Origin of the sequence: Salinibius halmophilus (assembly GCF_003577475.1) — a bacterium.
GTDB lineage: Bacteria > Pseudomonadota > Gammaproteobacteria > Pseudomonadales > Natronospirillaceae > Salinibius > Salinibius halmophilus.
Genome location: NZ_QPEP01000017.1, coordinates 1 through 57,671 on the forward strand (window position 1 = coordinate 1; position 57,671 = coordinate 57,671).

Here is a 57,671-nt window from a genome sequence, read left to right on the forward strand (position 1 = left end):
GAGCCGAATCTACGGAACAGCATCATAGTGCTAAGGTTTTACACAGGCTTCGATCCTAGCTTTGTATGAGATGCCGATAGCTAATCAGCATCTCTGGAGAGATACAAGGTTTTACAAACCGAAGGTTTGGGAGCCAACAATTCTGAGAGACAAATAAACGAAAGTCGGAACGAAAACAGGGCAAGAAACCTCACCCTGTCTCGAAACTAGAATTTAACGGAAGTAGATGCTGAAGCCTGTATTGATACCATAGCTATTGTAGCTAAAGCTGCTTTCGCCAAGGTTAACCTCTTCGCCGTCGATAGTTTTTCCGGTTCTTGAAGACCGATCAAAGTAAACATCGCCATTAATAGAAAAATTAGCCACAGGGAAATACTTGACACCGAGTTTTGTGTCTATGTCGAACCAGTTATCTGTTTGTTCACCGGTTTCGTCTGGGTCGGCATCAGAAGATGTATAGCTCCTGATCCCTGCTGTGCCTTGAGCGAACATCAGCATAGTAGGTGATATGTCCATTCGGTACTTAACACCGCCCTTTACGTAATAGCTGCTGTAGCTCCAGCCATAGTCCGTAACTTCGCCATCCTTGTCAAAATCTCGCTCGGCACCATCGGTGCTATATGAAACGTCTGCTAACAGTGCAACAGTATCTAGGACATAAAACTCTACGGTCGGACTAATTGTAAAGCTCATCCCGTTGCTTGTTGATGTGGTTTCATCATCTGCATTAGTAAAGCTGCTACCACCATTGGCAATTGAAGCATAAGCACCAAGAATTAATGCATTGCTGATAGCATATCTACCCGTAGCGCTTAGTCCCCAGTTATTGAAGCCATTGGATGTCGTTTCGGTACCAGCAGAGTTTGTACTGCTACTAGATGAAACACCAAAGCGAAGATCAGATGATTGAGTACTGATTTCAAACTGACCCGTAGTGATATCTAGATTGCTTGCAAAGCTTGCACCTGCAATTAAGGTTGCAGACAAAAGCGTCCATCTTTTCATGTTTTACTCCTAGTATTGTTTGGATTTTTAACTCCGTTTAACAGCATATTATCTGGATCTTTAATTTGTATTTCGGTTTGTATCTAAATTGTAATTTAGTACCGTGGCATTCGTTGCCCGGCAGAGCCGTGCAACCTACAGGGTCACTTGGCACATTCTGGCGTAGGTTTTACAAACCGAAGGTTTGGGAAACGTGGGGATGCGTCATCCCCGAGTGGTTTTATCGGGGATCTAGTTTTTAGGGCTTAATACTGCAACTAGATTCCCGCCTTCGCGGGAATGACTAATGGGTGCGCGGGAATGGCGGTCTATCTATACACATGTTGCCCGGCAGAGCCGTGCAACCTACAGGGTGACTTGGCACATTCTGGCGTAGGTTTTACAAACCGAAGGTTTGGGAAACACCACATCCAAAAAGTAACCGCCGTAAACATTGCCTAACTTCGTTTCTTTGAGTTTTTCACCACTACAATACGCTTGTTGCTAAGTCTTCAGGTATCATGCGCCCCCTTATTATTGTGGTGGAGTGGTTATGCAGAACAAGATCCCATTAGGTTTTATCGTTATATTGGGCTTGGTCGGCATGATTACCCCACTGGCGATCGATCTTTATCTACCTGCCATGCCTGCTATGGCGGCATCGTTAGGCACCGCCGAAACTACAGTGCAAATGACGCTGTCGGCCTATTTGGTTGGCTTTGCCCTAGGGCAGCTCGTATGGGGGCCACTATCTGATGCACTCGGTCGCAAACCCATCTTAATGTTCGGCTTGATCACCTTTATGCTCGCAAGTGCTTCCATTGCGCTAGTGGGTAGTGGTGCCTGGCTAATTATCTTCCGCATTATTCAGGGCATTGCAGGTGCTGCACCCGCTGCAGTGCTGCAAGGCCTTATTCGTGACCGCTATAGCCGTGACGATTTCTCTAGGGTGATGTCGTTTGTGACCTTGGTGGTGACGCTGGCACCAATGGTGGCGCCATTAGTCGGTGGTTTAATCCTACAGGTCGCAAGCTGGCGCGCCATATTCTGGGTGTTGGTGGTGGCATCGTTCCTGATTGCCATATTGTGTTATTGGCAAATTGAAGAGTCGGTTACTTACAAATATCGCCCCGAACTTGGCATAGTGCTGCGCAACTATTTGCAAATCTTCCGCACCCAGGGTGTTGTTTGGTATATGGGCATTAGCGGCTTTTCATTTGCTGGCATGTTTATCTTTTTAACCAGTGGCAGCTTTGTTTATATGCAGCAATATGGCCTCAGTGAAACCCAGTTTGGCCTATTTTTTGCCCAGAATGTTTTCTTTTTAATGCTAATGACAAGCGTGAACAGTCGTTTTGTTAAACGTGTCGGCGCGCCGAATATGTTAAAAATTGGCGTGGTATTGCAAATGCTCGCTGGATTGTTAATTGTATTGGGCGCCATGTTAAGCAACAACATCTGGCTACTTGCGGTGCCGGTATCATTGTTTATTGCCATGATGTCTACTATCGGGTCAAACTCTATGGCTTGTTTGATGGATCAGTTTCCAGAAAAGGCAGGTACAGCGGGTGCGGCTGCGGCAACATTTCGTTTTGGTGTAGGTGGCGCAATTGGTTTTGTTGTGTCGCTACTGCCGGTGACCGCCGTTTTTATGGCGGCCTCCATGTTAGCCAGCAGCATTATTGGCTTGTTATGTTTGCTGATGCTACCAAAGCTGGCGCGTTAGTCGCGCTGCCAGTGCACTGCTGATCGCCATAGTAGTTGTTGGCATAATTACAATTTTGCTCACTAGTCTTCATCGTTCATCTCCTTGGTTATTGATGAAGCTAGTGTGCGTTTGTTAGGTTGATTTGTGAAATTAAACGTTCCTATCGTAACGATATGTAAAATAGATTAATCGCCAAGGTCAAAAATCACCGCTTCGTATGGCTGATAGTGCCCAGAAATCTGCTGGCGGTTACCATAATTGCCAACGACTTGTTCGCCATGTCCGTTATAAGAAAAAGCCGCAGGTTCGGCTGACAGATTCACCACAACTAAAGCAGCTTCTTCGGCAAGGTGGCGCTTAAACACCAGTAGTTGTGGGTCGTCTGGCAGCAACATGAAAAACTCACCATACACCAACACTGGCCATGTTTTACGTAAGGCAATCAGTTGTTGGTAGCAATATAGAATGGAATCTGGTTCTACCAATGCTTGCCCAACGTTGATCTGCTGAAAATTGTCGTTTAAGCCTATCCAGGGTTCAGCTTTAGAAAACCCAGCATGAGCCGAAGCTGACCATTGCATCGGCGTGCGCGCATTGTCCCGGCCATGGCGAAAAATGCCGGTCATAATGTCTTCTTCCGCCCAACCTTGCGAGCGTTTCTCATGGTAGTGATTGAGTGTTTCGATATCTCGGTAGTCATCAATGTGCTCGAACTGCACATTGGTCATGCCAATTTCTTCCCCCTGGTAAATATAAGGTGTGCCTTTTAGGGCAAACTGAATCATGGCCAGTGCTTTCGCCGATGGCTCCCGGTAGTCGCCCTCATGGCCAAAGGTGCTGACCGCTCGTGGCAGATCATGGTTGCCCCAAAACTGAGCAATCCAGCCATTGCCGATTTGTTGCTGCCAGCGCTCAAGTTGCTGCTTGAAAGCGATGAGGTTAAACGGTCTCGCTCGCCATTTACCGTGTTCAGGGTGATGCAGCTGCAGTATGTGTTCAAACTGAAACAGCATAGACAGTTCGCCACGTTCAGGGCGCGTCATCAGTTTGGCAGTTTCTGGAGTTGCACTCCATACCTCGCCAACGGTAATGGCTTGCTGCGGTGCGAAGCACTGTTGGTTCATATTCTGCAATAACTTATGCAAGTGTGGGCCATTGGCCAAGATGCCCGCATCAATGTCCTTGCCAATTAAATCGACTACATCTAAGCGAAAACCAGCAATGCCTTGTTGCAGCCACCAGTTGATGATTTTATGCATGGCTTGTTGCACGTCTGGGTGGCGCCAGTTGAGATCCGGTTGCGCGCTAGCAAACTGGTGGAAATAATACTCGCCGGTTTGTTCATCCAGCGTCCACATACTGCCACCAAAGTATGATGTGGGGTTAAACTGAGGTGGTTGTCCTTGCTCGTCGGGTTGGCGCCAAATGTAAAAATCTCGATAAGGGTTTTGTTTGCTGCTGCGCGACTGCTGAAACCACTCATGTTGATCAGAGGTATGGTTGAGCACCAAGTCCATAATAATGTGAATGCCACGTGCTTTCGCCGCTTTGATGAGCGCCTGCATGTCTTCCATGCTGCCGAATTCAGGCGCGATGGCACAATAATCACTGATGTCATAACCATTGTCTGCCATAGGCGAAGCATACACCGGGCACAGCCAAATAATGCTGATACCTAGTTTGCATAAGTAGTCGAGGCGGCTGATGATACCTGGAATATCGCCCATACCATCACCATTGCTGTCTTGAAAACTGCGCGGGTAGATTTGATAGACAGTCGCAGAATGCCACCATTGTTGGCTCATAGATTCACCAAAAATTATTAGGTTTGCCATATAGGTTAGCTGCTTTTTTGCTAGCGACACGCTTATCGCATCATGTTGCCATTTATCGATTGCAACTGGTTTCAAGCTGCGAAATCGGCATAGTGGTTTGGCAATCGTAGAGGGAGCCTCTAAAACCTCGGAGGCGAAATTTTGACGAGGCAAAAAACGGCGAAAAGGCGGAGTTTACTGTAGTAAATGAGTACTTTGAGCCGTTTTTTAACGAAGTCAAAATGAGAAAAAGAGGTTTTAGAGGTTTCCTAGAGGGAATTATGCGTACCAGATTTTTACTCGGACTCAGCACCATAAGCTTGGTTGCGTGCCAGCCAGCACCACCAGTTGAAAAAAACAGTGAAGCCAAGTTTGTGGCGCCAACAGATCCAATTGTGATTGTTATATCTAAAACGCCACGCCCACCCGTGCCATCTTGGATACTCACCCCACCAACTGAGCCGACAACAACTAGGACACCCACACTAACAGGGACACCCACGCTTACACCCACACTAACCGGGACACCCACCCTGACACCTACAACAACAGGAACACCCACACTAACAGGGACGCCCACACTAACGGGCACACCAACAGGGACACCCACGCCAACAGATGCGCCTAATCCAATGCCGGTAAGTAGTACGCCTATCGTTGAGCCAACAGTGACCGATGCGCCAATTCTGCAACCACCACCGGGTCAAAAACCAGCACCCGAGCGCTATGTCAACTTGTCTTGGAGCCCGCCTAGTCAGCGCGAAGATGGCACAATGCTGGATGAAAGCGAAATATCGGCATATGAGATTCGCTACTTCACAAACAAAACATTAGTAGCGACCACCTTGGTGCCGGGCTGGCATACGCATGCACAAATCTTGGTGACCGACTCACATCGCTTTGAGATCGCAACCATAGATACCGACGGGTTAAGAAGCGACTTTGTTTCAGCTACTTACGTGCCAAACCAAAATTAGCCGCGATAGAGGGCTAAATTGTACTTCTAGTCGTAAACATTGCCTAAACCGTACGACTAGGATGATTCATTATGTTTGGACTGTTTAAATCTGACCCAAAAAAGAAATTGCAAAAGCAATACGAACAAGTGCTGGGGCAAGCTCAACATGCGCAGCGCAATGGCGATATGAAGTTGTTCGCCGAGCTATCTGCAAAAGCCGATGCCATCTACCAAGAAATCAAAAAGCTTGGCTAATTAATCTTTCAGTTGGGGCTATGCTTAATGGAAATAACATTCTCTTTGGGATAGCCCATGCGCTGCTTCACTCTGCTGGTATTGCTGCCTATTCTGGCCAATGCCGCCATAATTCGCCAACCTATGTATTTAATGCTCGACGGTATGAATACCGAGCAACGCTTACTGTTTCGAGGTTCAGATAACTACCGAACCAAGTTAGACTTAGAGCAAGGTAGCTATGACATTGCCATCAACTCTGAAAACTGTCAGTACCAGTTTGGTGGTAGTGGGTCGATCACACTGGATGAGCCCAAGCCTGTTGAGCCTTGTGTAACGACGCCCATCCGTTTAACAATATCCAATAATGGTACTTATACCGTTACCTTCAATGCCAGCTCACAAAGCATTACCGTTACAACAGAAGAAACAATCGTGCGCGCGCCGCCTCCAGTTAGCTGCCCAGTGCCAGCGGGTAATACCATTGATGTCAGCCAGCACTTCGCCGAGGGTACATCGCTGATCAACCTGATAGACGGATCAATCACCACAGTAGAGAATGGCTTAGTCGCCAGTGCACAAAAAGGCCTTCATATCTTTGCCGAAAGCGAGCAGGGGAAAACAGCCTGGCAGTGGCAAGGTGCCAATATTTATTTTGTGATGACCGACCGCTTTGCCAACGGCAATGAGCAAAATGACAATGCGTATGGCCGAGTAACCGACGATAACAGAGACAATATCGGCACCTTTCATGGTGGTGACTTGCAAGGGGTAATCGAGCAACTCGACTATCTCGCTGAGCTTGGCATCGACGCGATTTGGTTAACGCCACTTTATGAACAAGTACATGGCTATGTAAACGGCTATAACGACCAGTTTCCTTTTTATGCCTATCACGGTTATTGGCCACGCGACTTTACTCAGATTGACGCGAACTTTGGTGATACCGAGGCCCTAAAGACTTTAGTTGAGCAAGCCCACTTGCGGGGCATGCGCGTCATATTGGATGTGATAATGAACCATGCTGGTTATGCTACGCTAGCCGACCTGCAGGGAACGCCCCTGGTAATGGGCGAACCAGAGCAATGGCAAGATTGGGCGCAGGTGATTGATTGGCAAAGTGATGCGTGGCAACAACACTGGTGGTCGCCCGAGTGGATACGAGCAGATTTACCAGGCTACCAACGCCCTGGTGGTGATGACATCACGATGGCGTTGGCTGGGTTGCCGGATTTTATTACCGAAAGCAATCAAACCGTTCGCCCACCGCCGTGGATCAATGATCAAGCAGACAAAACAACCATCGACCATCTAGTAGGGTGGCACAGTGATTGGATCAAAACCTATGGTTTTGATGGCTTGCGTATCGATACAGCAAAACATATTGAAGTTGAGCATTGGCAAAGGCTGAAAAACGCCGCGCAGGCCGCCAGAAACGAATGGTCGGCAGCCAACCCAGATGACCCATTTGCCAATACGCCAATCTTTATGATGGGCGAGGTGTATGGGCAAGGCGTGGTGCGCAATTATTATTATGACTATGGTTTTGATGCCTTAATTAACTTCGATTTTCAAAACAAAGCCGTGCCATTCGCCCAGTGTTTAACCCTTGCCGATGGCACCTATCAGTATTACGCCGATGCTAACGTGCCAATTGTAAGCTACCTATCAAGCCATGATACCAAGCTGTTTTTTGACCAGTATGAGAACCTCGCACTACAACGAGGCGCTGCTGAAGCTCTGGCATTATTACCTGGTGCCATACAAATCACCTACGGCGATGAAACCGCCAGAACAGGAGGTCCACATGCGGGCGATTTTCACCAAGCCACACGCTCGGATATGAACTGGTCACAAATCACCGGCGAGCGCCAAGCGCTATTAGAATATTGGCAACAACTGCTTAATATTCGCCAAGCACAGCCGGTTATTGGCTTAGGTGAACACATAAAACTAAGCGATGCGCCATACGCGTTTATTCGCCAAAACGAGCACGATAAAGTGCTGGTTTTGTGGCAGTACTAGGGCTGGCCAGCACGTCATTCCCGCGCAGGCGGGAATCTAGTTGCACTATTAAACCTCACAAACTGGATCCCCGATAAAAGCACTCGGGGATGACTGCATTGGTCATTCCCGCGCAGGCGGGAATCTAGTTGCACTATTAAACCTCACAAACTGGATCCCCGATAAAAGCACTCGGGGATGACTGCATTGGTCATTCCCGCGCAGGCGGGAATCTAGCTTCGTTCCCCAAACCGTCCAACTACTGCTGCTGTATGGTTAAAATCACTTCTCCTAAGTTGAATCCAAACTTAGAAATATTGGTGCGGTTGATTAGGGTGTCCTCGGTGATTAAGTACATCCAGTCATCCATGGTCACGGCAATCTCACCATCACCGAAAGGCAGCATTAGTTGATACTTCATTTGCAGGGCGTTGCCAGCAACACGCATGGTGGTAGGTTCCACTACATCGCCAGCTACTGCCGCGTAGCTGCCGTCACCATTTGGCGTGAGTGTCCAAACTCGCGTTTGCTCTTCGCCATCCGACCAAACAAAAAACTCATCTAGGGTGCCAACACCATCTACCCAGTAGGCATCTATATCTGCCACGAAGCGACGTGTTACTTCACCAGAGCGGTTGGTGACCATGCCGTATGCCTTTAATGGGCCATTAAAGAACTGCTCGGGAATAAACTCGGGCGTTTGTTCTTGGTACTGAACTAAGGATTGACTTGCACAGCCGCTTAGTACGGCCGCAGTAAAAAGTGCGAATAGTAATTTATACATAAAAAAGCTCCATTGTAGTTAATGGAGCTTTACGTACAGAATGAGTGCTTGGCTCTAGTGAATGAAAACTAGGCTTGCACAGCTTGCATGGCGTCGTTCATGGTGTGGAAGAAGTGTGGTTTACCTATTTTTTCGATTAAGCCACTGCGCTGCATTACATCGAATACTGGGCCTTTCACATTGGCGAAGTACAGGTTGATGCCTCGTGCACAATAGTCTTCGTACATTTCGTGCAGTGCTGTATCCGCCGATGAATCTAGCTGGTTAATCGCGCTGGCATCAATGACCACGGCTTTTAGTTGCTCACCATATTCGGTTTCTGCACGTTTAACCGTTTCTTTTAGGAAGGATACATTTCCATAGTAGAACTGAGCATCAAAGCGCATGGCCAATACACCAGGGGTTGTTTGCGCTTCAGGGTGGCGTTTTACATTGCGATAGGCATCGCTACCCGGTAAACGGCCCAAAATAGCGTAATGAGGGCGCGTAGTTTTAATTACAAACCACACCATTGAAGCGCCTACTGCAGCAAAAATACCCGTTTTCACCCCAAGCACAAGCGTGGCGGCCACAGTGAAAATCAACAAACCAAGGTCGTCACGTTTTACTTTCCATAGGTGTTTTACTTCATGTAGGTCAATGAGGCCAAACACCGCCACCATAATGATAGAGCCCAAGATGGCGTTTGGAATGTAGTAGAACAACGGCGTGAAAAACAGTAGGGCAATACCAATTAATACCGCCGTTATAATGGCTGCGAGGCCAGTGTTGGCGCCAGCATTTTTATTGACTGCGGTGCGGCTAAAACCACCGGTAACCGGCATGGCTTTGAAGAACGAACCAACAATATTGGCAATGCCCAAACCAACCAGCTCTTGGTTGGCATCAATTTCATACTTTTTCTCGCGGGCGATCTTCTTAGCAACCGCGATACTCTCTAAGAAACCAACAAACGAAATAGTAATCGCAATAGGCAATAGGCTTACGATGTCGTCGGCGTGTACCGAAGGCATAGCAAACTCTGGGAAGCCGGCTGGCACATTGCCAACAATGCTCACTTGATCTTGCCAGCCAAAGAAGTACACCGCAGCCGTAGAAGCAACCACCGCAATCATAGGCCCTGGTATCAGCGGGTTAATGCGGCGAAGCACCAACAGCAATACAATGCCTCCAACCCCAATAGCAAAAGCCAACCAGTTGATATCTGCAATTTGGGTAAGGGTTAACCAAAGTGTTTCAGCAATGTTTTCAGTGCGCGGAAGCGGTAAACCAACAATGTGTTTGAGCTGGCTAAAACCAATAATTAAGGCAGCGGCACTGGTAAAGCCAGAAATGACCGGGTGGCTTAGAAAGTTGGTTAAAAAGCCCAAGCGAAACACGCCCATGGCAAGTTGAATGACACCCACCATTAAAGCAAGCAAAATCGCCAAAGCGATATACTGGCTAGACCCAACCTCGGCGATTGCGCCAACCCCAGAGCTAACCAACAGTGCCACCATGGCAACTGGGCCAACAGCAAGCTGGCGAGAGGTGCCAAAAAACGCATAAGCAATCAGTGGCAATACCGATGCATACAAACCTATATATGGTGGCAAACCAGCCAACATAGCGTAAGACATCGCCTGCGGAATAAGCATCATAGCAACGGTAATACCTGCTACCACATCGCCAGTTAAGTCTTGCTTTTTATAATTAGGCAACCAATGTGCCGCTGGTATCCAGCTCTTAATATTCATGACTGTACTCCTACATTTAAATGCGATTTAGGCAGGTGTGGGGCTAATGTGTGCAAGGTATGTTCGGCGAGCATGTTGTGTTGCTCAAACAATCGACCTGCTTCACTGGCAACACCTAGAATTTGACAATAGCGATCAAATAGCGCCCGTTTAAGTGGACGATGGCAGAAAAACACTTCTTCATCGGCAGAACGCAAAGGCGTTTGCTGCGCTGCACCATCAACAGATTCAATAAACAATGCCTGAGATTCTTGGTGTTCACCTGCGAGCGCCTCGAACGTTACTCGCGGGGTATTGGCGAACCACAAACGGAAAAACGCTCGTATACCGGCAGCGGTGATGTGCTTTGGCACTAGGTACTTTTCTGGGTTGTTAAGCATTAACTGCACATGACCGCAGCCAACGTGCGCTGACATGTCGGCACTGGCTAGCAGTTGTTCTTGCTGTTTGGCATCTAGTTGATGCAGGTCGAGCTCTGGGTGAATGCCACTTTGGCACAGCCATTGGCGCAAGGCCGCTTCGTCTGTGTGGTAATAAAGTGGGCCAACATGCTGGCTAAAACGAAGCAAAGCGTTTTCTATTTCAGCGTCCGTGGCGTTAGGCATTACGTTAGCAATAATATGCAGAGCAATGGCAAAACTGCCACCCGCAGCGCTATAGCGCATGCCCTTGGTACGGCCGTCGATGCAAGTACAGGGTACCGACTCGATAGCTTCTTCTACCGGTAGCCAAACTAATGCGTTCTGTGACATGGTAAACCTCGACTACAATTCATTAGGCGCCTGCGCCTTTCCAAATGGTTATTAACAAGGTGTAGTACAAGGTTCATGCCAAGTTACATGCTTTAACTTTAGTCGAATTTTTAGGGTGGTGTTGTTTCGTTGTTGCAACGTGTGTTTTATTTACTGACACATTGGCTAGGTTTGCTTGCGCTCGTATTTACGCCGTCAGCAAGCGCTGCTTATGTATATGCCGAGTTTGATAGCTGTGAAGCAAAAAACCGCTGGCAACAAATGCTCGGTGATGCCGTCACACATGCCAGTTGTGAGCGACCTTTTTTGCAATGGCAAGCGCAACCGGGAAAAGACTGGTATCAGCTAGCCTTGCAAGACCCAGCCATTACTTGGTTGGTGAAAGACGCGTGGGCAACCTTGCAAAGCCAAACCGAAGCCGAGGCCTCACCGTGGCATGCCGACTACTTAAACTTGCCAAATAGCCCGCGCAGCTGTTCAGGCGTTACCATAGTCGTCGTCGACACCGGTGTAGACCCCGAGCACCCAGCGCTTGCTGCTGTGTTAGAAGACAACACACGTGAGCAATACAATGCCAGCGACGATGATGGCGATGGCTTCTGCGATAACAAAATAGGTTGGAATCTTTTAGGCAGTTATAACGCCAACCTACCTGAGCCAGATGCGAGCTGTCAGCAGTTATCGCCCACATATAACGACTATCGAATGACCGATAATAGTGGTCATGGTACCCATGTGAGTGGCTTGGTTGCCGCTAATGTGCAACAAGATGAGCGCACACTAAGCGAGGTGCAAACCTTGTTGCGCCAAAAGGCTCAGGGTGTTTGCACCTCGGCCAATATGGTGGTGATCAATATGCTTGGGGCATGGCCAAACCTGGGTGGTACTAGCGCACACATTGAGAACGCCATGCGCTACATTGAATACCTTGTGGATTCTCAGCCGTGGCAAAAGTTTGTTATCAACCATTCGTGGACCATAAGTGATGGCCAGTTAGCGGCATTAGACAGGTTTGAACGCCTTGGCAATAACCCCAATGTATTGATGGTGGCCGCCGCCGGTAACTCCGGGCGTATGCTCGATGGGGCCGACTTAACCACAGTACGCTCAATGCCCGCCGCACTGAATCGACAGCTGCCAAACGTACTCAGCATTGGCAACCTTTGTGACAGTGACTGTGAATTAAATCGGTTCAGCAACCATGGTTGGCAAAGTGTTGACATCGCATTACCCGGCACCAAGGTCGCGAGCACTTGGCGCGATGGCCAATATGCCTCACAAACGGGTACCTCAATGGCGGCACCCATTGCAACTGGGTTGGCAAGCTGGTTGTGGACCGAACACCCAAACTTATCGGCGGCGCAAGTTAAAGCCAGCTTATTGAATGCGATTACCCACGATAAAAAATACCCAGTTCGCTACGCTGGCACGCTTAATACCGAGCAGCTGTTCGCAAGCCCACAACCTATTGCCGTTTTTAGGGTAGAAGAGCTTAGTGACCGTTGGCGATTACACGGAGAAGCGTTAGAGCAGGTAGATGGTGCTACTTGGAATGGGCAGACAGTTGAGTTGACATCACAACAGACTCTAATTTTCGACAAACGCCCAGCCGGACGCCTAGAACTGTTTAGTGGTGGCAACAAAGTCGCCAGCATTCACCTTGCACCTAGCTTTTCACCGCCCGAGGATATGAGCTGGCAAATAGATAATAACCGCGTAGGAGTAAGCTGGCAGCCCAACCCAGCCTACAGCAAGGTTGAGCTGCAAGTGCAGCAAGAAGATAGCCAGCAATGGACGCTATTAGATACAACCACTGGCCATACCATTAGTGCGTATGTGCCACAGGCTAAGTGGCAGAAGTTTCGCTTGCAAGCCTACAGTGAAGGGCTAGATGGCTATGGAGAGGTGCAAGTAAAAACGCTAGTAAGTGATGTTGTGGTGTCTAGCGTGCAAAATAAGGTGCAATGGCAAACGCTCGAGCTCGCCTCCATGCAGCCAACTGAAATACAACATTTTGCCTTGAGCACATACCCAGTGGGCACAATCAGCCTAATTACTGGTGATACCGGCGTAGCATTGACGGATGACAGACTAACCATTGATGCCAACCAGGCGCCAGTAAGTTTGCGCTTAGATGCTGCAGTTGACCAATACGCTAGTACCGAGCAGGCGTTTTCGCTGAGCTACTACAGTGATTACCGCCGCTTGCAAACTGGCTTGTATAGCCAAGTGCTGTGGCCTTTCGCAATCAACGGGTTGCAGATACGTCGGGATGTAATCACAGGGCAGGTATTTGCTTGGGGTCAACTACCGGTGGAAGATGGACAAGCATCGTTGGTATTAAAACCGCTCGCATCAGGCTTAACCTTTTACCTAGGCCAACCAAACAATTGGTCGCAATCAGCAGATGAAAGTACTAGCCAATACTGGCAAACCACTATTACTGACGGCAGTGCGCTCGATTTAGACGACGACCCACTAACCATCACGGTTGCTGTACTAGTAACTCAAAACACACCAGTAGAGGATGCCCGCTGTTTTATTGCCACCGCCCTGCACAGTTCCGATAAGAACCTAGTCGCCTTGCGCGACCTACGCGATCGTTGGCTGCCTAAGCGCTGGGTTGAATATTATTATCACCAATCACCATACTGGATTGAGCAAATCGAGCAGCGCGAGCATCTAAAGCGAGGCACTACTTTATTAATCAGTTTGATTGCCCAGCTATATACCTGGCGGTATGCGGTTTTGGCTTTAGTGTTATATTTGCTATTCGCTGCAGGCAAAAAAAATGGCTACCAAATTGGTAGCCAAAGGGCGTTGGAGTTGGAGCACAACCAACCTCGAGAAATTGGTCAGTGCTAGAACACTGTTCCAGCAGCTGATAAACCCCATAATACTCATAGCCGCATAGGTCATATTGACCGAAGTCATTAGTTGAGTGAGACAAATTGCCCAGCAAAGCCGTGCTACACAAAGGTAGGTTTTACAAACCGGAGGTTTGGGAAACATTGATCGGTGGCGATACACGTTGCCCGGCGCAAACAAGGGCGCCGTGCAACCTACGACAAAAGCCAATGAATGGCGGCGGCCAACCCGAATAATGGAATTTGGTGTACTAGGTATACCACTAACGAATGGCGGCCCAGAAACCTAAGCCAAGCGGGTGCTGCCCAACTTGGAAGCATCTCACGCTTGGGCAAGTTATGGGCAAAGGTAATGCCTAATAACATAACGCCAAGCCAAGGGAATAAATAGGCGATGTCTTGGGTGGAGCGCGGTAATTCCAAAATGGGCGCTATCCATTGGTAAAACCAACTCATGCGCATGAGGTCTGTCCAAATGGCGGTGGCGGCAAAAATAATGAGTGCTACCACAAACGCTAAACGCGGTTTATTGGCAAAGGGCAGAGCAAGCAAGCCGCTTAGCGCAATAACGTGCAGAATGCCAAAGTACACCCAAGCACCGGGGAACATAAACGCGGTGCTCACTGTGATCACCAAAGCGCCACCAAGCAAACGTGCCATCCAATCACTGAACTTAACGACATTAATGCCACGCTTGTGTGTCATACCTAGGCCAACGCCAACTAGGCCAATAAACATAAATACAATCACGTAGCGAAACCAGCGCCAAGGCCACTGGTTGGCAAGATCCATAGTGAAATACTGATAGACCGATAAATTAAAACAGAAATGAAAGATCGCCATCAGAACGATGGCGATGCCACGCAAAGCGTCTAGATCTTGTCGGCGTTGTCTTGTTGTTGTTCTAACCATTGTTGATACACCGATTTCTTTTTATTTTTGTGCTTGGCTAGGCTGTTGCGGTGCGGGTCTTGCGCTTTGCGCTCCCCAGCACGAGATCGATACGATACACCGGCCTTTTTTAGCTTGTCACGCAGCGATCGTGTCTTTTTACGACGCGTCATAATTACCTCACCATTGATCACGCTCTGAACGCAAAGCGCTAAATACTGCTTGATTGGAATCCACATTGTACCCCAATTTTTGCAAATTCTCGCGAATTACTGCGTTATCTAAGCGCAAAAACGTGTTTATCTGGCGCTCCAACGCTAAGTTGGTCACTTTTCGTTCAGTGGCTGATTTGGCCGTCTGCTCGTCTAATAACTCAGCGGCATGGGTATTGTTGGGCTCGAACTTTAATGTGAAGCCGAGGTTATGGCAGAGGTAATCATGCGCAGGGTACACCAAGGTGGTCTCGGCAAGTTCTTCATTAAGGCGTGTAATCGACTGATAGAGCGCTTCAACACTTCCGGCACGCACATTGCCGACCCCGGCATTAAATAGCGTGTCGGCGCAAATCAGTGCGTGCCCTAGGTCGGTATCGAGCGTTAGCACTATGTGGTCGTTCATATGGCCTGGGGTTTCGCGCACGTGAATTGGTTGGCTTAATAGGGTGATTTGGTCGCCTTCACTTAGGGGTTCAAATGCACCTTGGTAGCCAAAGTGTTGATGGCCAGCCAGTACTGGCACATTTAGAGCGGCAACAAGCTCAGGTGTGCCTTGCCAATGGTCTTTATGTGAGTGGGTTAGAACAATGGCAACAATACGGCAACCCGCAGCGCTTGCTTGCTCTTGTGTGAGTTGCGCGTTAAACGGATCGACCGCAATTGCCGTATTATCTTGGTCATCAATGATTAGATGGTTAAAATTGTCCAGCGAATTGGGTACATAAAAGCGTTGAATGCGCATAACTCCTCCGAATAAAGGTGTAACAACAATGTTAGCAGTGGTATCTCCGGCCAAATCTCTCGACTTCGACACGCCTCTAGCGCCAGTACAGCAAGCGGCTGGGGAAACCGAGCCGCGGTTGTTAGACGATACGGCGGTGCTGGCTGACATTATGCGGCAAAAATCCTATCTCGACCTGATGGAAATGATGAAAATCAGCGAGAATTTAGCGCAACTTAATGTTGAGCGATTTCAACAATTTACCCTGCCAATGCCTAAAGATTCTACCAAACCCGCCGTTTTAGCATTTACGGGCGATGTTTACCAAGGGTTAGATGCCAACAGTATGAGCCAGGCACAACTGGCACAAGCACAAAAACAGTTGCGAATTTTATCTGGTTTTTACGGGTTGCTGCGCCCACTCGATCGCATGATGGCGTATCGACTAGAGATGGGTAAAAAAGTAGCCACTGAAAAGGGCGATACGCTGTATGCATACTGGCAAGAAAAAGTAACGGCGATGCTGAACGACGACATCGCCCAAGCTGGCGCCAGTGCCTTGGTAAACCTTGCGTCCAATGAGTACTTTAAAGTGATTAATAAGCGCCAGCTTTCGGTGCCGGTGATTGAAACTGTGTTTCAGGATGAGAAAAACGGCAACATGAAAGTCATAAGTTTTTATGCAAAGAAGGCGCGCGGGCTAATGGCACGCTACATTATTGACAACCAAGTACAAGATGTAGAGCAACTAAAGGAGTTTGCGCTTGAGGGCTATCAGTTTGATGCCGAGGCGTCGACCAACAAAAAGTTGGTATTTAAGCGTACTGAGCTGGCTCGTGAGCAGCTTGCTGGTTAGTGCTGCCTACGCAAACCCCACCTATTCAACACCCTATACAACAAAAAACAGCCCTACATTTGTGCCGCGCTGGATTACACTTGGCGCGGCACATTATCAACAAACGCCAGAGCAGCTAGCCGAGCAGCGTGGTGCGCTGCGCATGCTTGCTTTGAGTGAGTTTCCTCACGTTCAAGACCTTGCGGTGAATCAAGCATTACCAAGGGAAGGGGATGCAGCGTTAATTGGTAGTGCGTTTATGCACTTCCTTGTTGCCACCTATGGCCGCGACGCCATGCTTCAGTGGCTGGCGGCAATAAACGATCAATGGCTGCCTGGGTTTTATTTCACTGCCTACCAGAATACCTTCGGGATCAGCCTTAGCGACGACTGGCAAAACTTTGAAACCTGGGTAAAAGCCCGGGCGAAGCTTGAACTTGACGCAATAACAAACATAGAGCTAGTGGACGGTAGCATTCAAGCCAAAGGCCGAGTGAGCTTGCCAGTACTGGGGCCAGAGCAATCTGTTTGGTACAAGCTCGATAGGTTAGAGCAACCTGATGTTCTGAAGAACTCTGCCACAGGCGAAAGCATTACCTTGCCTAGCAGAGTGTTCGACATTCAGTACCGCAACGGCCAATGGCAAGCATTGCGCTACGTGCAATGTGCTAATGGCGTGGGCAGTGAATGGGTGCGCTACGAGCGTGGCGCTTGGTGGTTAAACGATAGCTGCGAGGGCGTTGTGCAGCTAGTACCCGGCTCTGACAATTTAGTTATTCGCCAAATTGGTGACCAGTTGCAGCTAAACCGAGCTGGCTTGGTGTTTCGCAATGTACCACTGTCAGAAGCCCCTATTATGGCTGCCGCTGATGGGGAGCGCGTTGCAGTGCTGGGCGTAAGCGGTGAAATATATTTGCAAAGTGGCGATGCTTGGCAGCCACTCAATACGCGCCATTTATCACCTAGTTATATAGTGTTGCACGATGAAGATGTGTTTTTTATCAGCAGTGAAAGCCAAGTAAACAACATATGGCGAGCCGGTGATATGCGCCCAGTCACCAATGTGGTTGGTGGCGTGCAAGCATTTGTAATGACTGGCTACCAGCTTTGGTTGTTGCAACAACACCCAGAAGGCCTGGCGCTTAGCCGGTTAGACAACCCGGTATCGGCGATTACCGGCGCCTTACCGGATAGCATGGTGCAGCCTGCAAAACAGCCGCTGTTTAACCTTAATACCTCACCTTATGCAACCAATCTAACGCTTATTGCACCAATAGCCGGCGGCAGCATTGCGCAACCTGCTGTTGGGTCAGGTGTGTATTTTGCTGGCTATAACAAACAGCAAAGCGCTGAACTGGAGGGGCTTGCTGAAGCCGGTGCCTACCAAATAACCGCCAACTACACCTGGCCGAGCTGGCAACTGGCTGCTAGGTATGGTCAATTATCGACTTCGTTGCTGGCGCCTTCAGATTGGGCAGGTGGGGTGCGCTACCAAAAGCCATTCAACGCTGGTTTAAACGTAATGCATACTTGGCAAAGTACAGTGCAATACAGTAGTCGTGAGTTTCGGTTAGGTGTTGGCTATAACATTGACCACCGCCATTTTGCTACCTATGGTCTATTGCCACTGCGCGGTGGTAAGTTAGCTTCTACGATGAGTTGGGGCGTAAACAACGGCCTGAGATTTGGTGGCCAGTATGATTGGTATCGCCAATTTGGCCGACTATATAGCCGCCTTGGTGTGGCCGCCATTGTCGACAGTAGTGAGCAAGCTATGTTGGCAGATAACCTATTTGCCTCGGCATATACAGGGCACCTCGATCAAGTTAAGCTTAATCACCCTGGCGTTAGCGAGCTTGGCAGTGCAACCACATTATGGCAGCAAAAAAGCAGTGGCTATTGGGCCAGTGAGTACCGCCCAAGAGGGCTGGCATTTTGGCCTGCTGGCATAAACCGAGCAGGATTAAGCTTGCAATCATTAACCTCTGGTACCATAACGGCTAACGGTCAAAGCAATATTGCGCTTAGCATTGGCGCCGGTGTATTGGCCGACTGGCGCTTGGCAAATGTGCCAGTGCGAACCGAGTTGATAGGCTACTATGGCTTGCTAAATGCCGCGCCAAGTGTGGCCATTGAGCTGAGTTACTCGGAATTTTAGGGCAGAGTTTAAGACTAGATTTTAGGACAAAATGTTAGGTATCAATATGCGTACTATTTTAGCGTTATCGGCGGTCGTGTTCTTAGCCGGTTGCACGGCGCGCTCGCCACAGCAAATTCAACTCACCAGCTGGGACACCCAACCAGTTGCTGTGGCATCACAAAATGAAACCTTGGCATTGCAAGTTATCGACATGCGTGCCAATGAAGTACTTGGCAGCCGGGGTGGGGTATATGAAGAAACCGCGCAGGTTACCTTGCCCGAAAGCATGTTAACCGAGTGGCAAACCACACTTGAGCAAGCCTTCATAAAAAATGGCTGGCAACCTGCACAATCTGGCGACCTAGAAGTTAATGTGCAACTGTTGCAACTTAGCTTTAGCAGCCAAGCCGGTGAAAGCTACAAACGCGTGCTAACCAACACCGATTGGACTGCTTTGGTAGAAGTAGAATACATAGGCGCCAACGGCAGTATGATTCGTGAATATCGCGCCACCCGCTCGTTTACCGACTTTCCACGCCCAAGCGTAGAAGACAACCAAGCCCGTGCTGAAGAAATATTCAAAAGCCTCACCGACAACATCATTAAAAACGGCGAGTGGGAGAGGATTCTTTAGCCTTTAATTAGTCATTCCCGCGCACCCATTAGTCATTCCCGCGCACCCATTAGTCATTCCCGCGAAGGCGGGAATCTAGTTGCACTACTAAGCCTTTCAAACTAGATCCCCGATAAATGCACTCGGTATGGGTCATTCCCGCGAAGGCGGGAATCTAGTTGCATTGTTAAGTCTCACAGACTAGATCCCCGATAAATGCACTCGGTATGGGTCATTCCCGCGAAGGCGGGAATCTAGTTGCACTACTAAGCCTTTCAAACTAGATCCCCGATAAATGCACTCGGGGATGACGGGGGGATTAAAAATTCAACCGGCCGCGAATACCATAACTTTGTTCGCTATCGGTAAAATTCGCCACACCCGACAACGCGATCCAATCTTCTGGGCGAATGCCTGCTTCCAGCTCACCACTGAAAGTCGTATCTGGCAGAGTCAAATTGGCGCGGGCATTACCTGCCACAAAAAACATGTCGTTTAAGCCCGTTGCAACCAAACCACTAGAAATACCCCAGTAGTTGCTCGACTCTTTAAACCTGTGGTTGTCCCACAAGATATGCATTGCAACGCTCTCTGCTAGGTCGAAGCGAGCGCCAATACCAAAACGTGTACCATCGCTTTGGTCGGTTGTTTGTGTGTCAGTTGCGGTATTGGCTTCGGCTTGCACATAAATAGAATCGCCTAGCAGCGCACTCACACCAATATACGAGAAGTTTTGCCCGTCTTGCCACATGTAGCCAGTATTAATGTTTCCGTAGTAAAAGTCGGTGCTGTGGTCATCCCACCACTCAAACTCTTCATACTCATCGTCGTCGCTCTCTTCGCCACCTTTGGGGAAGTTGATCGTGACGCTGCAATCGTCATCATCGTGCGACTTCTCTTCTTTATGATCGTCGGCATAAGCACCAGCAGTTAGCGTTGCAATGGCAGCTGCCAATAGTAGTTTTTTCATGAGTTTTCCCTCTTGTTGGACTCGCAAGTAAATATGGACGAAGGAAGCTGAACCTTGCATGTGTAAAAGTGAATGGGATGAACGTATGGTTAGTTTTGGTTCAGGTTTATAAAGGGGGTAGGTAAACCAAAGCAGCACCAAGGTGATGCTGCTTAGTACTCAGATACTTGAATTTCTGCCAGAAACTAGGAGTTCTGCGCAGCGCGTGCGTCACGCAAGTTCAAGAACTTACCTTTGAACTCGGCATCAAAGTCGTTGCGATCATTGCTGCGTGGGAAGTCTTTATTTGGCACATCCACATTTAGAAACTCGCAAAGTGGCTCCCAGCCTTCGCTCACTTGGTACTCGAGTAAGCGGTCTGCTGGTACAGCAGCACGAACGGCCTCGATGTGCTGGTTAAACACGTCAATAACGAAGTCTTTGTCGTGCTTTCGGTTTTGGAATAGTTTTTCGTATAGCTCGGCGCTGTTGTACATGCCAACATCACTCATACCGCGTGCAGTTTTGGAAAACTTACACATAAAGCGCATGATAGCGATATACACAGGGTGCGGATCGAAGTTTAAAATAGTCTTGCTTGCGCTTTCGAACCACTTCTCTGCATCGCGCGTGGTTAACACTACCTTGGCATCTGGATAAGCTTCCATTAGTTCCTTGTAGTAAAGGCAGCCTGGAAAGTCGACAATGGCATGGTAGCCATCTAGAAACTCATGCCAGTTAACCTGCTCACCTTCCATTGCACCACGCCAATATGGCACGTGTTGAGGGTTCTTCACTAACTCACTCATGTGGTACGTTGGGCCGAACCCTAGCGCTTCAAGTGCGGTTTGCAACGATTTAGTTCCCGTACGCCCAAAGCCTGCGCCAATTACCTTAACAGTCATAAACATCCCTTAACAATTGGTTACGGGTGCGCATGTTATCGGTGCCAATGAGAATTGCAACGTTGAATTTCGCATAAAGTGCCTCTTAACCGCATGCCTGCGACAATTCGTAGGTTTTTCTAACCGAAGGTTCGGGAAACAATGATCGGTGGTACTACACGTTGCTCGGCTGCGCCGTACAACCCAAACGCTACACGCACCACCGTCACACCCGCACCCACCACCGTCACACCCGCACCCACCACCGTCACACCCGCGTAGGCGGGTGTCTAGTTGCATACACCCATGCTCACCACCGTCACACCCACCACCGTCACACCCGCACCCACCACCGTCACACCCGCACCCACCACCGTCACACCCGCGTAGGCGGGTGTCTAGTTGCATACACCCATGCTCACCACCGTCACACCCGCGTAGGCGGGTGTCTAGTTGCATACACCCATGCTCACCACCGTCACACCCGCGTAGGCGGGTGTCTAGTTGCATACACCCATGCTCACCACCGTCACACCCGCGCAGGCGGGTGTCTAGTTGAATAAAGTATATGGAATATATATATTCAAAAAATCAATATATATGAACTTATATTTATATAATTAACAAAAATAAGATATTTTATAAATATGCAAATCCCCCGAAAAAACCACCCCAAAAACCAAACTTTGCGACGAACGTCATTGAAGTTCACCAGTGCATTTCATAAAGTAAAACCATTTCGCACAGGTAAAAGGATCGCCCTATGCTCCAGACCAAACAAGCACGGATTGCCGACGCCACTTTTCCCGTACTCGCATTGACTGGCACCGACCAGCTCAATCATGGCATTCAGCTGCAAGTCATTATCGAATCATCGATTGTGCCGCAAGAAGCGCGCGACAACTGGCTAGGGCAGAACATTACCGCACAAATCACCGAGCCCGAGCAAATGCCAGTCGTTGTGGCCGGTATGGTTAGCCGTATTCAACTCGTTAAAAGCCACGAAGCGCACTTTCACTACCAGGTTTCGCTCACCTCGCGGCTACTTACCGCCAACCACAAAAAGGCCACACAAGTATTTGTTGGTGTGCCGGCAGTGGAAATTTTAAGAACACTAGCGATGGACGCCGGCTACTTGGCAGATCAAATAGTTGTAGACGTTGATAACGCCCAACAGCTTAGCCACCAGCCATTCGTATTGCCGCAAGGCACCATTGCCCAGCAATTTAAGCAGCTCGCTGCGCTGCATGGGTTTATGTTTTGGTCATCAGTCTCTGCTGATGGCGGTAGTGATGGCATAGAAGGCGAAGAGCAGCTCATTATTGCCAATTCGCCGCAGCATTACCGGCGCAGTGGCAGAAGCTTTGTTGAAAAGGCTGGTGCGGGCCAGGGTGGTGATGGAAGGGGTTTTGATGCCAGCGAAATGATCCGCGAACTGGCCGTAGAACAGCACTGGCGCCCGCATACTAACAGTGAAATGGTGCTAGAACACCCAAGCACGCTGTACGCGTTAGACGAACAAGCGGCGGTACAAGGCGCCAACGCACCACTCGATTACGGCGATGCCGTTACCCGCGCTAAGCTCAACAACGATGCCCTAACGCACGATGCCAACCGCTACGTAGCATTCACGCGCGCTCCAATAGCCCGCGCTGGGCAGGTAATTGGCGTGCAACCCATTACCGAAACCTTATTGAGCGGCTGGGATGTGGCAAGCCAAATGGTGGCCAAAACAGTTAAGCACCATTTACCTATTGGCGAGCGCTATAGCGGTGAAGTAGAACTCGTACCCGACCACCAAGCCGTGCGCCTACCGGTTAAAACCGAACTCACCCTGCCGCCAGTATTTGTGGCCAAAGTCATTAGCCCCAACCCAACGCCAAAACTGGACGGCTTGGGCGAATACCAAATTCGTGCCATGCACGACGGCCAGACAGAAGGCGACGAAGCCTACAGCCCACAAGTGCCAAGCCTAAAACCCTACGCCTCGCCCGACCCAGAAAAAGCCGTAGGCTGGCACATGCCTTTACATGATGGCACCGACGTACTGCTCACCTGCCTCAACCAAGACCTAATGAAACCGCTTATGCTTGGCGTTGCTTGCAAAGACACCGACGAGCAGATGGTTACGGCAGAAAACTACAGCGAATACCGCATTAAAACCCGCGCCAGTAATGAGCTTTGGTTCGAAGACAACGACCAGCAAATAGAGCTGAAAACTTGGGAAGGGCAAATTATCTTGCGCTTTGAAGCCAGTGCTAACCAGGTAATGACGCAACTCATTACGCAATTCGGTAGCCAGTATTGGCAAGCAAACAAAACCTTCGCCCTAACCGTAGGCAGTGAAGAAGACGCTGACCTAACCCAATTTGTTGGCGACAACTTCAGCCTTGCTAGCAAAGCCGACAACACCACAACCGTTACCGGCAACGCCCATTGGCAAAGTGCTGCCGACCTAAGCCTGCGCAGCCAAGCCAACATGACCTTTGCCACCGAAGGCGACTGGCAACAGCAAATTAGCCAAGGCACCTACACCCAGCAAGTGCAAGCCGACCACAGCACCACGCTGACCGGCGGCGACCACACCCGAAAAATAGTAAACGGCGCCATCGTCACCCAAAGCGGCGGCGACATCACCATAGAAGGCACCGGCAGTGGCAAGCTAATGCTGGTAAACGGTGACGGCGGCATTCTGATTAAAAGCAACGGCGATGTAAAAATTTTCGGCCCAATGGTTGCTCTGAACCCGAACTCCAAAGTCACCCTCACCGGCGAAGTAGAATACGAAGTAGGGCCAAGTAATGCGCCGGAGAGTGGCAAAGAGCCAAAAGTATCTGCTTTTTGCGAGCAAAGCCTGCTGGAAGCGCGCAACCAGCCATTGCAATACGACCCACTAGCAAGAGGACGCGACACGGTTGCCGAAGACCCTGCAGGCAAAGAGATGGCCTCAGTATTAATCAAAGACGAACAGGGCAACCCTCAGATCGGTGTTCGACTGCTTATTACGCTTCCCGATGGCAATGAAATGCTGGTAAAAACAGATGAAGCAGGGCGCGTGAACCTAAAGAAAGATAACTTAAGTGGTGCATCGGTACGTGTACTCGGTAAAACCGTTGCACCAGCAAGTGGAGGTGAATGATGAGTGTAAGGAAGCATACCATTGAACCTGGCGAATGCCTGAACTCATTAGCCGCCGAGTTTGGCTGCTCGGTACAAGATATTCGCAAGCTAGAAGGCAACGAAGAGCTTATGGCAAAGCGCCCTCACAGCGGCTGCTTTAACCCTGGCGACCAAATTTACATACCTCAGCCAAATGGTAAGTTCACTATAAATGATGGTGAAGAGCTGGAGTTGGTGGTTGGTGAGGGCAGTTTTGATTTACCAGTCCGGTTGTTAGACAACAACTTGGAACCACTCTCTGACATTGTAGTGAAGTGCATTGGATCCGGTATGGAAGAGCCTCTTGAGGCGGTGACTGATACGACTGGGCAAGTCATTTTTTCATTGCCGTTATCCGCCGATAAAGGAATGATTTCTTACAGGGTCGCTGGCAAACCGAGAGTAGAAGCCTTTCGTGTAGGTCACTCTAAACCTTATTCCGAGATAGAAGGTAAGTTGCAAGCCTTGAATAATGCGCTAGCAGGCAAGTCGCCTAGCCAAGACTATCAGTCTTTTTGTAACACGGTCGCGACCGCGGCGAATAAAACGGTTGATGAAGTGGAGCAAAACATATTTGGTGGAAGTCTATGAAGATGTATCGATTATTTTTAGTTCCACTGTGTGCTTTGTTAGTCACATATAGTCACGCAAAGAACGGTGATTATGGTAGGTCTGTGCCTGCAGAGGAAGCACAGCCATACCTTGAAGCCTTTAATTACAAGGGAACCAGCATTGAAGCACTTGAAGGGCTTTTTAAGCCTGAAGAGTTAGCCATCTTTTATAAGCTAATGGACTTTGACCCAGAGACCGGTGATCCAGATGATAACCCAATCAGGAAACTAACACTGAGCTATAAGATAGAAAAAACAACCGGTGTTAGTTATAACAAAGATTACGGCTACCCAACACACGACGAGTATCGAAACTACTTCATTACACCAGACGGTGGTGATTTTGAAGGCGAAATTGAAGACTTTTACTTTTACTGGTCTAGAAATGCCCCTGGCTGGGGACTTGTTTCGGTGAATAGTGATGGTCATATTGTTGCGTTGAAACCAAAAATAGATAGTGATTCTGATATTGAGCTAGTTAATAGCTTGCCTGAGTTACAGTTTTTGCTGGTAGATTTTACTATGTCTGATGAGTATCTATTAGACCCATCACTTTTAGATCTTCCAAAGCTAAGGTCGTTTGAGAGCACGTCTGTTATCAAAGATTCATATGATCTTTGTAATCGTGAGAATATATCAAGGCTATCTTTTAGAGGTGGGACGAAGTCATATAAAGTGAATCTTGATAACTGCTCTGAAACCTTGACTTATTTATATACAGGGACAGGAACTAGAGACGTATCAATAAAAAATATTCCTAATCTTCAATACTTGGATACTCAGCTAACAGCCGATACAGTTATTGAGGTTGACTTTGAGACGGTGCCGAATATCAAAGCTATTGATACTAATTCATTTACTCAAAGGTTTCCGGGAATAGAAAAGACTAATACAGTTGAGTTTTTAGGTATTGCTGAGACAGGCAGTGAAGCCATGGCGAATCAGTTTTTTGGAGAAAACGTTCGCTATATCGACCTATCATTCTCTGGCTACGATGATTACTCTTGGCTTAAAAACTATCCGAAACTTGAGTCGCTAGACTTGCGAAAAGCGGACTTCGATCAATGGGATTTACTTCCTAAGCTCGAGAGCGTCAAGCATTTGAGTTTGAGTGGCATCCCTATCACGGACGACGCATTGAAATACATCGCAAAAATGCCAAATATACAGCATTTAAATCTGCAAGAAACGAGCTTGACCGATGCAAGTGCTCTTACTGGGCTAGATACTCTAAATTTCTTGATTCTGCCTGAAACAGTAACGTCGCCAGAGGGCGTGCCAATAATTAAGCAGATCTCGGCTATTGGTGGATCGAATGATATTTGGTCTATGGACTATTCTGAGGAATATTCGGAAATGCTCAATGGCCTTAAGGCAAAAAATATATCGGACTGTGTTTTTGATAAACCTTGTACGCCATCACCATTTTATTAAAGGATGAATATGGATATTTATCGATATCGTGCCAAACTTCAAGCGCTACTTATTGATGCAGAGGAAATGCTTCTTACAACAGGAGGGCAAAATAAAGATCATTTTCGCGAAGCAATCGCCGAGTTAGAAGCTGAGTTAACCGACGTAAACCTCTACATCAATACTGCTGGAGAAAGCCTAGCGTTGCAAAAAAGTAACGCAGTAAACAATATTCAAGATGACGTAGTAACGCTAAGTGTGAAAGACGCCGAAGAGTTCTTAGATCGGCTTGGCTTTCACTCTCTAGAATTAATTAGTCAAGCTCACCTTAGGCCTCTGCTCGAAGCTTTACAGCCGATAATCGATCATAAAAAGGCACTACGAGCCTACCAGTCCAAGATAATGTTGCTTCATCGTGAGTACCATTTATTGTCGATGAATAATCCATATAGAGAGTTTGGATCAAGCGCCTACAGGCTGGTAGATATCTTTGAGCAATTAATAAAGCGGCACGACGAGACGACCTCAAGCCTGGTATCTGAGTGGCAGCACCAGGCTGAACGCTATGCAGATGCCTTTGCTAACTCTCCAGATTCGCCATCTTGGCGTGATGAGAGCCTTGCTGTTTGCCTGAACGACGACGTTTTCGAGTACTGGTATGGCGTAGAGCGGGATCATGTAGCTAGTAAGCAAGATGACATTCGACCATATCGAATCAAACAGCACCAGTCGCTCATTAGCGCGAAATTTTATCGAGATGCACTTATCGGCTTCTACACGTATTTGCAGCAAAACTGCGAGGTGATAGACGAGGATATAAGAAGATACCGCGAACAAGCTAAGGTGTTCGAGTACACGCATGCGCTGCACCAATACGATATTGAACGCAATATGAGATGGCGACTACGTGACTTTAGCCGAGCCCACGCTAGTGATGATCGCAATCGTAACGCAATTGTTGAACAAACAAACTATGTTGCGCCTAGTTTTAAAATTAAAGAAACCACTGGTGAAGAGGTTACGCTAACAGATTGCCAAGTGCTTGTTTGGCAGTATGCACAGGGCTCTGATAACCAGCTCACCCCATTTGAACTGTCTGACTCAGCGTTAGGTATGCAGCCAGTAATGATGCTTTACACCGGGAAAATGGGCCAAACATTGAGGCGCAAACCTGACTTCTTATTCGATTCTGGGGTAGGTTGCTCTTTGCAGTATTGCCCGGACACTAGGCGGCTTCTAATTGCTGAAAATTATGAAGGCAGCAAAGAAGTTGACCTGAGCGACTTTAATCCTTTTGTGGCAACACACAACGCGTTCGACGTGGCAGAAAGGTATAAGATTGCTGAGCAGCTGGCGGGCAAGACAGGAAATGAGTTTAATATTGCTAGCCCTGCGGACATGTACCGTTTCAGTGAGTCTGATGTTTTATTACAGGGAGAAAATGTTTTATCGGCCGACCTGTGCCAGAGTGGGATAGCAGCGCACGCGATGCTTCATGTTGGGCGACGGTATGGCTTTATGGTGCTGCCATTAGGCTTTGGCACACTTTATATTGATGACTTGGTTGAGTTTGCCAAACAATCGGGCAGTGTGACGATTAAAACGATTACCGAAGACGATCATGAAGTGGCGTTACCGCCTACCATGCGGTTTGCATCGTTAGACTATATTCGCAAAGCAAGTCAGCTGAAAAATGTTGCCTCAACCATGCAAGAAGCGAGTCAGAAAAAGCAGGCTCACCTTTATATTATTGATTCATTGCATGATTTGGTCGATCAAAACCGGCGCCATTTACACGAGTTTGACACAGATAACGCCGTTGAATATACAAAGCTACTGCACCTGCTAAAGGAGCTGTCATTCGAAATAAGAAAAACCATCTACCAGCCACCGTTTAAAAAGGAGTTCGAGAACTCTGATCAGCTGGCTGAAAAGAAGGTTTATCAAGAACAGCAAAAACTAGCCCTTGCGGCAGAGGCATTTCTTGCTGTTTATAACAATGGATTAAAGTCCGTACAAAGCTTGGGCATTAAAGATGAGGTTATTTCATTTATTGATTCTCAGGCCGATTCGGATGAGTTTCAGTCTGCTTTAACTAGTGGCTACGTTTCTAAGCTCGGTAATAGGGCTGATGTACAGGAAAATAACTTTATTTCGGGTGCTGGAATAAGTTCGGGAGAAAACGAGAAAGACTACTGGGAAGCACCAAGTGAAAGCACTGACGGGTATTGGGCTCCTTATCAATCTATATACTTCGAAAGCTTATCTGTGCTTATCAATGAGCTAGTCGATAACTATGTACCCAAGCAAGTGTGCGCCTCGGTTGAACTAGATTTGGTACATGACTATATTCAGCCAGCTGTTACGAAACTGCTCGCTTCTGATGAAGTTGCTCAACTAGATCAAGTAGCTAGAAAACTATTAGATGTTAACCTAGAAAACGAAACTATTATGGCATTGGAGCCCTGGCAAACAGTACCGAGCTCGCCAGGAATATTGGAAAGTATCGTTAACAACGGCCTACATGGAGCATTTAAAACCACTTTTATTCGTGGCCCAGGTGCACCAGCCTTGCTCGAAAACTTACTGAACCTTGCTCAACAGATTAGCCTAGCTTCTAGTCAAAGCTCATTTTTGAAACAAGCAGGATTTAAATATCGTAGTGCTTTAGCACAGGTCACATTAGTATTACGCGCAAATCCATTCTCAGATACCAATTTAGAATCTCGCCTCGCATCCAGCCTAATTGCTAATCCTAGTAGCCGTAATCGAATAGCAGACGATATTGAAGACTTGTCTGATATTATTATGGACAAGATGTACTCACCCAAGGGGTATGCCAAGTTCGAGGGGTCGGTAAAAGTATTAGATGCAACGTTGAATGCTTTTCTTCTGGTCAGTGAAGCACTTAATGGGTTGCGCCGAGAAGATCAGCAAAAAATCGACTCAAACGAACTCACCTCAGACGACTTTAAAACCTTGTTCCAAGATCTTGTTGATGGTTCCGAGCGCTACTCCGGGGTTGCTCAGCAGTTATTAGCAATACCTGGTGCGGTAAACTTTCTAAAGCAAGCGGCGGTTGGTAGCGATGTTTATCGGCATCTAGAAAGATTAGTCAGCACACGCAGTATGCACGCTCAAACTGCAGCGAATGCAGTGACACAAGGGCAAGCTGCATCCAAGTCTTTAATAAATCTTTCAACCATTTCGAAAATGGCAAATGGCGCAGCGTTTGTAGGCAGTATTGCCTCGGCGATAAAGCATACATCTGAGTACTCTGCTTCGGCTAGGCGCCGTGATGAGCACGATATGATCTTACACGGCGTGCAAGCCCTTGGGGCTGGGGCTACTGTCGGTGGTTTAACGCTGACCAGTAGTGCAGGAGCCGCAATCGCTTCTGCTTTTGGTGTCGCGAGCGTTATACCCGTTGTCGGCCAAGCGTTATTTTTGTTTGGTACAGCAGTCACCTTGGGGGTAGCTGGCTTCAATATATGGTGGAACCGCGGCGGTAAAGAGCTTTGGTACAGTAATACTTATGCCGACTACGATGAAAGATGGGCATTCATCAGTGAAGATGTTGAATCGTATGAGTACACGAAAACCGAGTTTGGCGCCTCCCCACGGTTAGTCCAATTATTCGCATCTCTTGAAGACCAGTATAGAGAAACCCTGGTTGACACATTTGAGGCCCTAGCTGGCAACCGGCCAGTGAAGGCGCAATTGGCTCAATCAACACTCTTTTTGGTATCTCCGGCTGCGTATCTTCTTTACAGGCTTTATGATTTCTCCAATAGATGGCGCAGTGGCAAACTGGATAAAGATGTTAACTGGGACAACATGAACTGGATTGGCCTTGCAAACAAGCTAGCTTTTTCTTCTCAGGAGGACATCGAAGAAAACTTTAGTAATGAGCAGTACCTAGATTCGTTTAGCCTTACGGCAGAAGAGAAAGAGCTATTTGACAACTTTGGCCGACAACACTGGCAGCAGTCGGCACTCGAAGAAGAAACTGCAGAAATACGAGACACTTATGAAGAATTGGTCGATAAGTATCCTCGTAGCCGAGCTGGCTATGTTAACTATGGTGCGATGGCAAGATCGGCGTTAAGTAGTCACCGCTTATCAGCATTGTTTAATGCACTGATTGAAATGAAGGAATTTGCCAAAGAACACCCTGAATCAGCGTTTACGGGATTAATTTGGGACCCAATAGTGGTGGGTGATGAGCCATCGATGACGGCTGAAGATTTTGCAAAAATTGCCTTTATGGATGAAGCAGGGCTGCCAACGAGCCTACAAAGGTTCGAGCGCCCGCCAATCAGTAGCCAATCGCCGCTGCCGAGCTTAACCCTTCAAAGGCTAGTTTCGGTATGGCAGAAGCGCGCTTCGGAGCATAAGCAATTGGCTGAAGTTTGTGCCAAGTTGGACATGGAATGGCAGGAAAAAATTTGCCCAAATGCTTCCAAAGCAGGCGTACAGGATGCCAAGCAAACGTTGCCACAGTTTGAACCGGTTACTGCTGATTATTAACGTTATGGTGTAAAGCATTGTTTCGCTATGCACCCCTTTTGGCATTGAGTGTTCAAGCAACTTGCAGCACTGCACGGGTTTATGTTTTGGAGCTCGGTATCAGCCGATGGCGGTAGCGATGGAGCAGCAGGCGAAGAGCAGCTCATTATTGCCAACTCGCCGCAGCATTACCGGCGCAGTGGCAGAAGCTTTGTTGAAAAGGCCGGTGCGGGCCAGGGTGGTGATGGAAGGGGATTTGATGCCAGCGAAATGATCCGCGAACTGGCCGTAGAACAGCACTGGCGCCCGCATACTAACAGTGAAATGGTGCTAGAACACCCAAGCACGCAATATGCGCTTAACGAGCAAGCCTCGGTGCAAAACGCCAATGCGCCACTTGACTACGGCGATGCGGTAAAACGAGCCAAACTCAACAAAGAAGCCCTCACGCACGACGCCAACCGATATGTTGCCCACACGCGTGCTCCCATTGCCCGCGCCGGGCAGGTAATAGGCGTGCAACCCATTACCGAAACTCTGCTGAGCGGTTGGGACGTAGCCAGCCAAATGGTGGCGAAATCGGTCAAGCACTACTTACCACTGGGCGAGCGCTACAGCGGCGAAGTGGAACTAGTACCCGACCACCAAGCCGTGCGCCTACCGGTTAAAACCGAACTCACGCTACCGCCAGTATTTGTTGCCAAAGTCATTAGCCCCAATGCCGCACCAAAACTCGATGGCTTAGGCGAGTACCAAATTCGTGCCATGCACGACGGCCATACAGAAGGCGACGAAGCCTACAGCCCACAGGTGCCAAGCCTCAAACCCTACGCCTCGCCCGACCCAGAAAAAGCCGTAGGCTGGCATATGCCTTTACATGATGGCACCGACGTACTGCTCACCTGCCTCAACCAAGACCTAATGAAGCCGCTTATGCTTGGCGTTGCTTGCAAAGACACCGACGAGCAAATGGTCACGGCCGAGAACCACACCAGCTACCGACTAAAAACCCGCGCCAGTCACGAGCTGTGGTTCGAAGACAACGACCAACAAATAGAGCTAAAAACCTTCGAAGGCCAGCACCTGCTGCGCTTTGAAGCCAGTGCCAACCAGGTAATGACACAACTCATTACGCAATTCGGTAGCCAGTATTGGCAAGCAAACAAAACCTTCGCCCTAACCGTAGGCAGCGAAGAAGACGCAGACCTAACCCAATTTGTTGGCGACAACTTCAGCCTTGCTAGCAAAGCCGACAACACCACAACCGTTACCGGCAACGCCCACTGGCAAAGTGCTGCCGACCTAAGCCTGCGCAGCCAAGCCAACATGACCTTTGCAACCGAAGGCGACTGGCAGCAGAAAATTAGCCAAGGCACCTACACCCAGCAAGTGCAAGCCGACCACAGCACCACAGTGACCGGCGGCGACCACACCCGAAAAATAGTAAACGGCGCCATCGTCACCCAAAGCGGCGGCGACATCACCATAGAAGGCACCGGCAGTGGCAAGCTAATGCTGGTAAACGGTGACGGCGGCATTCTGATTAAAAGCAACGGCGATGTGAAAATCTTTGGCCCAATGGTTGCTCTGAACCCGAACTCCAAAGTCACCCTCACCGGCGAGGTGGAATACGAAGTAGGGCCAAGTAACGCGCCTGAAACAGGCAGCGAGCCAACCATGCCAGAATTTGGCGAAGTCGACATGCTCGAAGCCGAGCGCACCCCACTGATAACCAGTGCCGTGTGGCACGCACGTGAATGGTTCGACGACGAAGCCATTGAGCTAAATGTGGGGTATCGCCACTTCGAAGTAGGCGATACCGCCGAAGTTGAAATGATACTGATCAAACCTGATGGCAGCGAAGAAGTGCTCGACACGCTCAGCCAAGACCTACCAGAAAAATCGGGTGCGCTGCAATTCCACTGGCACTTACCAGAAGCAAGCAGTGACTCAGAAAACCGCCGCGACAACGACAACTCGGCACTATTCCCGAACCAATACATTGCCCGCGTAAACATTAACGGCGAGCAAGCCGAGTGCGCACCGGCGCTGCATTATGCGAAGTTTGTGGTGAAGGTGAATAATCCACCTCAGGACACCAATCAATATGTTGCGGTGAGAGACGCTTCCAACAAGGTGCATTTTGAACCGCTAACCAGCACAGAAGTTATGTTCAAGCATATCTTGCAAGGTGATGTACAAGTTTGGCTGACTGTGTCGAGTTTTGAATAAAGGAGAGTGAAAGTATGGATTCTGTTGTTACGACCACAGTCAATGCTACCGGCGGTGAAGCGCAGGTAAGCTGCCAAGTTAATCAAAGTGAAGAAGACAACGTTGCAACAGCAACACTGTTCGAGTTTATCGTTCCTGACTTATCGTGCTACGTGTTCTTCACCAAGCATGAAGTAGAGCGCTTCGAGTTGCACTTTAAACCCGTAAAAGACGCGTTAACACAATATGCAGATGCGTTAGATAGGCACCGAAAGTCTGGTTATGATGGCTCTCAAACAGACGATGTAAGCCATTACCGTGCTCGATTAAGTGATGCAATGAAAGCCAAGGGCATTCGTATTTCAGACGATGCAAACTTGGGTATCATTACCTGCTACAACGTTAACCATGATGGCAAGCAAGAGCAAACAGGTGACGAAGACCAAGTTTTCTCAACCAAAATCGATAAAAAGCATGTTCTGTTAGTACCGACTGCAATGCTTTGTAACGGTAAGCTTCCCGCTGAGCGAACCGTAGACATTTCAGGTTTTTGGCAGTCTATCACCGTTCCTGGTACTGCAGACTACTCTGAAAAAAGTAGCGTGCCGCCATTTTCTATAGGCCTTAAACACGACGGAGAAAAAATCGAGGGCACGGCTGGTGCTAGTATTTCTGCAGAAAGGAGTGTATCAGGTCAACTTCCGATTAGCGTGGTGGCAGGTCTTCTTGATCCCCGAATCCAAAGAATTTTAGAGGATAGCGGCTTTGGAGAAAAAATAGACCAGAGTATCCGAAAGCTAAATGAAGCAATGCACTTTGATACGGACTCGCGAGCAACAGACCAGCAGCGAATTGTTGATTTGTTTGGACCCGACCAACTCGATTCAGAAACAGCAAAGCTCACGATTACGCATGAGAACTGGGGTCGAATTGAACGTAAATGTAAAGCGCTATGGGAAGATAAGTCGCCGGTTAAAAACATGTGGCCAATGGGTTTGGCCGAAATAGCGCAGCCTGCAGACGAGGCGGAAGAAAACCGTGGAATGATTACCACTAGTACCAAAGTGGAAAAACCATGGGCAGACCTTAAAACACTGGTGAAAAACGCGACCTTGCCACCAATCAACTTTAATGCCAGTGGTGGTGCAGCTTTCTTACGATACGCCGGTACGGCAACCGGAAAAGCAGACTTCAATCCACTCGATGGCAACCTAGCACTTTCGGGTGCTGTGAGTGCCCAAGCCAACTTAGCTGCGGGGCAAGTTAAGGGTAAGTTTATGCTGCCCAACTCAAATGGTTTTGATGCCTCGGTTAAGTTCAAGGCTCGTGCAGTTAAGCATCACTCAAAGGTATTGCAAGTACTCGGCACGGCAAAAAGTGCTTCTTCTGCAGCCTGCTATGGGCCTGCTTCTATTCGAATAGAGCAACAGTGGAATCGCCATGTATTGGTGATGCCGCGTGATGTACTTTTTAGTAGCGCCAGTAGCGAAGTTTCATCTTCAGATAAGGAAATGCTAAATGTCGTTGCATTAGAGCTGCAAAAATTCCCCCACACCACGATGACTGTTATCGGCCACACTGACGAAATAGGCACTTGTGAAGATAACATGGCACTATCTCGGCAGCGTGCGCAAGCAGTTTACGACTATTTGGTTTCACGGCGAATCGCCCCACACCGTTTAACGAGGCTAGCAAAGGGGGAAGAGAGCCCACGTTCGATAAATATGGCTAATCAAGGCCTGAACCGGCGTGTTGAGCTTAAAATTGACCAAAACGCTCAGCCATCCTTTTTCAGCGTTCCGGAAAATATCGTACAACCAACATCACAAGGTACCCAAGAAGCACCATTGTTTAAGCGCTTTAGCTGTGAGTTAACCACTAAAGGGCTTGTTGTGTTACGCTCGTTGCATGAGCAGGTCATTAATAAAATCAAGCAAAGCCCTAAACTGGCCGCCGTCGATATACACGGAGAACCGACCGAAATTGACGTGCACAGCCTGTCGCATTCAAATGACGTGATTCAGCTTGCCATGACAATTCGCACGTTTTATGGCGACGAGGTACTGCTGCCAAAAAACTATAAAGAGGAACTGAAAGAGCTAAGGTATAAGGTTGTAAGGCAGTTTTTGGCAGGAAAAATCGATTTTCCCGGTGCGAACGGTAGTGCAAACCAGAGAACGGTCATGCAGCTGTATCAACACTACAAAGATCAATATTTTCACGGCATTATTGCCAGTCTCCAACGCCTCGATAACGCTAGTCAATATGCGAATATCATCGAAAAACCGGCTACCGACGATTCTGCAGTGATTGCACATAGCCAGCATCTACAAATGTTTGCTCAAGACGATATCTCTCGGTTCTTTTTCAACAATGCACTTCCTTATAAAGCCAGTGCAGTTGCCGATACGGCCTATCACAAAGACAAAAACGTTGGCACACAATTAGCCCTATCGATCGTACAAAAATCTTTTGATGGATTTACCGAGCAAAAGCAAGAACTAGAGTTTGAGTTCGGTTTTTTGCGAGTCGATTACGAGGGCGTGCTATCCGCTGCGGTGTGCGCCAAGGCTAGTTTGAGTGCAGGCGTGCACATGAACACCGGCAAAGCACTTCTTGAGCAAAAGCCCACTCAAGAAGAAGCCAATGAAGTGGCCGTTCGAACTCGTGAAGTAAACGTTTCATTGTCGAACCAAGCTGCGCAAGCTGGCACTAATACGCCAAGTGCAGGTGCTAAAGCATCTGGTGAAGTATTCGTGGGGGTAGAAGCCTCGGCTGGTTTTACTGGTAGCTTACTTTGGCACCCTCCCATTGCTGGCAGTGTTACGCGGCTAGTAGAGGGTGACTTCAAAGCGCTGGGTAGCATTGGTTGTATTGCCACGGTTGCAGCAGGGCTAGGTGCTGCATTTGACTTACAAATTGGTTTTGATGGTGATACAGGCAAGTTCATTATTACCTTTAAAGCCAAGCTGGTTGCCAAGGTAGGCGGTGGTGGTCAGCTGCAAGCTGCGGTGGACGTGGCGCAAATTCATAACTTCTACAAAGTGATTTATGAGCAGCTAAAGAGAGCCGATTTCAGAGTGGCGGATATTTTTGAGTCTGCGAACGCCTACTTGGAATATAGCGCGCTGTATTGGGGAGCTTTCACGCTAGCAGACGAGGTGCTTAGCCTGCAACTCACATTTGCCGAAAAGGCTGCTGAGCTACTGCAGGAATGGATTGAGCGTTGGGCTGATAGTAAGGACGGTGCAATGATTAAACGAATTGTCGAGCGTTGTACAGAGGAAAATATTGAGTTTATTCAATATGCACCACCCGAAGTGCTAGGTAACTGGATCTGGATGCTGATGGATCAGTTCTTTTTTTCGCAAAAAGAACGCAGCGCCTTGTTATTTCTCTTAACCAAGGGAATCTCTACGCGGCGCGAGTTTAACGAAGTGCTCGAACACTGCCTTGAATCGCCGCATGCCGAAGAAAATGAAGGCCGAACTGCCGAAGATAGACAAAAAACGGCACACGACGCTGCGGAAGATATTAGAAAGTGGCTGTTTGCAGTAGGCACGACCGAGGCGAAAATTCTAAAACAGTGGTTTGAAGGTCTTGAGGGAGAGCAGGCGGATAATCTGCCGCGCGCTGATTGGTTAGATTTAGCGACAGACTACCTAAATTATGTTGATTAAAGAATGCAAGTAGTGCTCAACAGAGCGCTACTTAATGCCTACGGCGGGCAGTGGATCTGTGGTGTTTAAAGCACATCTTACTGAATGGGCGAATGCCTGCTCCATTCCTAATTTCCGGTTTTGAACGTAAAGTTGCTCTAGGCGTACCGAGGCACTCCAGCTTCCACGCCATGCTCTAGCAACTTTTGGCCCTGGCTCAATGTTGAAATCTTCTGGCAAAAAGACTGGATTATGTTTTTCCGCAAACTCGTGGTAGTCAGGCACATAACCATCTCTCATCCACTCAGCTCCATTAAACGCCATCTCATAGAAGCCGAACTGATTTGGCGGATACTTTTTAGAGGGAAGTTTAGCGGCATTATATTCGCCAGTTTCTGCATCAAATATATTTCGACCTGGCTCCAACCGACCATTGTCAGTGGGGTAGAGTTGATCTGGGTTGCCCGCTTTTCCAGCTTTTTCCCATTGTGCTTCTGAAGGCAATTCAAACGGTAAACCTGTTTCAGATTGTAGCCAATTGCAAAAGGCATTGGCTTCATCCCAATAAAGCAAGCGCGCTGCATATTCCTCCGAATATCGACCGTTATTAAAGTTCTTGCTAGGATTGTAAGAAAACTTATCCTTGTTGTGCCGCTCCACACCCGACCGCCTATCAAACCAATCAATTCCTAACCACGAATGCTTGGTAGCATGCAGGTAATAGCCATCAAGATAAATTTCCACCGGCGGGCCTTCATCGGGGTCGCCATTGTCGATACCCATGATAAACTCGCCGGGCTCAACGTACACCATGTTATCCAGTACGCCTTGAAGGTATTCGGCAAACTCTTCGTCATCGACACAAATCTGTTGTTCATTTGGCTCACAACTTGTGCCACTAAAGCAGGCACTGACAAGCAATGGCATAGTCGCTATTAACAGCGCATTTCTTTTCATAACCTGGTCGCTCCTTGATATTTTTGGTTACTTTATCATGTTGTGTTAACGGGCTCTATTTAACGGTGGTCGCTGATGGCCTACTGCGGCAAGCATGATTCCGTGCTTTTTCATTGCTGATCCTTAGAAGTGTAATCGTGCAAAGCGAACTAATTTGAAGCAATGCTACCACCACTACAAAACTCAAACCACGTAACAGTGTTTGAGCGCTAGATGCGAATTTTGAGCGCATGCAAAAAACCGCAAATCAGCTAAGTTAACCGCATAAACCGTGAAAAATAACGGTGGGTGTTCTGCTTGTGTTGGGCTGATCGTTCTGCATTTGAAAAGGCTGGAAATGCTGATTTTTATGCTAAACGCATTAAAACCATGCTCAGTGATAGAGAAGATAAAGCCGAACTTGCAACTTGGTTTGAGTCATTACAGCCTTACGATGGCATTGAGCCTATTCTACCGGCTGATAATTGGTTGCAAGAACCCAAAATTCGAAGTGTTAGTAGAGCGTTTTAAAGCGAATACTTGTTGAAGCTTAGCAACGGCAGGTATTCCAACTCACTAACGGCTATTGCTGGTTTATTGTTGGTAGTTCACTAGCGTTAATAGTACAACGCAGAGCATTGGTACCCCTACCGTCACGTCCCACTCGCTGTTGAATATATCGTTGGCCTATATTCATTTTATCCCACGCTGAGCCGCCACCTCTAACGGCAACGCCATAGCGCTCTCCAGCCTTGAGTTCTTTATCATTGTTGATTTGGCGGCCTGCTAGGCGAGTTTCATATGGTACGGGGAACGAAGGATTTCTTTCCGCTGCTAATTCTAGATACTTAGAACGCCATAGATCTGCAGTCCATTCTTCACCATTGGTATGCAGACCATATAAGCCATTGGGACTTGGCGGCTGGCTAGTAACGGGTATATACATCTGAACGTGAACACCCGTACTTACCTCATCAGGCACAGTTCTCTCTTCCATTGTTGGATAGTCGCGCCCTTCAATAAACTGGTTATCTGCAGTTGCCCAAATATGACTTCGGTTACCATTTTTTGCTGCTTTTTCATACTGTGCTTCGGTTTGTAGGCCAGCATCTAAACCGGTCATATCGCCAATCCATTGGCAAAAATTGTGAGCGTCATAATAGTAAACTTCGAAGGCTGGATGATTTGCACCAAGGTTTACGCCACGTTCGGGTTCCCATTGTTTTGCGCCATCGGTATAGCCATAACCAGATAGGCGATAAAACGCATCGATTTGCTTCCAAGTGTGCTCACTTTGGTAGATGAAGTAGTCATCCATATAGATTTTTCGCTCAGGCATTTGATTCTCAGGCCCTTGCACCAACCCCATGTAAAACTCACCGGCTGGGATAAACACCATGCCATCCAAAATCTCTTGCATTATGTCAGCAACTTCTTTGTTGTCGATGCAAACATTTGTCTCGGATGGTGTGCACTTGTTGGATTGACAGGCTGATAACAACAAGGCGCTTGCTGCGGCAAGCAACATTCCGTGCTTCTTCATTGCTGGTCCTTGGTTGTCTACTCATACATAGCAGATTAATTTGGTCATAAGTCTACCACCGCCTCACAGCTCAAACCACGTAACACTGTTTGAGCTGTGATTGCTGGCTATGTTGAAGCAGGTTGCTGGGGAGTAATTGGCAACCAATAACAGCAGGTGTTCAGATTCACCAGTCGTTATTAGCCAAGGGCATTTCTACGCTGCGCGAGTTCAACGAAGTGCTCGAACACTGCCTTGAATAACCGCACGGCGAAGAAAAAGAGGGCCGCACTGCAGAGGAGAGGTAAAAAAACGCCCAGTACAACCGACAGGCAATCATACATCCGGTTGCAACCGGTAGGTTTTTCGAACCGAAGGTTCGGGAAACATTGACCGGTGGCGATACCCGTTGCCCGGCGCGAAAAACGCGCCGTACAACCTACGATGATCATGCATTCGTAGGTTTTACAAACCGAAGGTTTGGGAAACATTGGCCGTTGCCCGGCGCGAAAAACGCGCCGTACAACCTGCGATGATCATGCATTCGTAGGTTTTACAAACCGAAGGTTCGGGAAACATTGGCCGTTGCCCAGCACTATAAAAACGCGCTGCAGGCTGAGTTTGGTCATGTTCTTCTCACAATAACGCTGTTAATATGTTACGGATTTCAAACAAGGAAATAAGCTATGGAACTTCGCATTCTCTCTGCTGCGGCATTGGCGCTTGCCATTGCTGGCTGTAACTCTTCAACAGAACCTGCACCAACCGACAAACCAGACGCTCCAACATCTCCGGCATCAGATATTGATGGCCTACCAGACGTGAACCCGAATGCACCGTCGCAAACTGCTACGGCAAGGGTTGCAGCTGGTAAAGCGTTTGCCGAGAATATGAAAGACAGCGTTGGTTCGGTGCTCGCAGCGGAAGACATTATTGAGCAGTTTGCATCGAACATGCAGACTGATATTGAACAGCTAGGTGATGAAGATGTAACGGCGTTGCAAGCCATTGTAGCCGTGCTTGAAGATGCAATCGACGTGCAAATGGCACCGGTGCTAGAACCTGTAGCCGATACAAGCGGCACCTACACCATGCTGGATTTCTCGGCCGCGGCTGGCACGCATGGTTTCGCCAACCTACAAGATGAGAACTTGGCGATTACCTACAGCAATAGCTCTAATTGGCAATTAGTAGATGGTGGCGATACGGGTACATGGAAAATATCGCTAGCCGCCGATGTAGTACAAACTTGTGACCAGCAGCCATCATGCACGCCTTACGAGCATAAGGTTGAACTTAGTTTCGACGTAACATTGCCTAGCAATGCCATTGCCTTAATGGAAATGGTAGACGCAGAAGACACAACGCATGCGGTAGACAGCGTGGCTGGGTCGGTTAACTACATGAAGCTGACTGCTGGTAGACTGGCAGCAGAATCAACTGGCGCACAGCTAAACATTGATTTTGTTGATAATGTTTTAGAAGTAAAACGCTTCGCTTTTAATATCGATGAAACAACCCTTACCCTGAATAACATTCAAATCAGCGGTAGTGCCGACTTTTCGGTAACGGGTAATAACGAGTTTGGCCTCTTTGATGATTATTACAGCCAAGATTCCACGACCGACGCCAACGGTATAGTGACCGAAACTAGCGAATGGCGTGAACAGCTAGATGCCACTTATGCTGCAACATTTAGTGGCATGGTAAGCAATAGTGCGGGTGACAAGTGGCAAGCCGAATTGTCGGCCAAAGGTGTTTACAAGTATACCACTAGCAGCAACAGCACCTATGTCTATGACTCTAATGACTACTGGTATATCGACAGTGATAGCACATGGCAAGAATCTGGCTTAATTGACCATGAAATGACAGCCAGTACGGAACTGTTGGTGAACGACAACAGTTTAAAAATTGCCACTACCAGCAAGTTAGAAATAGCTGAGCTAGAAGGGCAAGACCTAACCATGAAAGCACTTTCGAGCCTAACCATTACGCATAACAGCAACGTTTTTGCGATGGGCTTAGACTTAAGTGGTGGAGAAACACAAGGCGTAAATGCCGCACTGTGGCAACAAGAAGACGACGGTGACCTAATCGTGCTGCGCTTTGAAGACGACCATGCTTGGCAAGGCGATGAGCTAAGAATGGGTAGCTTGTTAGTCAATGGCGAAGTGGTTGCCCCGCTTGTGTTGAACGACGCTAACGGCACGGTACAAGTCAACTTCCCTGGTGAAGAACCATTTATCCTGCTTGATTCTATGCTACTTCAAGGTGTTACCGCTGAGCCGTACCCAGATGGTAATACGGTGATAATTGTGGAGCCACCCGTGGTTTACTGATATTAACTAGGGGGCTTGGCCCCCTTTTCTATGAAGTACATATTATTAACTCAAATTGCTGTGGCGTTTATACCAGTGCTGGCGTTGGCAAAGTTGCCCGCGCCGCAGCCACCGTTTCAACTACCTGGTACTGCCAGCACCATTGGCGTTGAACACGCTGATTTTCTGATTTACCAAAAAGCCGACAGCAAAATAGAGCTAACAACTACCCAAGTGGATGCTTCTATTCTGTTAGCGGGTGGTTGGACAATACAAGCTAAAACAGCCGTTAACCGGCTAATAGTTGAAGGTGACATCAGCGCCCAGCTATATACTCAGAACTCCTCCGCTACATTATGGTCACCTCGGGTGAATGGCATTCAGTTAGCGGCGTCGCCAACTCGGTTAGCAGCAAATGCGCAATATGGTAAACGACAGTTTGGTTTGGCTGGGTTTTGTGAAAAACAAAACTGGGATTTGGCGGTGAGTTGGCAAGCGATCAGACTAAACGTTGTTCCTGAACCTGACTGCCATTGGGGAGTAGATGCCCACGCTGGTTACGGTGCACTGCAATGGCAAGCAAGATACCAAACAGCAGAAAACTGGCAAACTAGCTTGTATTGGCGCGATTTCAACGCCAAGTATTGGCACTCGCGCGTTAATGCTCCTGCAGGTGTCTACCAGAATGAGGACTTAAGCCTAACATGGCAGCCTCAGCAACTAGATCAGCAGGGGCTAGCTTTAAGCGCAACCTACAAAGGTTGGAAAATCAACTGGCAGCGCCTACAGCTAGACTACACTGGTAGTGCCAGCCTAAAAGCCAATTCCGCCGCACTCGCCAACTTTGCCGGTGGTAACTATCGCTACAAAGGCAGCGCCAACACCGTGGTGAATGAATGGTATATTTCCCGAAGTGGCGCACTTGGCTGGTTCGATTACACCACAGGCCTTGGTTACCTAGATGCCAAAAGCACAGGTGGTGGGAACCTGTACAAGAACATCTTGTTCATACCAATTCCCAAATTAGAAGAGCAGTTCCAGTTACCCGCGCATGAGCGAGCGCTCAACCCATCACTCGCCTTAGCTATTCATAGCGGGGCAGGGGAAGTTAGGGTGGAAGTTGACCAAATCATTCCAGTTGATTTTTCTGCTTCGCCCAGCGCAGGCGAGCAACAGCAATCCTCGCCAGAGCCTACCCGCGGCAGTACAACTCGAGGTGGTACAACCTTTAAACTTGGCTGGCGAGTAGCTTGGTAGTGGCTATACCGTCACACCCGCAATCTCCACCGTCACACCCGCAATCTCTACCGTCACACCCGCGAAGGCGGGTGTCTAGCCACCCAGTTAAAAAGCCACCCAAACAGAAAACCACAAACTAGATCCCCGATAAAACCACTCGGGGATGACGAAGAAGGTCAGTCTCACCCCCAAGCATCGCCGTCACACCCGCGAAGGCGGGTGTCCAGCCACCTACCCAAACAACGCGCTACTAAAACTGCGCTCACAATAATGGCAGCGCAACTTCATATCGGCACCCGAGTTGCGTACATAAAACTTGGTGTCAACCGGTTCATTATGGGTAATGCAATTATGATTTGGGCAATCAAACAAGCCATTCAGCTCTTCTGGCTGGCTCATGCGGAACTTGTCGACCACTTTATAATCGTTAATTACATTAATGGTGGCATTGGGGGCAAATAGCGCTAGTTCCGCAGCTTCATCCTGCGTGAAACGCCATTGGTCAACTTTAATTAGGTCTTTACAACCCATTTCGCCCGATGGCAGGTTCAAGCCCACGGTTAAGCGCACATCACTATTTAACAACTGCAAGCGGTTGATAATTTTAAGGCCATTGCCAGCCGGAATGTGATCGATTACGGTACCTTGCTGAATGGCCTCTACCTGTAACTTATGAATGCTCATTAGGCTTGGCCTCCCTCTCGGCTAGTAAGCAGTTGCTTGTCTAAATTTGGGCACAAGGTAAGTGCCAGTAGCGCTTGGCGAGCGTAAACACCGTTTTCAGCTTGTTGGAAATAAAAAGCGTGAGGTGTTTTATCAACCGACACGTCAATCTCATCCACCCTTGGCAGAGGATGCAGCACTTTTAAATGCTCGGGTGCGTTTTTTAACATAGCTGCCGTAAGCACGTATTTTGATGCAATGTGCATGTATTCGGTTGGGTCGAAACGCTCTTTTTGCACTCGTGTCATATACAAAATATCAACCAGGGGAATCACATCCTCTAGGTTGTCGACACACTCAAACTGAACACCTGCTTCAAGTAGCTCTTCTTGAATGTAATCTGGCATGGCTAGGGCGTCGGGTGCAACAAAATAGTATTTCGCACCAAATAACGCCAACGCTTGGGCCAGAGAATGCACAGTGCGGCCATATTTTAGGTCCCCTACAAAGGCTACCTTCACGCCCTCTAGTGAGCCGCGTGCTTCATAAATGGTGAACAAATCTAGTAGCGTTTGTGTGGGGTGCTGGTTGGCACCGTCGCCGCCATTGATGACCGGCACCGATGAAATTTCAGACGCCAAACGAGCCGCGCCCTCTTGCGGATGGCGCATGATAATGGCATCGGCGTAGCGCGAAATCATTTGAATGGAGTCGCTCAGCGTTTCGCCCTTCTTGCCCATAGAGGTATTGCCCGCATCGGCAAAGCCAATCAAAGAGCCCCCTAAGCGCTGCACCGCGGTTTCAAAGCTCAAGCGCGTGCGCGTAGAAGCCTCAAAAAAGCAGCTAGCAATCACCTTGTTTTGCAAAAGCGTAGGGCGGGGGGAAGACTTAAGCTGGATGGCAATGTCGATTACCCGCTGAATAGAGTCAGCAGTTAAATCCGACACCGAAACCAGATGCTTGCCAGAAAACACCGGCGCAGAACTAGACAGCATACGAGCTCCTAAACGAATTTTGCCGCTAGTTTAGCGTTTAACGGCAAGTTAACAATAGTAGGTCTGTAAATAACGCCGAAGGCGTTTTTGCAGACACTAAAAAAACGAAACACCCACCTAAAACCCATTCACAATAAAACCTTCACAAAACAGCAACACCAACCCAATACCATAATCAATCGTTCAAAAACCAATCAGCTACATGAATGCATACAGAAAATCATCAATAAAATTCTACCGCTGTGCCGTCAAAAGGTCGTCAGCCATGCATAGTTTCGCTACAATGCCCCGCTTGAATACGTTTTAGGGAATCAGGGAATGCAGCAATTGCGCCATGACGACGAGATAGACCTTGTTGAACTTTTCGTGAATATTGCCAAACAATGGAAACTGATAGTGGCTACAACCGCTCTATTTGTAGCAGCTGGTTTAGCTTACATCACCCTAACGCCCCAGCAGTACAAGGTGTACTACAAACTTGAGCGGTTAACCCCCAGCCAAGTAATGCCATTTCTTCAGCAACCCTACTTGCAATTAACGCGCGAGCAAATTACCGAGCGCTTTTTAGCAGCGGTAAAGAACGAACAGATCATTGAACAAGTGCTGCAAGAGCAGGGAGTGTTACCAGAATCAAACGAAGCTCCAAACGCAACAAGCAACCTGCAAGCATCGCAACGAGTAGCGCAAACTGCAGCGAGCATTAAAATAGCGCCCTACAATCAAAATTTCTTGGGTGAAGAGCAAAGCACTTATTTGGGTGTAGAAATAAGCGTAGAAACCACCAAACCCGAGCAAAGCATAAAGCTGCTTGAAAACTTGATTAAACGGGCAGAAACTCACACGCTTAACCAACTTAAAAACGAGATTGTTGGCACGCAGGCCATTGAACAAGGCAAACTCGCGCGCCAAGTGGCTTTGGTAACGAAACAAGCTGAACTAGAAAAAGCGCAAAGGCTGCAAGCCATAGCAGCTGCTAATGAACTCAGTGCGCAGCTAGGCTTGGTAGAACCAGTTTTCGGCAAAGATTCACAAATGAATGTTGACCAAGCGGGTAATGTTGATAGATTGTTATGGCTTGGCTCTTCTGGGCTAACTGCGCTATTGCAAGCGGAAAAAACTCAACCTGTGAACCAGCTACAAGAAAACTTGCTGATTCTGCAGCGCAGTGAAAGTGGAGAGCCAGTGAGTATTGTTATGCCTGCCAAGCAGCTTCAAGCAGAGTTGGCATTAGCCGAAACTCAGCTAGACTTTACAGATGCTTACATTGTTAGCAAAAACGCCAAGGCGGTGACGCAGCAAGTAAATAAAAACTCAGTGCTTGTGCTTGCAGCGATGTTTATGCTGGGAATGGTATTGGCAACGTTTGCAGCATTGTTAAAAGTTGCGCTGCAAAACCGACAGCACAATTGAAGTCAGTTTGATTTAGAAAAACAAATAATTAAGCCTTTTTTGGCAAACAAATTGGGAAAAGTGAAAGGAGAAGCGCTAATGGCTGAGCCAACTGTGCGTGACGATGAGATTGATTTGCGAGAACTGTTCTTGCGAATTTGGGCTACCCGAGTAAAAGTTGTATCGGCTGTGCTAATTGTAAGCGCACTTTATGCTTGTTTTGTTGCCTTTCAATACATAACACGTGATAAAACAACTACTTACAGTCAGGTGTTTACCCTAACATTCGACGGACTAGCTAATGGCGAGTACCCCGATGGCAGCCCGTTTTCAATTACCGACCTAGTAGCGAACTCTGTAGTTCAGCAGGTGTACCAAAACCAGCCAGGTTTGCAGAATGTAATGAGTCGCACTGCATTTTCGCGCGCAATCACGGTTGAGCGCTATTCGCCAGACTACTTCTTAATTGTAGAACGCTACGAGCGAATGAACCGCGAAGGCATGACGCCAGAGCAACTAGCTTCACTTCAGCAGGAAATGCAAGCAGCTCTGCGTGCTTCCGGTGCGCTCAAGCTTTCTCTTACTACGCCCGAGCCAATTAACAACGCTATTCCACGGCAAGCACTAAACGCTATTGCTAGTGAATGGGCCAAACAAGCCATTGAAGAAAAGGGTGTGCTAAGGCTTAACACGCCTATCTACTCTGAGCGAATATTCGACGCCCAGCGTTTTGAACAACTAGATTACTTAGTTGGCATTGAATTGCTGCTCGAAAACGTAGAAAAAGTAAAAGAAAATATAGCAGCGCTAAAAGAGTTGCCAGGTTCAACTGGTGTGATCGACGATGAAACCGGCTACACCCTCGAAGACCTGGAAAAAGCCCTAGAAGATGTAGCTAATTATGACCTTCGCCAGCTAATCGACCCAGTAAAGCGCTTGGGCATAGCTAAAGACCCAGAGCTAGTAAAGCTATTTTACCAAAGCCGACTGGTTGATTTAGAGCTTGAGAAACAGCAGTACACCCGCAGCGCGCAAATCGCTCGGCAGGTACTAGCTGAATACAGTGGCAATACAAACCTTGCCGTGAGTCAAAACAACTCGTTACCACAAAATGCATTGGTACCGCAACTAGGTGATGGATTTTTAGACCGCTTATTAGAAGTAAGCCGACAAGGCGACGATCTGGGTTATCAACAGAAGTTGACTGATCAGGTACTTGAGTTTGAAAACCAAGCATTAAAAGTGGACCAGCAAATTGCTGAAATCAACTTAACGCTCAATGCTCTAGAAGATCAATCCAACTCACAAACCCTACTATCTCAGTACGCTCAGAGCGTCAGCGAGCGTATGCCGAAGTTGTTGCAAACCCTGCGTGATTACACTGGGGTAGTGGCACGCCTACACGAACAAATTAGCGAAGATAGCATTGGAGCGATTGGAGGGTTAGTGCAAGCAGAGTCGTCATCATTTGTAGTTGGAAGAGTTCAGTTTCCACTGAGATCTTCAATCGTACTTTTAATAGCAGTGTGCCTAGTCGTTTCTATTTTGACTGTAATCGCTGCTCTAATTGGTAGCATGGTAAAAAGTAAGAAGTTGGAAAGTTTACAATGAAAAAAGCTCTGGTTACCGGCGTTACCGGTCAAGACGGTTCATATCTGGCGGAGTTTCTGCTGGGGAAGGGTTACGAAGTGCATGGCATCAAGCGTCGAGCGTCTTCCTTCAATACTGAGCGTGTTGATCACATCTATCAAGATCCACACGAGCCAAACCCTAAATTTCATCTTCATTACGGTGATTTGACCGATTCGTCAAACTTGATCCGTATCATAAAAGAGGTTGAGCCAGACGAAGTATACAACCTCGGTGCGCAGTCGCACGTAGCGGTATCGTTTGAATCACCTGAGTACACAGCAGATGTAGATGCCCTAGGTACTTTGCGCTTGCTAGAAGCGATTCGTTTCTTGGGCTTAGAGAAAAAGACTAAGTTCTACCAAGCCTCAACTTCTGAGCTTTTTGGTGAAGTACAAGAAGTACCGCAGAAAGAAACCACGCCATTTTGGCCGCGTTCTCCGTATGCCGTGGCAAAAATGTATGCTTACTGGATTACGGTTAACTACCGTGAGTCTTACGGCATGTATGCGTGCAACGGTATTTTGTTTAACCACGAGTCTCCACGCCGTGGCGAAACATTTGTAACACGTAAAATTACTCGCGCTTTGGCGAATATTGCGCAAGGCCTAGAGCAGTGCTTGCACCTAGGTAATATGGATGCGCTACGTGATTGGGGCCATGCCAAAGACTACGTTCGTATGCAGTGGATGATGCTTCAGCAAGACAACCCTGAAGACTTCGTGATTGCAACTGGCAAACAAATCTCTGTACGTGATTTTGTTCGTTTGAGCGCCAAAGAACTGGGTGTCGAGCTTGAGTTTAGCGGCGAAGGTGTTGATGAGATAGCTACAGTTGTAGCGGTAAATGGTGATGACGCACCAGATGTAAGCGTTGGTGATGTGATTGTGCGAGTGGATCCGCGTTACTTCCGCCCTGCTGAGGTAGAAACACTACTTGGCGACCCTGCTAAAGCAAAAGAGAAGCTAGGTTGGGTGCCAGAAATCACTGTTGAAGAAATGTGTGCCGAAATGGTTAGAGCAGATCTAGACAAAGCCAAACAGCATGCCTTGCTTAAGAAGCACGGTCATAATGTGTCGGTAGCTTTGGAGCGCTAAATGAAGGTTTTTGTAACAGGTCATCGCGGCATGGTAGGTTCGGCGATTGTTCGCCAGCTAGACAGCCAACCAGGTAATGTAGAAGTTGTCACGCGTTCGCGTGACGAGCTGAACTTGCTCGACCAACAAGCCGTGTTTGAGTTTTTTGAACAAGAGCAGGTTGATCAGGTTTACCTTGCTGCGGCAAAAGTGGGCGGCATTATTGCAAATAACACTTACCCTGCTGAGTTTATCTACGAAAACTTGACCATTCAAAACAACATTATTCACGGTGCTTTTAAAGCGGGCGTGAAACAGTTGTTGTTTTTGGGCTCTTCTTGCATTTACCCGAAGTTTGCCGAACAGCCAATGCGCGAAGATGCGCTGCTAACTGGTGTGCTTGAGCCAACCAATGAGCCATACGCGATCGCCAAGATTGCTGGCATCAAAATGTGCGAAAGCTACAATCGCCAATATGGTGTTGATTATCGCTCGGTGATGCCTACTAACCTGTATGGCGAGAACGACAACTTCCATCCAGAAAATTCGCATGTTATTCCAGCATTGTTGCGCCGCTTCCATGAAGCCAAGCTAAATGGCGACAATGAAGTAATGGCCTGGGGTACCGGTTCGCCAATGCGTGAGTTCTTGCATGTTGATGATATGGCAGCTGCTTCTGTATTCGTTATGAACTTGGACTCAGAAACCTACGAGGCCAACACGCAAGAAATGCTTAGCCATATTAACGTGGGTACAGGCATCGACTGCACCATTAAAGAGCTGACCGAAACCGTAGCCGAAGTGGTTGGTTTTGAAGGCCAAATTGTTTGGGATACCTCAAAACCAGATGGTACGCCACGCAAGCTTATGGATGTATCGCGCCTAAAAGCGTTGGGTTGGCAGGCGAGTATTCAACTGAAAGAAGGCTTGGCTGAAACCTATCAGTGGTTTTTGGCGAATCAAGACTCTTTTAGAAAATAGCAATCATAGAAAATATGCTGCCATTCGAAGACTTTAAAACGGTAGTTAAATCGACGCCACTGGTGTCGATCGACTTCATTGTGCGCAATGAGCAAAATGAAGTTCTTGTTGGTTTGCGCACCAACAAGCCGGCTCAAGGTTATTGGTTTGTGCCGGGTGGCCGTATTGTTAAAGGCGAACGTTTTGCCGAAGCGTTTCAGCGACTTAGCTCTAAAGAGTTAGGACAGAGCTTTTCGCCGAATGAGGCCTCGTTTATTGGTATGTTTGAGCACCTGTATGAAGACTCTCATGTTGGCGATGATATCTCGCAGCACTATTTAGTGTTTGGCTATGAAATAGTGGTTAACCAGGCCGAATTAATGATGCCTACAAAGGAGCATGTTGAGTACCGTTGGCTATCCATTAGCTTGCTGCTTGGAGATGATTCTGTTCATTCTAATGTAAAAGCGTATTTTACTGGTAGCCTAGCCACAATAATTCGTGTTTAGCTGCCCTGCTACAATTATTATTGGATGGTAGTATCCTTGCGTTAATTGATAAAATTGTAGACTTTGCATCATGTATCAATTCAAGCAAAGTAAATGATTGTTAGTTTATAAGAGGCTGCTTAACCTTAATCCCTCAACACGGTGCCTGTGTGTACCTTAAACTGACAGCTTTAAAGCGGTAATTTGAAGCATTAACTAGAAAATAAGAAACTGTGGTTCCAGCTTAGTTTGCTATATAGTTGCCATTAAAGTCGTTGGTGTGGCACTTATTGTCCTCGCGAGCGGGTGTGAAGAGTAGTTAGTTGGCTGTGTCTTTATTTCTCTTTCTGCGAGTGGTAGTAAACTTTGATGCGAGTAGAAGTAGCGTGTTTGTTGGAAGTATAACTAAAACTTTCTAGCTATGCATGTTAATAATGATTGGCATGGAAATTGCGTTTTTTATGGGTAATTGAATTTTAAAAATTATATTTATATGAGTTATGGAGTGTTCCGTGGATGGTAAGGTGAAATGGTTTTTTGTGGAAATTTTACGCCGGGTAAGAGCTATATTGTTCCACGGAAGCGGAGTTCGTAGCTGGTATGTAAGTCATGACGCTGATTTAGGTAAAGGTGTCCGAGTTCAAAGGGGGTCGGTTATAGATGGCGCTACAAAAATCGGTAAATACACTTATATCGGAGAAAGAAGTTATGTTACGAAGGCATGTATTGGTAATTACTGTGCAATTGCTAATAATGTATCAATAGGTCAGGGTGAGCATTTATTGACTAAGGTAAGTGTGAGCTCTGTATTTTATGACAACGCCTACTCTGTGCTCACCTCTGAAGAGGTGGTTATAGGAAATGATGTGTGGATCGGCACTGGAGTGGTAATATTGAGAGGTGTGAAAGTAGGTGATGGCGCCGTCGTCGGTGCTAATAGTACGGTCACCAGGGACGTTCCTGATTATGCTGTCGTAGTAGGAAGTCCGGCGCGTGTTGTAAAATACCGGTTTGATTCTGAGCATGCTGCAAAATTAAAAAAATCTAAGTGGTGGGAGCTTGACCTAACCGATGCTAGATCATTTGTAGAGAAATACGAGAAGGATAACCTGTGAGTTTTAAAGTTAATCTTTCACACCTCCTACTATTTCTTTTGCTTGTTGGTTCAGCGTTATATATCGATATAGGATTTCAGCTTAAGCCATACTTTGTGTTGGCTTTTCTAGCTATGATGACGTGCTTAGTTTCGATTTTAAATACACTGTATATAAAGCATGCTTTATTTTCCATTCTTTCATTTATATTGTTTGTTTACTTCCTATATAAAGCATATGAAAGCTCTAGTCTTTTTGACCATCTGTATGTCTTTAATATCCTTCTTGCTCCAGTGGTCGCACAAGTATCAGGTAGAGTAGAAGCACGTAGGTTGAAGTATTATTTGTATATTTATATAGCTCTGACATTGGTGGCTTTTACAGCAGAGCTTTTGTATCGTCTAACTCATCCTGTCGTGGGAGGTCAGCTGTTAAGTTGGGATGATTACAGAATGTCATTCTATGCATTAAAGATAAGCAGCCTAATGTACTCAAACTCCAATGGAATCGGTATGCATGCCCTGATAACTATATGTTTTATTTTTTCAATAAAATATAGTATCAGAAGTGGGGAGGCAATTCCATTCTCATCTAAAGACCATGCCTCGCTAAATTTCAGTATTTTGCTAACTACCTTTTTTTTGATTTTTAGCTTTTCAAGAGCTGCAATGCTAGTTTTAGTGTTCGTGATTGCCTTGTATGGGTTTATGGTAAGTAAGCGATTTAGGCTTCTTTCGTATGTTTTATTGCCTGTTGTCATGATCTTGCTATACCAATTTTATAAGTCTTATATTAAAATGGACGGTAGCTTTCTTACAAAATTTGAAATATCGATTAATTTGCTAAATTATTTTTCAGAAGCTAGTTTTCTTCAGTTGTTCCTAGGAAATAACCTTGATGACCCTAAGTTGATATTTGATGGGTTCTCTGGGTACTACGGGCATACTCATTATTTTGACTTGGCGTTTAAAGGAGGCTTGGTAGGAAGTTTTTTGTATTTGTTTCTTTTATTAATGCCGTTCTTTAAGTGTGGGAAAAGTTATACTTTCTTCTTTGTCGCGTTTTTTCTTTTGGGGCTATCAAATATTAGAATTTTTGGACATTATATATTTTTGATTTTGCCAATGTATTTGGTCTATCTGGGGAAAAAGAATGGTGATTGAAGTTTCAGTTGTCATGAGTGTGAGGAACTGCTCTGCTACGGTAAGCGCCGCGATCGAATCAGTGATTTCAGATATGCCGAGCAGAACTGAGATGATTATAGTTGACGATGGCTCTACTGATAATACGTTTGAGTTGATTAAGGCTTATTGCAACGTTGATAATGTTCGGGTAATTAGTTTTCGTGAATCCAAAGGTCTGCCAGCTGCTCTGAACGCTGCTATATCGGCTGCAAAGGGTGAATATATCGTTCGTATGGATGCAGACGATATAAATGTCAAAGGTAGAATCGCAGCTGTTGTAAATGAGCTTAAGAATGAACGATGCAGTTTAGTTGGCACTAGTGCTAGGAAATTTATTAATTCTGTAGATAGAAAAGTGACTGTCTACGGAAGAGAGCTTCGAGTTCCCAAAACAAATGAAGAAGTAAAAGCTCACATATTATTTGATTCTCCATTTATACATCCCACAGTTGGTTTCACAAAGGTTTCCTGGTATTCCGTCGGAGGATACGATGAAAATATTACTTATTCTCAGGACTATGATCTCTGGGTGAAATTTTTAAAGTCTGGTTTTCAACTAAAGAACTTGAAATTTATAGGTTTGAACTATTGCGTTTATTCCGATAATAACAAGAGTAAGGTTAGACGTCGATTTAAGTTTACGACCCCAATAAGGAAGAGTCTATTGAGTGGGTATGGGCTTAGTGATCTAGATCTTTCAATACATGCCTCTATTTGTGGTGACTATAATGAAATACAAGGTGTTAGTGATTGGAGTATTTTTTTAAGAGCTCGTAGCATGGCCCATGGCTATCGCAAGTACCTTCGAGATAATTCAGCGAGCTCAATATACTTTTTAAAAATATTGCTTAAGAAGTGTTTTTCTTCGGCATTTAAGGCTCGTCGGCCCCTATTTGTTTTTATACCACCTATAGTAGTTCTATTTTTTACAATTGATGAGGTTCTTCGGTGAATATTGGAGTTTACGCAAACTGGGGCGTTTATGAATGCAATGGTGAGTTGTTTATACCAGAAATTCATCGATACTATATAGATGAGCTTTTGAGCCGTTATGAATGCGTTCATTTGATGACAAAAACATTTACTAAGGCTGAGAAGGGCATGGTAAGCCTGTCTGGAAGGAATGTGAGGGTGGTGCGTCTTCCGTTCTTTAACAGTTATATGTCTTCAGTTCGTCATATTTTTTCCATTATTAAGTCATTTTCTCGCTTGACAAAAAACGTTGATATTGTGTATGTAAGGGTGTTTGAACCGTTTTGCTGGATTCTTCCGATTATAGGTGGAAAGCGTGTTGATTACAGGTTTCATATTGTTGCAAATCCGATATCAGCTATAAACTCTAAATCCTCGGATAGTGCAGTAGTAAAGTTTCTGAAAGTTCTCTTATTTTATCCAGAATACATAATGACACTGATGGCGTCCCGCAACCATAAGTTTACATGTAATGGGCCATCCCCACTAGAAGAGATTCCGAAGTACTTTCATCGGTCAATAAAACCGGTAGTAGAGAGTTCACTCGTCGATAACGATTTTACTGAAGATGCAGTCTCGAACTATAGTCCTCGTGACGGACGGTTAGTGAAGTATTTATATGTAGGGTATTTACGCCAGGCAAAAGGGATTCACGATCTGTTGGTAGCATTTGAAATGTTAGAAGATAGATTCAAGGGTCAGGTTGAACTTAGCATCGTAGGTAATGGTCACGAATTGGACCGCCTCAAACAAATTGTTGATAGTAGAAAACTTAATGTTCATTTTCATGGCGAAATAAAGCGTAGCCAACTCCGAGAGATATATCAAAATAATGACGTTTTTGTTAACCCTTCATTGAGTGAGACAGGACCTAGAGTAGTCTTAGAAGCTATGGCCCAGGGGTTGTATGTTATTAGTACCCGGGTGGGTTACTGCCAGTATTTATTAAATGACATACCCGGCGCTCTTGTCGGTACTGAAAATCCTAGTGAACTGTTTGAGGCGATGATGAAAGTAAAAGAGTCAAATTTTAATTTCGAAGAAAATCGCAGTGAAATCGTAAGTAAAGCTAGACAGTTTACACTAAAAACTTTTTTCGATGGTGTGCTCAATGAAAAAAATTAATCTTTTTTTCTGTTATCTGATAAGAATTTCGCTGATTTGGTTGCCAGATTTGCCTGCCCTAATGCGCTTTAGGGGGTTTCTTTATGGGTTTTTCATGGGCTCTAAAGGCAGAAATCTTCAGGTTGCTGCGAGTGCTAATATAAGAGGTGCATGTTTTCTTTCAGTTGGGAATAACGTGTATATCGGGCCGAATGCATTCATCCTCGCAAGGCATCGGGTTGTTCTTGAAGATGAAGTGATGCTCGCTATGAACACAGTCGTTGTGGATACCAATCATAAGTTGTCTGGGTGCACATATAGAAGTCTTCATAGTCAGTCTAAGCCAGTAGTCATTGGTTGCGGGTCATGGATTGCGGCAAATTCTGTAGTGCTACCTGGCGCTGTAATAGGGCGTGCTTGTCTAGTCGCCGCTGTAGAGAGTGTTAGAGGAGAGTTGCCAGATAAATCTATTTTTATTGGCGGAAAGGTAGTGGCCAATGACCGTAAATAATCGAGGTAATAGTTAGTGGTAAGTAAAGTGTTGAAGCTAGGGAATAGGCTTTTGGGTTCTGGAGCCTCTCAAGTTGTCCTTGCTCAAGCAGTGCTTGCTCTCGGAAGTATAATTTACAGTAAAGTACTAGCAGAGTTTTATCCGAAGGAGCTCGTAGGCTTGTATTTTGAAATCGTTGCTGTTTGTGGCTTTGGCTTGCTTCTAGTGCTAGCGCCTTTTAATCAATATTTCACAAGGAAGGTTACTGATGATAACCCAATAGATCTATATTCATTCTATGTTATCTGTTGCATCATGTCGTTTCTTACAGCACTTGTTGTCTCATTTTTTTTCAATGTCTCGTTCTACCTTATATTCTTAATTACAATCGTTTCCGCCCTAAAAGATTCGACCTTCTCTTGGTTTAATCAACTTCGAAGGCGAAAAATGGTCTTAGCCTTTAATTTTTTCTACTCTTTTTCTAGAGTTTTATTTTTATTGATTTTTACGTTTTTTACTATAACGAGTTTGAATTTTCTTATCGCTTCCCATATGGTTGGGTTTCTATCTGTTTTTTTATTAGGATTTTACGTTTACTATAGAGAGCGAAAGAAGCAATATAGTATTGCTAGATTAAATTCCGATGTTGTTAATGTTTTTTCTTTAGACAGTTCTAAATTTATATTTCCCTTAGTTCTTACTTCACTGGTTAGCTGGTCAAAGGAAATGGGTGTGAGATTCATTATTTCGATCAATATGCCTCCGGATGATCTTGCTGCGTATGGCCTGCTTTCTTCATTAGCTTCTATGGTTCCAATTTTTATCCAAGGAGTCTTGACTATATATTTTATTCCTAAGTTATACTCCAATGAGATGACATATATGAAAGTGATGGTTCGAGGGCTAGGCGTTTTGCTTGGGTTACTTATTTTTTCTTTTTTGCTTTTTTGGTATTTTAATAGTCAGCTTGTGGCGGTTTTTCTAAGCACTGATTACCTTGGATACTCGTATTTGCTTCCTTATATTTTGCTTTCTAGTACGCTTTTCTCTGCAGCTAACTTCGTAGGGGTCTATTTTTTCTACATTCGTGAGACGTACTACCTCGCGATTATTGGTTTGATTTCATCTTTAATTATTCTTTCACTTGTCTGGGCCGCTACCTTGTATAGTCAACTTTCAGTAGTCGTTTACTATTTGTGCCTTGCCATGTTCTGCTATCTTGTCATTTCCGTAGTACTTGTATTATTAAAATGGTCAAAGGGTCGTTGTAAAGATGTTTAAAAGATCGAAAAACAAAATTATTGTAGTGCTAAGAGGGGGGCTGGGGAACCAATTGTTCCAATTGGCTGCCGCTGCGAAGGTAGCTAGTGGTAATGGGTTTTATGTTTATGATTACCATGTAGACAGTAGTACAATTCGCAAGTATTTGAATGGCATGGAGTTCATAGACAGACAAAGTTTTTTGAGAGTTTCACGAACGACCGGGTTGCCATTTTTAGACAGATTGCTATTGGCGGGTTATAAGAGGGTTCCCAAAAGTTATAGATGGTATTGGTATTGGGATGAGGACAGTAGTGCTAATGAAATGACAGCCTGCAGGCCAAGGAATATAATTTTAGATGGGTATTGGCAGTCAATAGAGTTTACAGGTTTGAATGAAGTTTATTTGCGGGGCTTAATTAATCATGCGGCTCTTTCAGAAAGCTATTACAACGCAAAAGCGTATATTGAGAATAATGCTAATGTCTGTGTTCATGTGAGGAGGGGCGACTATCAAACTCCTCAGTTCGCTAAGAAATTTGACGTCTGTGGCGTTGACTACTACTTAAAGGCTTTTAAACTTCTTAAAGAGCGGCTTTCATCGGAAGGGCTGTCTGTCTGTTTCTTTTCGAATGATATAGGATGGGTTAGTAAATATCTTTCAGGCGTTCCAGATCAAGTCATAGATGTGGGTGGTTATAATCTTACTGATTTTGAAGAGATGCTTCTGATCGGTTCTTTAAAAAATGCGGTAATACCAAATAGTACTTTTAGCTGGTGGGGGGTAGTTATGACTGGTGAAAAAGAAATAGTGGTGTGCCCAAAATCTTGGTTTGCCCACGAAGATCGTGAAAGCCTTGTCTCAGATGATTGGTACAGATTATGATTTTAGTTTCAGTAGTGACACCCGTATTTAATTCGGAAAAGTATATACGAGAAACCTATGAGAGCTTACTTAATCAGACTCACGAATCTTGGGAATGGATTGTCGTAGATGACTGTTCAACAGATTGCTCTTACGATTTGCTGAATGAAATAAAATCCAATGACCATCGTGTTCGGCTCATGTCGACAGGTTCCAACTCTGGAGCTGCTGTGTCCAGGAATTTAGCACTTGATCGGGCTGCTGGTGATTATGTAGCATTTCTCGATAGTGACGACTTATGGAGGCCCTCGAAGCTTAAAGATCAGGTCGAGTTTATGGAGTCGCAGCACTTGGATTTCTCTTTTACTTCATACGAGGTGATTTTTGATGACGGAAGGTCGACCGGAAAGACTGTAGATCGGAGTGCTCCTTCAGTTGGATATAATGATATGTTAAAGAAGAGGGCGACGCTCGGTTGTTCTACTGTTATGTTGAGTAAAAAAGTATACAAAGAGTATAAAATGCCACTGCTTCGAACTGGACAAGACTACGCACTTTGGCTCTCTATATTGAAAAACGGCTACATTGCATCACCAATATTAAAGGCTCTAACACTATATAGGATATCTGAAAACTCAATTTCCAGAAATAAGTTTAAGAAGGCTTTAAGACAGTGGTCAATATACAGGGAAAATGAAGGAATCGGTTTGTTCTCTGCTTTGTTTTACTTTTCGCATTATGCTTTTAGAGCCGTATTTAGGTCGTAATTTATAATGTATTGGTGGCGAGTTGATCTGATACACCGAATGGGAAAAGATGAGGCCTACCCTCTT

At 46.7% G+C, this 57,671-nt stretch carries 44 protein-coding genes; 30 read left to right on the forward strand and 14 right to left on the reverse strand.

Going from position 1 to position 57,671, the window contains the following annotated elements; all coding sequences use genetic code 11:
* Positions 1-213: 213 nt before the first annotated feature.
* Positions 214-1,005, reverse strand: coding sequence for a hypothetical protein (locus tag DUW71_RS16665; protein WP_119396414.1), 792 nt, complete (start codon positions 1,003-1,005; stop codon positions 214-216).
* 532 nt (positions 1,006-1,537) lie between these two features.
* Here DUW71_RS16665 and DUW71_RS16670 point away from each other — a divergent pair.
* Positions 1,538-2,710, forward strand: coding sequence for a Bcr/CflA family multidrug efflux MFS transporter (locus tag DUW71_RS16670; protein WP_119396415.1), 1,173 nt, complete (start codon positions 1,538-1,540; stop codon positions 2,708-2,710).
* 167 nt (positions 2,711-2,877) lie between these two features.
* Here the strand turns inward: DUW71_RS16670 and DUW71_RS16675 are convergent, their stop codons facing one another.
* The gene (locus DUW71_RS16675) at positions 2,878-4,497 is read right to left on the reverse strand and encodes a glycoside hydrolase family 13 protein (RefSeq protein ID WP_119396489.1); all 1,620 of its coding nucleotides are present in this window, start codon (positions 4,495-4,497) and stop codon (positions 2,878-2,880) included.
* Positions 4,498-4,787: 290 nt separating this feature from the next.
* Here DUW71_RS16675 and DUW71_RS16680 point away from each other — a divergent pair, with 290 nt between their 5' ends.
* From DUW71_RS16680 to DUW71_RS16690, 3 genes are all read left to right on the forward strand, one after another.
* A complete protein-coding gene (locus DUW71_RS16680; RefSeq protein WP_119396416.1) occupies positions 4,788-5,483 on the forward strand; it encodes a hypothetical protein in 696 nt (231 codons plus the stop codon).
* A gap of 71 nt (positions 5,484-5,554) precedes the next feature.
* The gene (locus DUW71_RS16685; protein ID WP_119396417.1) at positions 5,555-5,719 is read left to right on the forward strand and encodes a DUF6435 family protein; all 165 of its coding nucleotides are present in this window, start codon (positions 5,555-5,557) and stop codon (positions 5,717-5,719) included.
* A 57-nt stretch (positions 5,720-5,776) separates the two neighbouring features.
* Entirely contained in the window at positions 5,777-7,723 is a 1,947-nt protein-coding gene (locus DUW71_RS16690; protein WP_119396418.1) for an alpha-amylase family glycosyl hydrolase, read from the forward strand.
* A 238-nt stretch (positions 7,724-7,961) separates the two neighbouring features.
* Here DUW71_RS16690 and DUW71_RS16695 read toward each other — a convergent pair whose 3' ends face one another.
* The 3 genes from DUW71_RS16695 to DUW71_RS16705 all read right to left on the reverse strand — a co-directional run bounded on the left by DUW71_RS16695 (position 7,962) and on the right by DUW71_RS16705 (position 10,974).
* A complete protein-coding gene (locus tag DUW71_RS16695) occupies positions 7,962-8,486 on the reverse strand; it encodes a DUF3833 domain-containing protein (RefSeq protein ID WP_119396419.1) in 525 nt (174 codons plus the stop codon).
* A gap of 68 nt (positions 8,487-8,554) precedes the next feature.
* Complete coding sequence (locus tag DUW71_RS16700) at positions 8,555-10,222, reverse strand: SulP family inorganic anion transporter (RefSeq protein WP_119396420.1); 1,668 nt, start codon at positions 10,220-10,222, stop codon at positions 8,555-8,557.
* Entirely contained in the window at positions 10,219-10,974 is a 756-nt protein-coding gene (locus tag DUW71_RS16705) for a hypothetical protein (protein WP_119396421.1), read from the reverse strand. Before DUW71_RS16705 ends, DUW71_RS16700 begins: the two co-directional genes overlap by 4 nt.
* Before the next feature lie 129 nt (positions 10,975-11,103).
* Here DUW71_RS16705 and DUW71_RS16710 point away from each other — a divergent pair, with 129 nt between their 5' ends.
* Positions 11,104-13,839, forward strand: a complete 2,736-nt coding sequence (locus tag DUW71_RS16710) for a S8 family serine peptidase (RefSeq protein ID WP_119396422.1) — start codon at positions 11,104-11,106, stop codon at positions 13,837-13,839.
* A 197-nt stretch (positions 13,840-14,036) separates the two neighbouring features.
* On the opposite strand, the gene DUW71_RS16715 is transcribed toward DUW71_RS16710, so the two are convergent.
* Genes DUW71_RS16715 through DUW71_RS16725 form a run of 3 tightly spaced genes read right to left on the reverse strand, consistent with a single transcriptional unit; the run spans position 14,037 to position 15,689 of the window.
* On the reverse strand, positions 14,037-14,753 hold the full coding sequence (locus DUW71_RS16715) for a heparan-alpha-glucosaminide N-acetyltransferase (RefSeq protein WP_119396423.1): 717 nt from the start codon (positions 14,751-14,753) through the stop codon (positions 14,037-14,039).
* The gene (locus DUW71_RS16720; protein ID WP_119396424.1) at positions 14,714-14,905 is read right to left on the reverse strand and encodes a hypothetical protein; all 192 of its coding nucleotides are present in this window, start codon (positions 14,903-14,905) and stop codon (positions 14,714-14,716) included. The genes DUW71_RS16715 and DUW71_RS16720 overlap by 40 nt, the downstream gene beginning before the upstream one ends.
* 7 nt (positions 14,906-14,912) lie before the next feature.
* The gene (locus tag DUW71_RS16725) at positions 14,913-15,689 is read right to left on the reverse strand and encodes a hydroxyacylglutathione hydrolase (RefSeq protein WP_119396425.1); all 777 of its coding nucleotides are present in this window, start codon (positions 15,687-15,689) and stop codon (positions 14,913-14,915) included.
* 28 nt (positions 15,690-15,717) lie between these two features.
* Here DUW71_RS16725 and yaaA point away from each other — a divergent pair, with 28 nt between their 5' ends.
* The 3 genes from yaaA to DUW71_RS16740 all read left to right on the forward strand — a co-directional run bounded on the left by yaaA (position 15,718) and on the right by DUW71_RS16740 (position 19,277).
* Entirely contained in the window at positions 15,718-16,524 is an 807-nt protein-coding gene (yaaA, locus tag DUW71_RS16730; RefSeq protein WP_119396426.1) for a peroxide stress protein YaaA, read from the forward strand.
* A 61-nt stretch (positions 16,525-16,585) separates the two neighbouring features.
* The gene (locus DUW71_RS16735; protein WP_158584220.1) at positions 16,586-18,661 is read left to right on the forward strand and encodes a hypothetical protein; all 2,076 of its coding nucleotides are present in this window, start codon (positions 16,586-16,588) and stop codon (positions 18,659-18,661) included.
* 46 nt (positions 18,662-18,707) lie between these two features.
* A complete protein-coding gene (locus DUW71_RS16740) occupies positions 18,708-19,277 on the forward strand; it encodes a YajG family lipoprotein (RefSeq protein ID WP_158584222.1) in 570 nt (189 codons plus the stop codon).
* A gap of 298 nt (positions 19,278-19,575) precedes the next feature.
* Here DUW71_RS16740 and DUW71_RS16745 read toward each other — a convergent pair whose 3' ends face one another.
* On the reverse strand, positions 19,576-20,226 hold the full coding sequence (locus DUW71_RS16745) for a hypothetical protein (RefSeq protein ID WP_119396429.1): 651 nt from the start codon (positions 20,224-20,226) through the stop codon (positions 19,576-19,578).
* A gap of 185 nt (positions 20,227-20,411) precedes the next feature.
* Positions 20,412-21,110: a sulfotransferase family protein gene (locus DUW71_RS16750; RefSeq protein WP_158584224.1), complete on the reverse strand. Its 699-nt coding sequence runs from the start codon at positions 21,108-21,110 to the stop codon at positions 20,412-20,414.
* 742 nt (positions 21,111-21,852) lie between these two features.
* On the opposite strand from DUW71_RS16750, the gene DUW71_RS16760 reads away from it, so the two are divergent.
* The 6 genes from DUW71_RS16760 to DUW71_RS16785 are packed head-to-tail and all read left to right on the forward strand — an operon-like array spanning position 21,853 to position 36,672.
* A complete protein-coding gene (locus DUW71_RS16760) occupies positions 21,853-24,228 on the forward strand; it encodes a contractile injection system protein, VgrG/Pvc8 family (RefSeq protein WP_119396431.1) in 2,376 nt (791 codons plus the stop codon).
* On the forward strand, positions 24,225-24,839 hold the full coding sequence (locus tag DUW71_RS16765) for a hypothetical protein (protein WP_158584226.1): 615 nt from the start codon (positions 24,225-24,227) through the stop codon (positions 24,837-24,839). The genes DUW71_RS16760 and DUW71_RS16765 overlap by 4 nt, the downstream gene beginning before the upstream one ends.
* Positions 24,836-26,293, forward strand: coding sequence for a leucine-rich repeat domain-containing protein (locus DUW71_RS16770; RefSeq protein ID WP_119396433.1), 1,458 nt, complete (start codon positions 24,836-24,838; stop codon positions 26,291-26,293). Before DUW71_RS16765 ends, DUW71_RS16770 begins: the two co-directional genes overlap by 4 nt.
* A gap of 9 nt (positions 26,294-26,302) precedes the next feature.
* Entirely contained in the window at positions 26,303-30,802 is a 4,500-nt protein-coding gene (locus tag DUW71_RS16775) for a hypothetical protein (RefSeq protein WP_119396434.1), read from the forward strand.
* A 48-nt stretch (positions 30,803-30,850) separates the two neighbouring features.
* Positions 30,851-33,013, forward strand: a complete 2,163-nt coding sequence (locus DUW71_RS16780) for a hypothetical protein (RefSeq protein WP_119396435.1) — start codon at positions 30,851-30,853, stop codon at positions 33,011-33,013.
* A 14-nt stretch (positions 33,014-33,027) separates the two neighbouring features.
* Positions 33,028-36,672 (forward strand): OmpA family protein, encoded by a 3,645-nt coding sequence (locus DUW71_RS16785; protein ID WP_119396436.1) that lies wholly within the window; start codon positions 33,028-33,030, stop codon positions 36,670-36,672.
* 27 nt (positions 36,673-36,699) lie between these two features.
* Here DUW71_RS16785 and DUW71_RS16790 read toward each other — a convergent pair whose 3' ends face one another.
* Positions 36,700-37,608 carry a formylglycine-generating enzyme family protein gene (locus DUW71_RS16790; protein WP_119396437.1) on the reverse strand — a complete coding sequence of 303 codons (909 nt, stop codon included), beginning with the start codon at positions 37,606-37,608 and terminating at the stop codon, positions 36,700-36,702.
* 297 nt (positions 37,609-37,905) lie between these two features.
* Between DUW71_RS16790 and DUW71_RS16795 the strand changes: the two genes are divergently transcribed.
* Positions 37,906-38,118 carry a hypothetical protein gene (locus tag DUW71_RS16795; RefSeq protein WP_119396438.1) on the forward strand — a complete coding sequence of 71 codons (213 nt, stop codon included), beginning with the start codon at positions 37,906-37,908 and terminating at the stop codon, positions 38,116-38,118.
* Positions 38,119-38,170: 52 nt separating this feature from the next.
* Here the strand turns inward: DUW71_RS16795 and DUW71_RS16800 are convergent, their stop codons facing one another.
* Positions 38,171-39,130, reverse strand: a complete 960-nt coding sequence (locus tag DUW71_RS16800) for an SUMF1/EgtB/PvdO family nonheme iron enzyme (protein WP_119396439.1) — start codon at positions 39,128-39,130, stop codon at positions 38,171-38,173.
* 665 nt (positions 39,131-39,795) lie between these two features.
* Between DUW71_RS16800 and DUW71_RS16805 the strand changes: the two genes are divergently transcribed.
* Together DUW71_RS16805 and DUW71_RS16810 are read left to right on the forward strand one after the other, a co-directional pair.
* Positions 39,796-41,451: a hypothetical protein gene (locus DUW71_RS16805; RefSeq protein WP_119396440.1), complete on the forward strand. Its 1,656-nt coding sequence runs from the start codon at positions 39,796-39,798 to the stop codon at positions 41,449-41,451.
* A gap of 30 nt (positions 41,452-41,481) precedes the next feature.
* Positions 41,482-42,687, forward strand: coding sequence for a hypothetical protein (locus DUW71_RS16810; protein ID WP_119396441.1), 1,206 nt, complete (start codon positions 41,482-41,484; stop codon positions 42,685-42,687).
* A gap of 213 nt (positions 42,688-42,900) precedes the next feature.
* On the opposite strand, the gene pyrI is transcribed toward DUW71_RS16810, so the two are convergent.
* Both pyrI and pyrB read right to left on the reverse strand, forming a co-directional pair.
* A complete protein-coding gene (pyrI, locus tag DUW71_RS16815; RefSeq protein ID WP_119396442.1) occupies positions 42,901-43,353 on the reverse strand; it encodes an aspartate carbamoyltransferase regulatory subunit in 453 nt (150 codons plus the stop codon).
* Complete coding sequence (pyrB, locus tag DUW71_RS16820; protein ID WP_119396443.1) at positions 43,353-44,327, reverse strand: aspartate carbamoyltransferase; 975 nt, start codon at positions 44,325-44,327, stop codon at positions 43,353-43,355. The genes pyrI and pyrB overlap by 1 nt, the downstream gene beginning before the upstream one ends.
* 318 nt (positions 44,328-44,645) lie before the next feature.
* On the opposite strand from pyrB, the gene DUW71_RS16825 reads away from it, so the two are divergent.
* The 13 genes from DUW71_RS16825 (at position 44,646) to DUW71_RS16885 (ending at position 57,605) form a co-directional block, all read left to right on the forward strand.
* Positions 44,646-45,737, forward strand: coding sequence for a Wzz/FepE/Etk N-terminal domain-containing protein (locus DUW71_RS16825; RefSeq protein ID WP_119396444.1), 1,092 nt, complete (start codon positions 44,646-44,648; stop codon positions 45,735-45,737).
* A 78-nt stretch (positions 45,738-45,815) separates the two neighbouring features.
* Positions 45,816-47,327 carry a hypothetical protein gene (locus DUW71_RS16830; RefSeq protein ID WP_119396445.1) on the forward strand — a complete coding sequence of 504 codons (1,512 nt, stop codon included), beginning with the start codon at positions 45,816-45,818 and terminating at the stop codon, positions 47,325-47,327.
* The gene (gmd, locus tag DUW71_RS16835) at positions 47,324-48,442 is read left to right on the forward strand and encodes a GDP-mannose 4,6-dehydratase (protein WP_119396446.1); all 1,119 of its coding nucleotides are present in this window, start codon (positions 47,324-47,326) and stop codon (positions 48,440-48,442) included. Before DUW71_RS16830 ends, gmd begins: the two co-directional genes overlap by 4 nt.
* Entirely contained in the window at positions 48,443-49,402 is a 960-nt protein-coding gene (gene fcl / locus DUW71_RS16840) for a GDP-L-fucose synthase (protein ID WP_119396447.1), read from the forward strand.
* Positions 49,403-49,416: 14 nt separating this feature from the next.
* Complete coding sequence (locus DUW71_RS16845) at positions 49,417-49,890, forward strand: GDP-mannose mannosyl hydrolase (RefSeq protein ID WP_119396448.1); 474 nt, start codon at positions 49,417-49,419, stop codon at positions 49,888-49,890.
* 491 nt (positions 49,891-50,381) lie between these two features.
* Complete coding sequence (locus DUW71_RS18025) at positions 50,382-50,984, forward strand: CatB-related O-acetyltransferase (protein ID WP_325048591.1); 603 nt, start codon at positions 50,382-50,384, stop codon at positions 50,982-50,984.
* Complete coding sequence (locus tag DUW71_RS16855; RefSeq protein ID WP_119396450.1) at positions 50,981-52,126, forward strand: hypothetical protein; 1,146 nt, start codon at positions 50,981-50,983, stop codon at positions 52,124-52,126. The genes DUW71_RS18025 and DUW71_RS16855 overlap by 4 nt, the downstream gene beginning before the upstream one ends.
* Positions 52,116-53,099: a glycosyltransferase family 2 protein gene (locus tag DUW71_RS16860; RefSeq protein ID WP_119396451.1), complete on the forward strand. Its 984-nt coding sequence runs from the start codon at positions 52,116-52,118 to the stop codon at positions 53,097-53,099. The genes DUW71_RS16855 and DUW71_RS16860 overlap by 11 nt, the downstream gene beginning before the upstream one ends.
* Positions 53,096-54,244: a glycosyltransferase family 4 protein gene (locus DUW71_RS16865; RefSeq protein ID WP_119396452.1), complete on the forward strand. Its 1,149-nt coding sequence runs from the start codon at positions 53,096-53,098 to the stop codon at positions 54,242-54,244. The genes DUW71_RS16860 and DUW71_RS16865 overlap by 4 nt, the downstream gene beginning before the upstream one ends.
* Positions 54,231-54,734, forward strand: a complete 504-nt coding sequence (locus DUW71_RS16870) for an acyltransferase (RefSeq protein ID WP_158584228.1) — start codon at positions 54,231-54,233, stop codon at positions 54,732-54,734. Before DUW71_RS16865 ends, DUW71_RS16870 begins: the two co-directional genes overlap by 14 nt.
* A 15-nt stretch (positions 54,735-54,749) precedes the next feature.
* Positions 54,750-55,994 (forward strand): lipopolysaccharide biosynthesis protein, encoded by a 1,245-nt coding sequence (locus tag DUW71_RS16875; protein ID WP_119396454.1) that lies wholly within the window; start codon positions 54,750-54,752, stop codon positions 55,992-55,994.
* The gene (locus DUW71_RS16880) at positions 55,987-56,859 is read left to right on the forward strand and encodes an alpha-1,2-fucosyltransferase (protein ID WP_119396455.1); all 873 of its coding nucleotides are present in this window, start codon (positions 55,987-55,989) and stop codon (positions 56,857-56,859) included. The genes DUW71_RS16875 and DUW71_RS16880 overlap by 8 nt, the downstream gene beginning before the upstream one ends.
* Positions 56,856-57,605 (forward strand): glycosyltransferase family 2 protein, encoded by a 750-nt coding sequence (locus DUW71_RS16885; RefSeq protein ID WP_119396456.1) that lies wholly within the window; start codon positions 56,856-56,858, stop codon positions 57,603-57,605. Before DUW71_RS16880 ends, DUW71_RS16885 begins: the two co-directional genes overlap by 4 nt.
* Positions 57,606-57,671: the final 66 nt, after the last annotated feature.

What these genes read in the sequence shown, in the direction of transcription:
- DUW71_RS16810 (WP_119396441.1), top strand. Translation starts at nt 41,482, where the DNA reads ATGAAGTACATATTATTAACTCAAATTGCTGTGGCGTTTATACCAGTG.
- DUW71_RS16705 (WP_119396421.1), bottom strand. Translation starts at nt 10,974, where the DNA reads ATGTCACAGAACGCATTAGTTTGGCTACCGGTAGAAGAAGCTATCGAG.
- DUW71_RS16880 (WP_119396455.1), top strand. Translation starts at nt 55,987, where the DNA reads ATGTTTAAAAGATCGAAAAACAAAATTATTGTAGTGCTAAGAGGGGGG.
- DUW71_RS16770 (WP_119396433.1), top strand. Translation starts at nt 24,836, where the DNA reads ATGAAGATGTATCGATTATTTTTAGTTCCACTGTGTGCTTTGTTAGTC.
- DUW71_RS16665 (WP_119396414.1), bottom strand. Translation starts at nt 1,005, where the DNA reads ATGAAAAGATGGACGCTTTTGTCTGCAACCTTAATTGCAGGTGCAAGC.
- DUW71_RS16685 (WP_119396417.1), top strand. Translation starts at nt 5,555, where the DNA reads ATGTTTGGACTGTTTAAATCTGACCCAAAAAAGAAATTGCAAAAGCAA.
- DUW71_RS16745 (WP_119396429.1), bottom strand. Translation starts at nt 20,226, where the DNA reads ATGAAAAAACTACTATTGGCAGCTGCCATTGCAACGCTAACTGCTGGT.
- DUW71_RS16785 (WP_119396436.1), top strand. Translation starts at nt 33,028, where the DNA reads ATGGATTCTGTTGTTACGACCACAGTCAATGCTACCGGCGGTGAAGCG.
- DUW71_RS16720 (WP_119396424.1), bottom strand. Translation starts at nt 14,905, where the DNA reads ATGACGCGTCGTAAAAAGACACGATCGCTGCGTGACAAGCTAAAAAAG.
- DUW71_RS16805 (WP_119396440.1), top strand. Translation starts at nt 39,796, where the DNA reads ATGGAACTTCGCATTCTCTCTGCTGCGGCATTGGCGCTTGCCATTGCT.
- DUW71_RS16800 (WP_119396439.1), bottom strand. Translation starts at nt 39,130, where the DNA reads ATGAAGAAGCACGGAATGTTGCTTGCCGCAGCAAGCGCCTTGTTGTTA.
- DUW71_RS16860 (WP_119396451.1), top strand. Translation starts at nt 52,116, where the DNA reads ATGGTGATTGAAGTTTCAGTTGTCATGAGTGTGAGGAACTGCTCTGCT.
- DUW71_RS16715 (WP_119396423.1), bottom strand. Translation starts at nt 14,753, where the DNA reads ATGGTTAGAACAACAACAAGACAACGCCGACAAGATCTAGACGCTTTG.
- pyrI (WP_119396442.1), bottom strand. Translation starts at nt 43,353, where the DNA reads ATGAGCATTCATAAGTTACAGGTAGAGGCCATTCAGCAAGGTACCGTA.
- fcl (WP_119396447.1), top strand. Translation starts at nt 48,443, where the DNA reads ATGAAGGTTTTTGTAACAGGTCATCGCGGCATGGTAGGTTCGGCGATT.
- DUW71_RS16830 (WP_119396445.1), top strand. Translation starts at nt 45,816, where the DNA reads ATGGCTGAGCCAACTGTGCGTGACGATGAGATTGATTTGCGAGAACTG.
- DUW71_RS16870 (WP_158584228.1), top strand. Translation starts at nt 54,231, where the DNA reads ATGAAAAAAATTAATCTTTTTTTCTGTTATCTGATAAGAATTTCGCTG.
- DUW71_RS16690 (WP_119396418.1), top strand. Translation starts at nt 5,777, where the DNA reads ATGCGCTGCTTCACTCTGCTGGTATTGCTGCCTATTCTGGCCAATGCC.
- DUW71_RS16675 (WP_119396489.1), bottom strand. Translation starts at nt 4,497, where the DNA reads ATGAGCCAACAATGGTGGCATTCTGCGACTGTCTATCAAATCTACCCG.
- DUW71_RS16670 (WP_119396415.1), top strand. Translation starts at nt 1,538, where the DNA reads ATGCAGAACAAGATCCCATTAGGTTTTATCGTTATATTGGGCTTGGTC.
- pyrB (WP_119396443.1), bottom strand. Translation starts at nt 44,327, where the DNA reads ATGCTGTCTAGTTCTGCGCCGGTGTTTTCTGGCAAGCATCTGGTTTCG.
- DUW71_RS16725 (WP_119396425.1), bottom strand. Translation starts at nt 15,689, where the DNA reads ATGCGCATTCAACGCTTTTATGTACCCAATTCGCTGGACAATTTTAAC.
- yaaA (WP_119396426.1), top strand. Translation starts at nt 15,718, where the DNA reads ATGTTAGCAGTGGTATCTCCGGCCAAATCTCTCGACTTCGACACGCCT.
- DUW71_RS16765 (WP_158584226.1), top strand. Translation starts at nt 24,225, where the DNA reads ATGATGAGTGTAAGGAAGCATACCATTGAACCTGGCGAATGCCTGAAC.
- DUW71_RS16750 (WP_158584224.1), bottom strand. Translation starts at nt 21,110, where the DNA reads ATGACTGTTAAGGTAATTGGCGCAGGCTTTGGGCGTACGGGAACTAAA.
- gmd (WP_119396446.1), top strand. Translation starts at nt 47,324, where the DNA reads ATGAAAAAAGCTCTGGTTACCGGCGTTACCGGTCAAGACGGTTCATAT.
- DUW71_RS16825 (WP_119396444.1), top strand. Translation starts at nt 44,646, where the DNA reads ATGCAGCAATTGCGCCATGACGACGAGATAGACCTTGTTGAACTTTTC.
- DUW71_RS16695 (WP_119396419.1), bottom strand. Translation starts at nt 8,486, where the DNA reads ATGTATAAATTACTATTCGCACTTTTTACTGCGGCCGTACTAAGCGGC.
- DUW71_RS16700 (WP_119396420.1), bottom strand. Translation starts at nt 10,222, where the DNA reads ATGAATATTAAGAGCTGGATACCAGCGGCACATTGGTTGCCTAATTAT.
- DUW71_RS16680 (WP_119396416.1), top strand. Translation starts at nt 4,788, where the DNA reads ATGCGTACCAGATTTTTACTCGGACTCAGCACCATAAGCTTGGTTGCG.
- DUW71_RS16845 (WP_119396448.1), top strand. Translation starts at nt 49,417, where the DNA reads ATGCTGCCATTCGAAGACTTTAAAACGGTAGTTAAATCGACGCCACTG.
- DUW71_RS16775 (WP_119396434.1), top strand. Translation starts at nt 26,303, where the DNA reads ATGGATATTTATCGATATCGTGCCAAACTTCAAGCGCTACTTATTGAT.
- DUW71_RS16740 (WP_158584222.1), top strand. Translation starts at nt 18,708, where the DNA reads ATGCGTACTATTTTAGCGTTATCGGCGGTCGTGTTCTTAGCCGGTTGC.
- DUW71_RS16790 (WP_119396437.1), bottom strand. Translation starts at nt 37,608, where the DNA reads ATGAAAAGAAATGCGCTGTTAATAGCGACTATGCCATTGCTTGTCAGT.
- DUW71_RS16760 (WP_119396431.1), top strand. Translation starts at nt 21,853, where the DNA reads ATGCTCCAGACCAAACAAGCACGGATTGCCGACGCCACTTTTCCCGTA.
- DUW71_RS16885 (WP_119396456.1), top strand. Translation starts at nt 56,856, where the DNA reads ATGATTTTAGTTTCAGTAGTGACACCCGTATTTAATTCGGAAAAGTAT.